The sequence below is a fragment of the Haloplanus salinarum genome, from assembly GCF_024498175.1.
Taxonomy (GTDB): domain Archaea; phylum Halobacteriota; class Halobacteria; order Halobacteriales; family Haloferacaceae; genus Haloplanus; species Haloplanus salinarum.
On sequence record NZ_CP101823.1, the window covers coordinates 787,888 to 843,811 of the forward strand.

The window sequence follows — 55,924 nt, forward strand, 5'->3', positions numbered from 1 at the left end:
GTCCATGGTACCTCCATCCCGCACTGAGTCTAGTCGTCCTCCTCGTCTGGGTGGTGGTGCCGGTGGCTCTCGCTCGCCGTGTCTTCACCAGAGGTGACGTATTATGAGTTCGTCAGGGCCCGCAATCGAAGCTAACGCGGTGACTAAGGAGTACGGCGACGTTCGCGCCGTCGATAGCCTCGATCTGACAGTCGAGGGCGGCGAAACGTACGGATTTCTCGGCCCGAACGGTGCTGGCAAATCGACGACGATCGGGCTGCTGCTCGATTATCTGCGACCGACTGCAGGAACGGTTCGCGTTCTCGGTCGCAATCCACGACGTGACATCGTCGAGGTTCACGACCGAGTCGGGGTGCTTCCGGATCGATTTGGTCTCTACGAGGACCGATCCGCCCGTCAGCACGTCGCGTTCGTCGCAGAGACGAAACGCGTCGACTACGATCCAGCAGCACTCCTCGAACGCGTGGGACTCGGAGATGCCGTCGACGACGATGCGGGTGAGTTCTCCAGTGGAATGGAGCAACGGTTGGCGCTCGCGATGGCGCTCGTCGGCGACCCCGAACTACTCATCCTGGACGAACCGTTCAGCGGCCTCGACCCACACGGCGTCCGGCGAGTGCGGGAAATCGTCCACGAGGAGACCCAGCGTGGTGCAACGGTGTTCTTCTCCAGTCACGTTCTCGGGCAGGTCGAACTGGTCTGTGACCGGATCGGTGTCCTTCACGAGGGGCAGTTAGTTGCCGAGGGAACGCTCGACGAACTCCGAAATCGGACTGCATCTCCCGAGGACGCGACGATGGAAGACGTGTTCGTCGAACTCACCGACGCCCGTGTCGACGACGGAGGTGAGCCGCGATGAAGCGCCGAACGTTCTTGACGGCGAGTACGGTGTCCATCGCTGGTCTCTCCGGGTGTCTCGGTGATACCGAATATCGAATCACCAACACGGCTACGGAGACGCCTCTGGACTCGCTCTCGCTGTCAGTACGCATCGCGGTCGCTGGCGCGACGATCGAACATCCGGCTGCACTCACGCTCACGCTGGAGAACACGGCCGACGACCCGATTCGAATCCGGAGCTACGGCGTCTGGCCATTCGGCGTCCTCGCACTCGCTCCGTCGCCGACACCCGGCGAAGACACGTGGAAGACGACGCTGTACTCCCCATCGTACGAGGCATCCACCCACGTAGAAGTCGACCGTGGCGGGTCGTCGATGTCGTTGAATGGGACGCCGATAACCCGACCGCTCGATCCCGGTGAGAGTATCAGCAGACGATATGAACTTCGCGGCGACGACCTTCCAAGCGCGGGGACGCACTACATCGTGGAGAAGTTCGATGGACGAGACTCACGGTATTCGAGGGGTGACGACTGGGAAACGCTCGAGTACCAGATCCGTCTCGGTATCGAAGAAAAACGACGATTGCCGATATAGGAGTGGCACCTTGAGACGGGCCCTACTCGGAAACCCGAACGCTTTCGTGTCGTCTACTCGACTTTCGCAGTCGAATGCCCCCGCTATCGCGTCGCGCCCTCCTCGCGACTATGGCAGCCGGAGCTGCTGGCACGTCTGCTGGCTGTTCTGGATGGATAGACGGCTCATCGACGAATGGGAACACTCCATCCGAGCTCGGAAACCACACGGTATTCGCCGCTGAAGGAGTCACCCTGTCACGAGCCGAGAGCCTCGACAGAACCTCCGACCCATCGAATGCCGACGTTGCGGTCTATCCGGCCGATGCGAGCGTCGATTCCATCACCGACTCTCTTCAGGCTGAGACTGCCACGGCAGTCGTTGGAGCCGACGCACAGGCAGCCCTGATGGAGGCATGCGCGGCCGATGGCCGTTCGTACGGCTTCGCCCGCAACAGTTGGGGTCCGGAAACGTCCGTCGTCGCTGCCACCCCGAGCGGCGACCGTATCGACACCCACCTGTTCGTCGGTGTCGACGTCCCGGACGACCTGCTCTGGGCACTCGACGACGCTCTCCTGACTACTGGACCGGAATGCACGCTTCGGCAGAACGGTTCGGAGCACTCAGAACGATTCACGGAGGACACACAGCCGGTCAGCATCTCGCGCATCCGCGGCGTGAACGACGTCGGCGGGTTCGATCGCTGGGATCGCGTTCGCGCAACGAAACACGCCGGCGGTGCCGGCTACGTCGTCGATATCACCGGGACGATTTTCGCAGGCCCGACAGCCAGACACGCCAGCAACTATCGAAGCGACCAGATCAGACTCGTCACCCATGCTGACGGACAGGTCGAATCTGCTACCCTTGGAGTCGGCGGCGTGCCGGTGGACGCTCTCCACATCGACGACCGCTCGAAGCGCTCCGATGGAGTCGTCGAACAGGCAGTCACACCCGAGAGTGATGCTGCCCGTCAGTCCTTCACGGCGTGCCAGCGTGCCGTCATCACCACCGACACCGTCGAAGAACAGTTCAGTTACACGGTAAATGGACGCTTCAGGTGGCGAAGGTCGGGGCTGCTCGACGATGACCTGTGGCACTACCACACGCCGGGACAGGCGGCCTGGTATCCACGCTGGTGAGCAGAAGCGTTCGTTACGTCTTCCGCAATTCTCCGACGTGTATCGGTTTCCTGTTCAGGGCTAGGCCTGCATCGACGCCTCGCCAGCTCCCGACTGATCCTCGAAGTGTCCCCTGATTCGTCGAAGTACGGTACCAATCAAGAAACCCGTCACCCCCAGTGGGAGACCGACCACTACAGCAGTCATCAGACCGATGGCTGTCGCATCGGGGATTCCGACTGTGCCATAGTACTCGGTCGAGAGTCCATAGCGCGCGAATCCGATACCGAACGTCGGTGCCATCGCGAGGAGGGTGGCTGGGATCAATCCTGAATTGAAGACCGTGAACAGAGTAGCAACAGCAACGATTGTGGCAACACCTACGAAGACGAGCGGTTCCGGATTCGCTCCCGTCCACGTACCGACTGCCATCGACTCGATGTGGCGGTAACTGGAGTTGGTCACGACCCACCACTCGTTCCAAAGGCGAGGAACGGTGCACTCAGGAAGGCCACGACCGAGATCTCCCTGCGAATCCCGATGAGACCATTCGTCACGCGTTCCAGCACACGTCTCGTTCTCTCGGCCCCGAGAGCAGCGCTGAAAGAGTCAGACAGAGTACTCGTTACTGAGCCATCCCAGCGTCGCACCTCCCGAGTCATGTTTCTGGTCTGCCCCGCTACCCACGAGCAACCGCTGTATACCCACCAAAACAGGGCGAACAAATAGCGAGAGATTGCTCGTAGCCGATTGTGAGCGGTGGTTCCATCGAATTCTATCTGCATAGTCGATATTGTGGGTGATCCTCCTATCAAAGGTTGGATGATTATAACATTCGTCGTAGTCTATCGATTTACCTTCCATCGGTTCTATTGGAATCCTCAACCACTGATAATTTGTCAAGGCGAAGCCGAATACAGCACGCGAGTCGGCCACGAGACTCGCCTGGACTCGACGTCACGGACCGAGGGGAGACTTAACACTCACCGATGGGTTTGAGTTCGAATCCCGTCGTCTCTTGATCACGAAACGCGTACTGAATACCGACACAGGGGTCGGTTACGTCTGCATATTCCGAGGGGCGAAGGTGAACCACTTGGTCGCCGATGTCGAAATAAACCGTGTAGTGTCCCGCTCCTTTCACGGGGTCGTCTATCCTGCGCGTTGATTGCTCAACGCTGGTACCGAGTTGGGAGGTCTCTCTGAACACCTCCTCGTCGTTTCGCTCGATAACGACAGTGACGTGACGGGCTTCGTCGCGGTTATTCTCGAGGTGTATCCAGGCAATTTTCGTCGTCGGCTGGTCTGTCTGGCCGAGACACCCACTCGTGAGGATCCCAGCGCACAGATAGAGACACGTACGACGCCTCATACTATTCCGAAGTTCGTTCAACCCAAAAAATCGCGGGACGCTACAATCCTAGTTTGTGACACACGCGCACTTGTTGGACTGCCGTTTCGACACTGCGTGATTTAAAATAAACGAGGGGCGCTGCTAACTCTACCGTGTACGTGGCCGCGACCGATGGAAACCTGTACGCCCTCAATCGGGACACGGAAGAAGAGCAGTGGCGATTCGATGGGGGACAAAGACTCAGCCAACCACCCACCGTCGTCGGCTCCGACGACCAGAGTGTCGTCATCGGAAGCGATGCGGGGAACGTGTTCAGTACCGACGCCGCCTCCGGCGAGATGTATTGGAGTCACCAGCTCGAAGATCGGGTCAACACACCGCCCGTAGTCGTCGACAGCGTCATCTACATCGGTGATAATTCGGGGCGACTGTACGCGCTGGCGAACGAAAATTCGAACGTCGGCGCTGAAAGTGGCTCCTGTCGGATACCTGCCTCAGAAGAAACTGATCGCAGTTAAGGAGACACCGATAATGACGACGTGGCCAAGATTATGCTCCACGAGATAGTTCCGTTCAGAGCAAAGGTGACCTCCAAAAGAGATACGGCCGGAGTTCGTCCGAAGACGAGGACGAGGAGTTCCTGGTCGGAGCCGGAGCCGGAGTCGGTGCCGGCGTCTCGCTGAGCGACATCGGTCTCGGCTATGTGCTCTGGGGACGCGAGACCAGTAACGCAGATAATCCGAAGTTAACCGCTGGAAGGTGGTCAGTCCCTAGCGAAGGCGAGGATCCCTCTCCGCTGGCCGCCGACGTAGATACGATCGACAGTAACGGCAACATCCCTGGGAGCAATCGAAAGATCGGTTCGCCAGCGCTCGCGCCCGTCACTCGTCGAGAGTGCAATCAGTTCTCCTTGGCCGGTCTCTTGATCCGGAGCGATCCCGTACCCGACGACCAGGGTGTCGCCGACGACGACGGGTTGGCAGAGTCTGAATTCTGCCGGGGACGCTGTTGCAACGTTTCGGTCAGAGAGCGAGTCTCGGACGATCCATTCGATCCCGCCGGTCGAGGCACGTAATGCATAGACGGCGAAGAGTTCCTGTTGCTCGTGTCCTTCACAGATGAACATCCGCTCACCATCCGTCGCGAGTGAGGAGAACGCCGCAGCGCCGGAACTCGCCAGACCCGGGAATTGCCACGTAACTCCTGTGCCTCCGGCTACCCCGAACGCGAGCGTCTCGCGTGCATCCGTCGACCAGACGACTTTGCGGGCGATACTGACGTCTCCGTCACTGGTCACGACCGGTCTACCCGGAAGATCTAGTGGTGCAGTCGCGCGGTCGATACTCGGAGATCCATCGAACATCTCGATCGTGAATACTGCTGGAGTGGGGCCACCGTAGCTCGCCCACACCCGATTGGCACGTACTGCGAGCCCACCGAGATCCTCCAACACGTGGGAATCGCCGTTTCGATTCCCGAGGTAGATTCGCCACTGCTCGCTCCCATCTTCGGGGTTGAGCCCATGAATCCCGTAACTGGACTGTATGTAGACCGTGTCGGGAGTTGCCATCGGGAGCAGCGAGAACCGATCTGCCGAGCGTCCGGATCCAGTGAGAAAGCGGTCGGGAACGGTCTCACCGAGTCGCTCGTGGAGGTTTACTCGCCATCGGACGGTTCCATCCGATACGTCGACGGCGACGACGTCTGTTCGAGTGTCCGTTAGATACACCGTTCCGTTGACGAGCCCACCGAATTGTGGATAGCGACGTTCTCGCGAAAACTCGATCTGCTGTCGCCAGCGTTTGGCACCATCGGTCGCATCGTACGCGTACAGGACGACACTCGCATCACGTGCGGTCGCAGTCACGACTATCTCGTTAGTGGCGGCGACGACGTCGCCCGAGACGACGTCTTCTGTGGCGGCAGCGTCCTGACGGTACTGCCACGTATCCGTAGGCTGAGAAGGAAGTGTGCGTCGACTCCGTGCGGTATGTCGGAGGTCGCCCCGGGGGAATCGCCACTCCCCGGCTGGAGGAGACCACGACGTACCGAGAGCGTTTGGAGGACGTTCGTTCGGATTGCTGGAAGGGTTAAGCCCGTCACATCCTGCGAGGCTACTCGTACCGACGAGGCCAATCATCCGGAGGACAGTACGCCGGTTTGCGGAGACCATCGAATCGACGAGTTTGTATCGGGTCGTGAAAGTGGTTCGGTGGAAGAACGACGTTGACGTCTCCAGCGAAAGCACGCGTACCCGCAGTTAGGTCGAGTCAATATCCGGTAGCTGAATCACTACTGTCGTACCGTTATCGATCATAATCTCCCCCACGGGGAACGAGCGTACGCCAAGCCGGAGGCGATTACGACAGGTCGATAGCGAAGAGCCGTTCGTTGTTCGCCGCGTAGAGGAGATTCTCCCCCGCGACGACCGTCCCGACGACGCTGTTCGTCTCAAGTTGCCACAGGGTTTCACCCGTCCGCGAGAACGCATAGACGTGGTTGTCGTTCGATCCAGCGTACACCACGTCGGCAGTCACGGCGGGTTCGTACACGGTGCTGTTCTCGTCCGTGAACGACCACCGTTCGGAGCCGTCCGAGCGGTCGAGCACGACGAGCGTCCCGTGCTCCCGTCCGCTACAGCCGAGATACACCGAATCGCCGTCGACGACTGGACGTGTTCCACGTTTCGGTGACGGCGTGTCGACTGCCCATCGAACGGAGCCGTCCACACGGTTCAGCGCAAACAGTCTCCCTGTCCGTCCCGGCTCGGTCGACGTAGCCACGTAGACGGTGTCGTCCGCAACCGTCGGGCTCCGCGTCTCGGTATCGGTCCGATACTGCCACCGTCGCTCGCCATCGACGTCAAACGCTGTAACGACCCCGTCGACACGATTAGTGAAGACAACGCCGTTTGCCGTCGCGGCCGGTGTCGTGAGACGGTCACCGCTCGTATCCGCCCGCCAGACGACATCACCACTGTCGGTATCGATGGCGAGTAGATCCTCGGCATTGGCGTACACCTGCCCGTCGCCGACGCCGACACCCTGTCTGAGTGATGATCCGACGAACCAAGCCTGTTTGCCGTCCGAGCGCCGGAGGGCACGGAGTCCGTCGCAACCGGGAACGTAGATTCGGTCCGTATCGACGGTGATGTCACTGCCGAGACAGAGCTGCCGATCGAAGTCGCTCTCGCTGTACTCGGCTGTCCACTGTGAGCTCCCATCGGTAGCTGACAGCGCGTGGAGCGTCAGTCGGTCCATGACGTAGAGTGTCTCCCCGTCGAGGAGCGGTCGGCCACGAATACTCTTGCGCCAGCGGATCCGATCGGAGGATGGGCCAGACTCACCGATACACCCGGAACCAATACCAGCGAAGAGGATACCGAAGGACTGGAGGGCAGTTCTGCGGGAAACCGGAGACTGAGACTTGAGCCGTCCGGATTCAGTATCCGGTCGGTCGGCAGGCTTTCATGGAGACATCATTCTTTGTCTTCGTCGGTCTCGAGTCGATAGTGTGTCGTCGTTCCAGCGCTCGTCTCGATATCTTTCGTCGCAACCGCACCTTCGGCAGCCCGTTCATCGAGCGCCCCGTGGATATCGTCGATCAGCATTCCACTTGCGACGATGTCGCGCGCGACGTCAGCCAGTTGGTCCTGAATCTCAGTTAGTACGTCGCGGATTTTCTCAGGACGGGCGTCGTTACCGAAGTCGACACCACGAATGACTTCGGTTTTCGCGTACGCATTGTCGGCGTTTTCCGAGAGGAACGCGACGGGCAACCTCTTTTCATCGTCGTATTCGCCGACAGGGGTAGTTCCCACCACCGATCCGCTGTCCGCTCGGGCACCGCTGTCCCACTCGATATCGGAGAGTGGCATAGTTGTCGGTGTGTGCCGACACAATTCAGCGTATCTCACTGTTTCTCATATCGTAACTTGGTGATAATTCTCACGGACGAAACAGCCACGAAGAGTACCACAAGGCGGTCAGCTCTCGAAAGAGACAGTGTAGAGTTGGAGGTGAGTCAGGGCCTTCCGAGTGGTATGTGCTACGGCACTGCCGATCGCTCCGATCGCAACTACGCCCGTGAGTAGCGTCACGGCGTTCCATCGTGTGATGGAGAGCATCAGGTCCGGCTTCAGCTACGGTACGTATACGAAACCGGGAGTACGATGAGTTCCGATTAGTGCGCTAAAATCAGCGTTTGAGCCTACGCTATTCTTTCGTTGTTTGGATGTAACGTTCAGATATGCCCTCCCCACGAGGTAGAGATGACCACCCGTCTCGTAACCGACAGGAGTCAGAACGGGTCGTCGACTCCACAGCAGACAGCAATGAAGATATCCTGATTCGGAACTACGATCATCGCAATGGATACGATCTCCATTTGACTGTCATCACGCATCCGGATAACACGACGTTTCAGAAACGATACTACCTCCCACCAGGAGCGGTCGTCAGTGAGTGTGATCTACTTCCAAGTATCGACTGTGAGATCACTGCTGTCCTCGATAACGTGCAAGAAGCATCCAGACACTGTCGGATTGATTCGTCCCCAGATCACACGGCCGTTATCGAGATCGGAAATGGAACTCTCAGCCTGACTGAGGGCCTCTATGCCTGACCGATGTACAGCAACTATCGCCCGTCAATCATCGAGCTCGTGGATCGGCGGACGAGATCCGTCGGCCGCGACGAGACAGCACGGTGACTCAACGAGCCAGATATGAGCAAGGCACCTTCCGAGGATGGGAACGATCCGGATCGCGAAGAAAGCGAAATCAACGAAAGACTGGATCGGGTCATCAACTTGCTCGCAACGTATCTGCCGTGAGTTGTCAGAGCAGAGGATTGGTTAGTACAAGAGCCACGTGGCGCGTTGCACGCCAGTGGCTTCGTGGCTTTTACAAATCGTCTTCAGTTCGTGCCTGTCGAACGGGATGTTGCGATGACCGATAGCTCCGATTTTGGTATTGATGGACCAGACACGCTTCGGAGTGATTTGGTACTCCTTCTGTTGGGCCTCGGGATAACCGGTTATGGTGCGTACGACTATGTTCAGCAGTCGGATGCAATACGGAACGCGGTCGAAGTCGATGCCACTATGACCGAGGTCGATGTTGTAACGGAAAGCCACCTTGGCGGGTGATCGGGACGAGGGGTTCATTACGAACCCCGTGTCGAGTTCACGTACGAATATCAGGGCACGACATACACCGGAACGAACGTCTACCCCGCCGATATCGGTCCTGAATACGACCAACGGTCGAACGCCGAGTCAGTCGTCGGCGAGTACCAAGAAGGAACGTCCGTCACTGCGTACGTCGACGCGACAGATCCGAGCCACGCCTTCTTGAGGAACAAAACGTCGAACGAGCCCCTGATAGCGGCCGGAATCAGTGTTGTGATATCACTTCTGGGTTCGGCATCGACCGTCAAAAAGTACCGGAGTCACTGAACCCACTCCGATCTTGTTATTCAGTGTTCTCCCTCGTCATCTCGTGATTGAGCGCGGCGATAGCTCCGAATAAACGCGTACAACAGTCCAACGAATGCACCGATACCGAATACGGCGGGACCGACGCTCATCGAAATCTCGGTTGGTGATGACGAGAAGACAAACAGGAAGGTGAACGTGTCGGGCGTGCCGAGCGTCAGAGAGTCGATACCGAGTGGGTCCAGAACGAGTGGTCCGACCACTGCCAACACGAGAAACACGCTGACGACGGCGACTGCCGCGCTGGCAAGCCCGTCCCAGACGACGGCCGTCACCGACACTGTACCCCGACGGTCGCTCACCCGTCCAAGGATCCGGACGCCAGTATAGTGGTCCTCTAGGCGGACGTCTCTGGGGAAGGCGAGCAACGTGAGCGTCATCCAGAGATCGGCAATCGCCCCCGCAGCGTTCGCAGCTAAGGAACGATGAGCCATCCCCATTCGAAGACGAGCATCAATGAGACGCCGACAGCAGTCAGCACGACCACCGAAACATATCACTAGTTGAGGTTTTCAACAAGGCCGAATAGTTCTATGGCACCCCCGTCGATATTCTATTGAGATTCGAACACAGCGATCAAGACAAGAATTGTACCGACCATTCCGAGTACGAACGCGACGATATCATATGGCGGCACTTCTCCGAACAATGTCCCGAGAAGCAAGCCGATAAGAGTAACCTGAAGACCAAGTAGGCCTTTCTGTATGGTATCCACGTGCGATGCTTACTCTGTAGACCAATCAAACAAGGGTACGAGACTTGTTCTATGACAGCCTCAAGGATCTACTGGGATATCTCGATAGAGGATGTCAGCTGTTGCTGTGTTTCCAGCCCTGATTGGAAGCGGTTGAAGACTTCTGTTTGGTGCTGTGGGCAGGCCATGAGGGCGACTGCTCCGGTTTGGATCGGGATTACTGGTTGATGGAGATTGTAGTGTGTGAGCTGGCAACTGGGGCAGCGGATACCTCCAGCCGGCCGATGCTTGATGATGTCTGCTCTACCAGTAGTCGTGAGTTCGCAGATAGAAACGAACTGGTCAACATGGTCTCCGCAACCGATGATAGGGATGGTAAGCTGATCCAGAAGTAGGAAGGAAACACTGTCGTCGCGGCTGTGGAGAGCGGACTCACAGTCCTCGCACTGGATGGGTGGATGGCCTTGGATGTCGTCGGGATCCGGATCGAGTAGCATCTGCTGGAGGCATACTGAGAGGTATACAAAGCGGTTGAGTCGCCATACAGGTAAGTTATAGGAACTTGTCACAGGCTCCCTCCTATCCCTGATAACCGGCAAGACTCCGAAACACGGTCGATGTCTGGGGTGTGATGAGAGTATTTCTGCTGCACAGATCTTAGTTGAATATGAGAAAGACGATGGGACGACTGGAATCTTGGCAGAGTGTCCAGTTTGCGATGATGTCGTAAGGTCCGAGTGAGCATTCAGGACTGCGTTGCGACAGTAGAATCAAGTGTTCTGCTCTATTATCCTGCTGAGAGGCCAACTAATGGAGATTTCTGAAGAACTCGAATGTTTGTTTTCAGCCTCGATCGTAGAACAGGACGGGTCGTCCGTGATTGAGGTCCCCGAGCGCGAACTGCAACTGGGTGACTTACAGCAAGGAGAAACATATCGCGTCGCACTCGTATCTTCTCCGACACAGAGCGAGCCGGAACAGACCGAACAGGCTGAACCGGAATCACAGCAACAGCGTCAGCCACCGGAGCCACCAGTTGAGGAAGGTGAGACTCGGGAAGTCGAGATCGAAGACCTCGGCGAACAGGGTGATGGCATCACTCGAGTTGAACGTGGCTTCGTCGTAATCGTGCCTGATACCAAAAAGAGTGAGCGAGTCAACATTGAGATCACCGATGTACGGCAAAACGTCGCTTTCGCTGAGGTCGTCGACCGGTTGAGTTACTACGAGTGATTTCTCGCTGTGCGGTCACCGCACCTGAGAAGTGTTAGTATTCCGCTCCGATGACGCAGCGGATACGCACCGGCTACCTGCCAGAAATAGCGTGACCGATACAGAGGGTGCATGCAGCAATTAAACCGATATCGATTCACTGGGCGTGTGGCACAATCGGGGAAAATTGAGAGAGTAAGTCGGAGCTCTGAGGGCACATCGATCTTGATCAGTTTCCTTGAATTGCATCGATGACGACTGTTCCCGCCACGATTGGGTCAATGGGAACCGAACTGCTATCGCTAATCGTGATTTCGTACTGGTCAAACACGGCGAAACCGCTCTCAATGGTCCCCACAGCAGTGCCTTCCGAATCAGTTATCTCGAACTTGTGCCCGATCCACTGGCCCACTGGCAGAATCTTTCGACCCACAGTGATGAGTGAGCCACGTGAGTTGATTTCGGCGACAAGCGACTCGTCCTCAGAGTCGCGGATTCGCCAGGTATCTTGGAAGAGCGAAAAGTCGTTGTCCAGAACGACGAGTTCTTTCCCGGTCTGGCTATCTGTGAGTAGATAGTCACCGGCGATGTCCCAATTACCGCTGGCCTCGACAGTAAATAATTCAGTTCCGTCGGTGCCGAGGAAGGGGAAGGTATCGTTTCCCTCGTACATCTGGTGGGTGCAGCGGAAGATCGTGTCACCAGTGACGTCTCTGGCTTCATATTCAGGCTGGAAGTTCTCGTCCGTTCCCGTCTGTTCAACGGTATACTGACTGCCAGAGAGATCGAGGGCAGTAGTCTCGTATTGTTGTGGTTCTCTCATCATTCGAGATTTTTTGCAGGAGACATAATTAAATCCGGGACAACAGTTTCAACGTGAACAATGGACCGATCTAGAGAACTGAATGGACCAACTCCTGAAACAGCTTGAGTAAAGGTGTGCTTCGTAGTGATTACTCTCGCCGACCACCAGGGGTCTACTGATACTGTTTGACCGTTTCGCGCGTGTAGCAACAGTGTCTCGGACAACTACTCAATTTCTGTCAGTAGCGGCGATATCGATACAGAGGATGTAGTCAGCAGCGGATTCCTTGAATCTCCGAGCACAGTAGCTCTACGATTTCACAAGATTTTCACGTTCGTCGTGACCAGCGGGAGCGTATGTCTTTTCGCCGATCAGTAACCCTCGAGGAGATGGTATGGCCAGCTGTCGAATCCACTCTCGAAAACGGCAATCGAACGGCGATTGTCGCCGTCGGTTCGATCGAACAACACGGCCCTCACCTGCCGTTGAACATGGATACGCTGGACGGTGACGAACTCTCACGTCGCATCGCGTCGGAACTGGGCGATGCCATCGCTGCTCCAACAATCCGCCCTGGGTGTTCAGGTCATCATATGGAGTTTCCCGGGACGATTACGGTCCCCCCGGAGACACTCATGGACGTAATCCGGTCGTACTGTCGGTCTCTCGACGAGCACGGGTTCGAGCATATCGCTCTCGTCCCGACGCACGGTGGAAACTTCGGTCCGGTGAAGACTGTGGCCCCAGAAATCGCCCGCGAAATCGATGCCGCTGTGATTCCGCTTGCCGATCTCGATGAACACATGCAATTGCTGAACGAGGGACTCAGTAGGGCTGGCATCGAGTACGACCAAGACGTGATTCACGCCGGAGCTGCCGAGACGGCGATAATGTTAGCAATCAATGAAGACCTCGTCAGGATGGATGCCCTCGACCCCGGGCCAGAAGGAGAATTCTCCCCAGCACGCCTGCTCAGCGAGGGCTTCAAGTCAATCACCGAGAACGGTGTTCTCGGCGACCCGACCGAAGCGACTGCCGAGGCAGGAGAAATAGTCATCGAGACGGTCGTAGAGAAGTACGCCGAGCACATCAAAACCGAGCGCAGGGCAGTCTAATTCGAAGCTTCTGTCTGAGAGATACGCGCTCTGCATTCAGCAATCCTCCAAATTGTATCAGACATCGAGGAGTTCGATTCGGAGAATCAGCTCTGATTGCTGGTGTATCGCAGATGTGTGTCTACTAGTCTGTTCTGGATGTGGAACGCCCGTAATTAACTGCCACCAGTAGATCCCAAGATCGAACCACGACCTAGGAACTTCGTTTATGGGTAGTATTGGAGGGTTCTCGGATAGGCTTCGTCGGAACCCTCACTCGGCGACAGTACGGAGCCTCGTAACCACTCCCAACTGTCGAAGTTGCTGGGGCCCAGTTGATCGCAGCCGAGAGACATCAACGACCCAATGATTAGCAGCCATGCGCCACGCCGTAGAGACAGCGAACCAGAGGACGAAACCGCCGTCGGTCGGAATCGTTCGGTAGCTGAACGAAAGCAACGACATCGTGGTCAGAGACGATGATCTCAACGATCACCCCGCCGTTGTCGTGCGATTACGATCGAGAAATCGGCGATGGGCGCTGCAGGCGCTCGTTCGCTCGGTGAACGAAGTCCCTTGCTGGGCCTGAACCGATCGAAATCGAAGGGAACTGAACACACTGAAGATCACTGCTGGGAAGATGTCACGGTCGCCTCGTCAGTGCTGTCGCCGGGTAGCTGATCAGCCGTGAGGACAGCGAACTTGGTGGAAGCGTAGCGAGCACACACAGAACCGACTCAGAGCAACCCCGAAGAGTTGATTGCTGCCGTGCACCCCGGCCCGATCATGGACCACAGACTCATGTTCGTCATCCACGAAGGGAGAATCGATGACCGACCGAGATGACGATGCGGACGCGGACACCTCGGACGCGGACCGCCCTGAGGACGATCAAAAAACCAACGTCGACGTCTCGGATGCGGGGACGGTCGAGCCGAAAGACCCGACCTGGGAGAAGCCGTCGGTGGACGACATTCCCGAATTCGAGACTGGCGGTCGGGGCCGCTCATACGAGATGCAGTCGGACGTGACGGCAGGCAAACCGAACGACGCCCGGACGCCGGACTCAACGCGACTCGGCGGAACTGACACCGAAGCGTACATCTCGGCACTGGAACTGTGTGCGCGCTTGCCCGACGAGTTGCGCCTGCCCGAGCAGGCGGCCGACATCGTGCCGACCGCGTTCGAGGCCGAACTGGAACAGGAGATTCAGGCCTTCGCCGCCACGGAGTTCGACAACCCGACGCCACACGTCGAAACGCTCTGCTTCGTCGAGGCCGACGGCGACATCTGGTTGAAACTCCGGCTCGGTGCTCCGCTCGAGACGTTCGACCAGCTGGCCGATCGGACCGTGGAGCTGCGGGAGTACGCGCTCGAAGAGCTGGATTCGTTTCTCGAGTGAGGCTGGGCGTCGCTGCCGATCACCGGTCGAGACCTACCACGTCAGGCGATCGTGTCGTGACCGTCCGGCCACGTGGCACAGGCTACTGCCCCCGACGCTCGTTATCCGCGTCCGATGCTCGCACGCCGGATGCCGAGATGCGCTGGTGGGTCCTCGCCGCGTAGCTCGGGGGGCACGGCGTCGCCCTGTGTCTCCGCACGGTCCGGCACGACGGTCCGCCCGTCCGGCCGACTGAGAAAGAACGGCGCCGTCGACATCGACGCCCGCCGGACTTTTTGACGCCACGTCGACGCATCGTGCAGGTAACACCCGAACGAGAACCGGCCGTAGCTCATCGCTTCGGCTTTATCACTCATCACGTCCGCTTCGTCGGTTTCGAACTCGGCGTCACACATCCACGCGACGAACGGCGGCCCGCCGGCGAGCCGGCCAACGAACGCGTCCCAGCCGGCGCCGTCGTCGAAGACGACCCACGCGTGTCGGTCGCCGACGGCGTCGACTTCGATACTGAATCGGTCTCCCTCCCAGACGAACGTCGCCTCGTGGCCGGGGACGCGTGCGCCACGGTGGTGGTAGACGACTCCCGCGACGTCGTGCGCGACGGCCTTGGAGACGCGTAGCGCCCCGTTGCTCCGGAGTCGGTCACGAAACTGCGGGAGGGCGTAGAGTTCCTCCGAGTCGCTCATCCCAGCGGCCACCCCGACTGAACGGCGACCGTCGGGACGCCGACGGGCTCACTCCGTCGTCGCCGTTTGGCACACATCGTCCTCGTCCGCTTCGGGGTCGTGACACCAGCAATCCGGACCACACTCGACGTGTGAGTGCCCCTCCTCGACGTGACCGAACGTATCGGCGAAACGTCGCTTGGCCTCGTACTCGCCGCGGTCAGTTAACCCGTACCCACTCGTCGTCCGTTCGAGCAGTTCGTCGTCGTCCAGTCGGTCGAACGCGGTGCGAATCTCGTCGTCCGTCGCCTCGAGAAACGCGCTGAGGTCCGCCGGTTCGATGGCGTTCGAGATCTCCTCCTCCCGGAGCATCCAGTACGTCGCTTCGAGGATCTCGTCGCGGAGCACCACGGCGTCCAACGACTCGCCGTTCGATTCGGAATCCATATGATCCTGTACCGATGTCAACTGAAAAAAACTACCGCCGGTTTCGCCCCTGTGGGTGCGGGTATCTCCGATTACGGACGCCGTTCCGCCGATACCGGGGCAAGAGCCAAAGTGGGCTGTGCCGATGGATACGATATGGAGATACTGGTCGCGTGTATGGGCAATCTCCTACGCGGCGACGATGGATTCGGCGTGGCAGTGGCGGATGCGCTCCGTGACCGGGACTTTCCGCCGTCGGTCGACGTCGTCGAGGTCGGAATTTCTGGCGTCAGTATGGCACAGGAGTTACTCGACGACTACGACGCGTTCGTCCTCGTCGATGCGATGGAAACGGGCGACGACCCCGGAACGGTCAGTGTCAGCCGAGCGTCAGTTCCGGATATCGACCAGTACTCCGACCGCGAGATTGCGGGCTTTGCGGCGGACATGCACCAGACCGATCCATCGAAAATCCTCGTGTTGGGCGAGGCGCTCGGCGTCCTGCCGGATGTCGTCGTCGTGGTCGGCTGTGAGCCGACCGAGACCGACGAACTCACCGACCGATTGAGCCGCCCCGTCCGCGAGGCGGTGCCGGAAGGCGCCGATCAGGTCGAACGGATCGTCGACGAACTCGTTCACCAGTGAGCGTGTACCCCGGCTAGTCGGTGGGCATGCATATTTAACACAGTAGGAACATGTACAGGTGAGTATGAGTGCAGGTGGCAAACCGCCGGAGGCCGACGCCGCCTCCGAACCGACGGAACTCGACGCTATCGACGTGTTCTGGCTCCCCGGGGAAGCCTGCGACGGCTGTTCGATATCGACGCTCGGGGCGACGGACCCACCGATCGAGGACCTCCTCCGTGGACACGTCCCGCATCTGCCACAAATAAACCTTCACCACCACGAACTGGCCGTCGAATCCGGGACCGCATACGTCGACGGGATGCGGGATGCCGTCGCCGGCGAACGTGACCCGTACATCGTCGTCGTCGAGGGGAGCGTTCCGAACGAACGGCTCATCGACGGCGACGGCTACTGGGTGTCGATGGGGAAAGACGAGCAGGGCGACCCGATCCGAACCGTCGACTGGCTCGACAGGCTGGCACCCGGCGCCGCAGCCGTCGTCGCCATCGGAACGTGTGCGACGTGGGGAGGTGTCCCGGCCGCCCAAGGGAACGTCACGGACGCGATGGGGACGATGGACTATCTGGGTCGAGACTACCGGAGCGAACTGGGCCTCCCGGTGATCAACGTGCCCGGCTGTGCGCCCGTCGGGGACAACTTCATCGAAACGGTCGCCCATCTTCTCTTACACGTCGGCGGATTCGGGCCACCGCCCGAACTCGACGAACTCGGGCGGCCGACGTGGCTCTTCGGCGAAACGGTCCACCGGAACTGTGAGCGTGGATCGTACTACGAAGAAGGCGACTTCGCCGAGGAGTACGGAAGCGAAAAGTGCCTCGTCAGCAAGGGGTGCTGGGGACCGACAGTCAAATGTAACATGCCCTCCCGCCGAAACATCGAGGGTGTCGGCGGGTGTATGAACATGGGAGGCAAGTGCATCGGCTGCACGATGCCCGGATTCCCGGACAAGTTCACGCCGTTTTTCAAAAAGCCGCCGGGATCGAAAGTATCGACCGTCAGCTCCTCGATACTGGGAGGAATCATGTCTAAACTCCGACAAAAATCGATGAAGAACCTCGATACGTCGACCCGGTGGGAGAACCCCGGGCTAACCGAGCGGATGTACCAGTGGCAGCTCAAACGCGGCTCGAACTACGACCCCGACCGCGGACTCGAACGCCGACCCGGAGGGAAGACGGGAGACGACTGACCATGTGCTTGGACAAGTTTCCGGTCGAATTCGACGACGAGGGGAACGCCCGCCTATCGGACTCCATCGAGGCGGACGGGACGGCGTTCCTCGGAGACGTGACCGTCCCCGAAGACGAACTGACTCCGGAAGAGCGGTTCGGGGCAATCGTCGAGGAGTTGCCGGACCGGGCCGTTCAGCGCTTGACCACCTCGGAAGCGACGGGAACCAGTGAAACGGACGAGAGTACACCGCAGACACCCTGATATGTTCGAGAATTTGCCGATAACGCGGGCCGACGACGGATCATACCGAACGGTCGACGGCGGCACGTTCCGCGTCGACGAAACACACCGCTCGACGGCCGACCGGGTCGCCGACATGACCGGCGACGACGCCGCGGTTCACCCCGACGGTGCCGGGTTGAGCGAAGCCGATCCGGAGCGCGACCAACAACTCCACGACATCGACATCGACCCCGTGACGCGGGTCGCCGGCTCACTCGCGTTCCACGCCAACGTCGACTTGGAGGAGCGGACCGTTCGCGAGGCACACGCACAGGCGACGCTGTTCCGGGGCTACGAGATCATTCTCGAGGGCCGCGACCCCCGTGATGCCATCGACCTCTCGAGTCGAGCGTGCGGGGTGTGTGGGGCCGTCCACTCCATCTGTTCGTCCATGGCACTCGAGATGGCGCTGCCAGTCGAACCGCCGCCGATGGGGGTCTGGGCACGGAACATGGGGCAAGCCGCCGCTTTCCTCTACGACAACTCCCTCCACCTGCACCTGTTGGCGGGACCGGACTACTCGGCGGCGATGATGGCGGATACGAACCCCGATCTGCTCGCGACGGCCCGCGAGACGGCGGCGCCCCACGCCGATATTCACGGCTACGAGACGGTCGGCGAGATTATGGAGGGATTGAATCCACTGGAAGGCGACCTGTATCTCTCGGCACTCGAGAAGACACGCGACGCCCGCCAGATGGCGTCGCTCATGCTCGGCAAGTATCCACATCCGTCGACTATCGCTCCAGGTGGCGTGACGACGACCCTCTCGCGGTCCTCGTTCACGCAGTTCTACACCCGCTTAGACGATATGTTCGACTGGGCGAAGCAGGTGGCCTACCTGTGGGACGACCTCATGGACTTCATGCTCGAAGAGCAGTCCGGATTCGAGCACGTCGGCGAACATCCGAAAAACATGATCGGAACCGGCGTCTACGACGATCCAGACGTCTACAACGCCCGGTACGAAGATGCCGACGAGTGGGGGAACGCTCGACTCGCGACGCCGGGAGTCATCGTCGACGGCGAGCTGGTGACGACCAACCTGACGGAACTCGACATGGGGATGGAAGAGTTCGTCGACCACGCCTACTACGAGGACTGGACAGACGAGGCAGTCCCGTTCGAAACGTCACCAGCCGGCGATCCGCTCAGTCCGTACCACCCGTGGAACAAAGAAACGCGGCCGAAACCGGACGGGAAGTCTTGGCGGGAACGGTACACGTGGGGCACGGCGCCGCGCTGGGACCGCCACACGATGGAGTGCTGTCCCCACGCCCGTCTGTGGATCACCGCTCTCGCCGAGGAGGTCGACAATCCCTTCATCCGACCAACCGGCGATGGCATCGAGTTCGACCTGCCGGAGGCGGAACTCGAAGAGATGACGCTTCGGTGGGACGTTCCGGACCGCCTCAACGCCGCCGAGCGACTCCGCGGAAAAGCCTACGCGCTGGCCCACCACGCGCTCGTGTGTTATACGGGCTTCATCGAGTCCCTCGAATTGTTGAAACAGGGCGAGGACGCCGTTCACAACGAGTTCTCGATCCCGAAGCGCGGCACCCAGCGAGGGGTGGGATTCTGGGAGGCCGGCCGTGGGTTCCTCACTCACCACCTCACCCTCGAAGACGGTCTCATCGATAACTACCAGATCGTTACGCCGAGTACGTGGAACTCGTCGCCGACCGGTCCGTTCGGACAGTCCGGCCCCTTCGAAGTCGGGGCGATGAACACCCCGATCCTCGAGGACTTCGACGGAGAGGAGGACTTCTCGGCGATCGATATCCTTCGCGGCGTCCGGAGTTTCGATCCGTGTATGCCCTGTACAGTCCATATGTACACGGCCGGCGGGGACGACGTCATCAGCGAGAACGTGACGATGACGACCTGTGGCTGTTCGACCGGCTCGGACGACAAACCGGCCGAGGTCACGCTGAGAGAGATGCTCGCCGACGACTGAAGACATGCGTGACAGCGATGGATCCGGGTCGCTCGATCCACAGTCGGCCGCGGAACGCGGCCAGACAGTCAGCGACCAGCCTCGTCCGGGTAGCGGCCACGGTCACAGCAAGGGTCGGTCGTACGGAACGACGGCCGGCCTGATCGCTGGCGATCGGAGCGCGTCCCAGCTGGTCGTCGGCGTCGGCTACCCGTACCTGAGCGATCTGGCGGTCGGCAACGTCGTCGCGGACCGACTCGGGAAGTGCCAACTCCCCGACGTCGCCGTCGCGGACTGTAGCCACACGCCGATCGCGGCGTACCAGACGATCACGGTGGGCGAGTACGACACCGTCGTGGTCGTCGGTGCCCGCAAGCGGGGTGATGGACTGAACACCGGCACTCCATCCGCCGATCCTGGTCGGATACACACGTATCCGACGGCCGACGTGCCGGTCCCGGAGAGCGACATCGTCGACCGGCTTGCGGAGTGTGCGATGGGTAGTAACACCGTCGAAAACGTCGTGATCACGACGAAGGCACTCGGCGAATTCCCCGCCGATTCGACCGTCATCGACATCGAACCGGAGTACGATTCGTGGGGGCTCACCGTCGACGAATTCAGTCCGTCGGTCGCCGACCGCTTCGACGACCTCCTCGACCGGGTGCTCGAGTGTCTCGAACGGGACTACTCCTTGGAGTGACGCGCCCACCCGGCCTTTTCAGCCGCCTCGCTGAGCGGAAGGAACTCCAAGCCGAGCGACCGTGCGGTGCGTCGGTCCTCGTCCGATCGGCCGACGAAGACGTGACGCTCCGTCGGAAATCGCTGGCGAACGCTCGCGAGGTCGGCGATCGGATCCTCGCCGACGAAGTCGACCGCCACGTCTCGACGGTCCAGCTCAGCGAGGAGCGCCGTCGGTGATTCGTCGGCGACGATACCGACGTACCTGGTCCAGCGGTTCGCGTCCTCCACCGCCGCGGGCGGGTCCGATAGCTCCGCCAGTGCGGCAGCCCGGAACACGAGCGTCATGTCGGTCGATCCCTCGGGGGACATGCGTTACGGACGGTGTGTCGATACGCTCCTGTCGTTCGCACCCTGTGCACTCTCGTTCCGACTCGACGGACGAGCAGTCGTCTCGGCTCGCCCATCATACGGATTACTGTAACTGTTTGCCGGTGGTTCGCCGACCGTCTCGGCGAACGACCGGTACTGACTGCCAATCCCCCCTCTCAGTCGTGTGCCGACAGGAGGTCGTCGGCCAGGTTTTCGACCGCGGTGACGGCCGGCGCGCTCGGATCGTAATCGTATGGAGCGGTCCCCTCCTGATCGGCCCGTCTCACTGCATCGTCGTACGGCACGACCGACGTGATCGTGAGGTCGTTGTTGTCGCAGAACTCCTCGATCGCCGCCCGATCGTCGTCGTCACGGACTTTGTTCGCGACGACGTTCACCTCGGGGATACCGAGTTCCGCCGCCAGATCGCGGGTACGTCGCCCCGTCTCCAGCGACTTGTAATACGGCTCGACGACGACGAGCAGGGTGTCTACGTCCTTGGTCGTCCCGCGTCCGAGATGCTCGACCCCGGCGACCATATCCATGACGGTCACTTCGTCGCGGGTCTCGACGACCCCCGAGAGCACTTCCCGCGCAGTGGAGTGGGCCCGGCACATGCATCCGCTTCCGGCGTGATCGACCTCGCCCATCTTGAGGAGTTGAATTCCCTCCGGCGCCTCCGTCCCGTGCTGCTCGATGATCTCCTCGGGGGATTTGCTCAGCTCCAGTTCCGTCTCCCCACTCGGTAACTCGACGCGTTCGAGTAGATCGTTGGGGACCGGGGGAACCGACTGTTCGCGTGGCACGCCGACGGTCAGCGAGAGGTTCGGATTCTCGTCGTCGTCGATAGCGAGTACCTCGTACCCCTTCGATGCACAGGCACGCGCGAGCGTCCCGGAGATCGTCGTTTTTCCGGAACCACCTTTGCCGGAGACAGCTACCTTCATTAGCTGTGTCATCGCATTACCATGATAAAAAATATTCCCCGGAGGTGAACGGATCGTCCGGGGTGGTGTACGTCACCGGCGGTTCGCTGGCCCGTCCTGTCGAACGGCCGGTGAACAGTTACGTCGACCCGTCTCAGCAGATTCGTGGTGCTGGTTCGGTCGCCGGTTCGCGCAAGTACCGCGTCCCCAGACCCGTATCGAGGAGGACGCGCCCGTGTTCGTCGTCGATGGCTTTCCCGATGGCTGCGGCGTCTTGGCCGTCGGGATGCGAGCGAAGCGCCGCGAGCACGTCCGCCGCCGCCGTCGGTCTGACGCCGAGGAGTGCGATCCCCTCGTTTGCGATCTGAAGCGGGTTCAGGCCGAGCATTTCGCTGGCCCCCTTCACGTCCGAGGGGACGGGAATCCGGTCCTGTCTGAGTTCGATCCCGACGCCGCCTTTGGTCGCCATCTCGCTCGCGGCGCCGGCCAATCCCATCCGCGTCGGATCTTTCATCGCCGTGATGTCCGCCCCAGCGACCGACAACGCACGGTCGACCACGCCGTTTATCGGCCGTACGTCCGACTCCACCGTCGTCCCGAAGTCGATCCCTTCACGCTCCGCGAGTAGTGCGACGCCGTGGCGCCCGACCTCACCGGTACTCACGAGCACGTCGTCCGGGGAGAGGCCGTCGTCGCCGACGACGTGGTCGGCCACGCCGACACCGGTCGTGTTGACGACGATGCCGTCGAGGTCACCGTGGCCCATCACTTTGGTGTCCCCGGTGACGATTGCGGCGTCGGCCTCGCGGCACGTCCGCGCCATCGAGTCCGCGATCCGTTCGAGGTCCGATTCGGCGTAGCCGGCCTCGACGACGACGGCACTCGAGAGCGCTCGGACGTCCGTCGCACCCATGACTGCGAGGTCGTTGACGGTCCCCGAGACGGCGAGTCGGCCGATGTCCCCACCGGGAAAAAACGGCGGGTGGACGACGTGACTATCCGTCGTGAAGACCACGTTTCGATCGCCGATCGGCACGACTGCGCCGTCGTCCATCGCCTCGCGTCCGATGTCAAGAGAGTCGTCGGGGAGACCGGCGGTGAGCACCTCCGAAACCAGGTCGCGCATCGCCTTGCCGCCGGCCCCCTGTTCGAGCGTTACGACCGCGTCGGAGTCGAACTCCTCGTCGGTCATAGATCGGGGCGCCCACCGTACTCGTGCCAGATCTTACAGGTCCCTTCGCTCGAAACCATACACGCACCGACGGGGTCTTCGGGGGTACACTCCTCGCCGAACATATCACAGTCCGTCGGGTCGGCGCGCCCGGCCATGATATCGCCGCAGATACAGTCGTCAACGAGCGACGAGTCGCTCGCAGCGAGCGACGCGGTGTCTATCTCGAACTGCTCGCGTGCGTTCACGTGCGCGTACTCGTCTTGGAGGACGAGATTGGCGTCGGGGATGTGTGCGATCCCGCGCCACTCGCCGCTCTCGGTCGTGAAGACGTCCCACAGCTGATTCTGTGCGGGTTCGTTGCCCCGTTCGGTGACACACCGCGGGTAGGCGTTTCGGACCGTCACCTCCCCGTCACGGATGTCTCGCAACAGCACGACGAGGCCCGCGAGAATGTCGAGTGGCTCGAATCCTCCCACGGTGATCGGCGTGTCGGTCTCGTCGACGAGTTCCTCGAACAGCCCCCAGCCGGTGATCGTGGCCGCGTTCCCGGCCGCGAGGAACCCGTCGACGTCGGTTTCGGGCATCGCAGCCACGACCTCCATAGCGGGCGGAACGTACTTGTGGGCGCTCAGCACCCAGAAGTTCTCAGGCGGGTCGTCCCTGACGATCGCCGCGGTCGGCGCCGCGGTCGTCTCGAATCCCGTCGCGAAGAAGACGACGTCGTCGTCCGTCCCTTCGGCGATGTCGACCGCTTCGGCGGCGCTGTAGACGACCCGGACGTCCGCCCCCGCTGCCCGAGCGTCGCTCAACGAGGCGGCCGTCCCGGGAACGTGGAGCATGTCGCCGTAGGTCGTGATGGTGAGGCCGGCGTTCGCCAGTGCGACCGCTTCGTCGACTTCCGGCATGTCGGTTACACACACCGGACAGCCCGGCCCCATGCGGAGATCCAGTCCGTCGGGGAGCATACTCCGGAGGCCGAACTTGGCGATGGACTGCTCGTGGCTGCCACAGACGTGCATGATGCTGACCTCGTCCGCGTCGATGTCCGCGACGAGTTCCTCGGCTCGCTGGGCCAGCGCGTCCGCCTTCTCGGGGTCACGGAACTCGAGGACGTTCTCGCCGTCGCTCGGCCCCGCCACGCCACCGGTCGGCCCCCCGGGAACTGGCTCACGATCAGACATCGATATCGAGTTCCTCGAGCAGGTCTTCGGCGTCCTCTGCGTCGGCGGGTTCCGCCCCCTCGTCCCCCGGGGGCGCACCCGACGCCGACGGCGTCGAACCGGCCGCTTCGACTTCGTCGATGAGGTCCTCCCGGAGCATGTCGTCCGGCCCACCCCCCATCATCGATTCGTAGAGCGTCAGCGTCTCGTCGATCTCCGACTCGGGAATTCGACGGATCGCGAACCCGACGTGGTTGAGGATGTAGTCGCCAGGTTCGACCGGTTCGTCTACCGTGTCCAGCCGGACTTCCTTCTCGACGCCCCAGAAGTCGACGTCGGCGGTGAGGCCGTCGACCTGTGTGACCTGCCCGGGCACTCCGAGACACATAGTTGCTGACAACTAGTCACACATTCATTTATACCTTCGCGTCCCCTGATTCCGGCGATGAAACGCGCTCACGTACAGGTAGACGGCGTCGTCCAGAGCGTCGGATTCCGACCGTTCGTCTACCGCACTGCAGTCGATCTCGGACTGCGGGGCTGCGTGCGCAATCTCGGGGACGCCGGTGTCAGCGTGACGCTCGAAGGCCCCGGTGACCGGATCGACGCCTTCCTCCAAGAGCTCGAGACGAACCCCCCACCGCTCGCGACGGTCGAAAGGGTCACCGTCGATACAGAACCCGTGACCGAGTACAGCTACGAGTCGTTCTCGATCGTGGACTCCGAAGACCGAGGCGCCGGTGGCGGCACCGTTCCTCCGGACACGGCCGTCTGTGAGGCCTGTTTAGCCGACATCCGGAATCCGTCGTCGCGGTTTCACGACTACTGGGCGACGGCCTGCGTGGACTGTGGTCCCCGGTTCACCGTGATCGAGGAGTTGCCGTACGACCGCGAGACGACGTCGATGGCGGCGTTCCCGCTCTGCTCGGACTGCGCCGACGCGTACGCCTCCCCCTCGGATCGACGGTACCACGCCCAAGCCATCGCCTGCCCGTCCTGTGGGCCGCAGTTGGCTTTTCAGCCACACGACCGCAGTGTCGACCCTCCAGCCGTCGGCGAGCGGACCGGCGTCGACCCGCTCCCGAAGCGGTCGTCACTCGTCGAGGGCGACGGCCGGTCGCTCGACGCCGCGGCCCGGACACTCGACGAGGGAGGAATCGTCGCGGTCAAAGGCATCGGCGGCGCGCACCTCGCCTGCGACGCAACCCGTCCGGACGCCGTCTCGACGCTCCGAGACCGAACTGGGCGGCCGGCGAAACCGTTCGCGGTCATGGTCCCGTCGATGGACGACGTCGCGACGGTAGCGTCCGCCTCGTCGACCGAACGCGAGTGGCTTCGATCCGCGCGCCGACCCATCGTCGTTCTCGACCGGTGTGGGGACGCCCTCGCGTCGAACCTCGCACCCGGGCTCCACACCGTCGGCGTCATGCTGCCGTACAGCGGCGTCCACCACCTCCTGTTCGATCGCGTCGACGACCCGATCGTCGTGACGTCGGCCAACCGCCCCGGATTGCCGATGCAGTCCTCGAATCGAGCGATTCTCGAACAGCTCTGGGACGTGGCGGACGGGTCGCTACTCCACACTCGCCGGATCGTGCAGCGGTGTGACGACTCGGTCGTCAGAGCCGTCGGTGGGAGTCGGACGTTGCTCAGGCGGTCGCGCGGATACGCCCCGCTGCCCGTTGCAGCCCCGACAGCCGACGATGCGGACGTGCTCGCCGTCGGACCGGAGCGAGACGTCACCGCGGCCGTACTCTCCGGCGACGAGTGTTACCTCACACAGCACGTCGGGGCCGTGACCGACCGCGAAACGTTCCGATTTCTGCAGGCGGCGATCGACCACTTGCTCGCGCTCACCGGCACCGAGCGTCCGTCGGTCGTCGCCCACGACGCACACCCGTCGTTTCGAACCACGGAGTACGCGGCCGACCGCACCGCGGACCGGACCGTCGCCGTGCAGCATCATCACGCTCACGCCGCCAGCGTGCTCATGGAACACGACTGTCCACGCGCGGTGTGTATCACTGCCGACGGCGTCGGGTACGGCCCGGACGGAACCGTCTGGGGGGGCGAAGTGCTCGACGTGACCCTCACCGACGCGGACCGGGTTGCTGGGCTCGCTCCCGTCCCGATGCCCGGTGGGGACCGGGCGACCGAGTTCCCGGTCCGGTCGCTCGTCGGCCTCCTGTACGACCGGGAAGGCGTCGATATTCAGGCGCTCGTCGACGCTCTTGACTGGTCGCCCCCGAACGCAGACGAACCGCGCGTCATCGAACAGCAACTCGAGGCCGACGTCAATACGCCCGTGACGACGAGCGCCGGTCGGTTTCTGGACGCGGTCGCCGCACTCGCCGACATCTGTCACGAGCGAACGTACGAGGGCGAACCCGCGATGCGTCTGGAGGCGGCTGCGACCGACGGCACACCTCGCGACGTCACGGTGCCGTACACGACGGCCGACGGCCGACCGGTCGTCGACACGCCGCAGGTGGCCGAACTACTCGTGGAACTGCGGCGGGACGGCACGCACGCGACGGACGTGGCCGCGACCGCTCAGCGGTTCCTGGCCGACGGCTTGGCGGACCTGGCCGTCGACGCTGCGGCCGAACGCGGCATCGACGCCGTCGGATTTACCGGCGGGGTGGCGTACAACGACGCGATCAGTCGCCGAATCCGTCAGCGGGTCCGGGACGCCGGCCTCGCGTATCTGGACAACGACGCCGTCCCACCGGGTGATGGCGGGGTCGCGTACGGACAGGCCGGCGTCGCGGCCGCGACGGTGCGAGATGGCGGCGTGGACTCGTAACCGTCGTCTTGCCGCTCCGAACGGCGGCGTGGCCGATCCGGAGTGCTCCGTTCGCGGTCGCCTTGTCATCCCGAAGCCCGCCACGTTGCCCGGTCGACTTCCTCCCGCGCCCAAAGGCGCGGGTACGCGCTCGTAGCTCCCCCGCGCCCCTGGCATCCGGTGTGCCTTTGTTCGTCGTGAGCGAACACCGACTCGATGGACAACGTTGACCTGACACTACGCCCGGTCGGCGTGGCACACACGCCGTACGACACGCCGGATGCTGCGCCCCACCAAGGGTTCGCCGACGACGCCGACGCCGAGATAGAGATTTTCGACGAGTACGCCGACGCGCTGGCTGGCATCGCCGACGCGATTCGCATAACGGTCGTCTACTGGGCCCACTTGGCTGACCGGACGAGTGGCACGCAGTCGGACGGGCCCGGAGCCTTCGCCCGCCGCTCACCGAATCGGCCGAACCCGCTGAGTATCTGCGTGTGTACGGTGTACGATATCGACGGACAACGGCTCGAAGTCGGTGGTCTCGACGCAGTGGACGGCTCGCCGGTCCTCGATCTGAAACCCAGCCTCCAGACGGAACGGTAGGTCGAGTTGCCGATCCACTTTTTAGCTGGGTCCCGTACGTTCGGGTATGGCAGAAAACGGGTGTGGGTGCTGTACGCCGAACGTCTCGACAGGGATGACCTGCTACTGCCCCATTGACGAGTTGCTGGACGTCGCGAGCCGGAAACACACGCTTGCGATCATCAGTCTGCTCGCAAACGACGGTCCCAAGCGCCACTCGGAAATCGCCGACGTGCTCGATGTGAACAGTTCCTCTGTCCTCGCGAACCGGCTGCGCGAACTGACCGAGGTTGGCCTCCTCCAACGGCGGAGTTACGACCGCGTCCCGCCCCACGTCGAGTACTCGCTCACCGCCGATGGCCGGGCGTTCGAGCAACGGCTTCGACCCCTGCTGGCGTGGGCGACCAGCGACGGCGTGCCCACTAACCCGGAGTAAGCGGTCCCCGAGTGGACCGGACAGCTACCCGTAGGAGACCCACAATGACACGACGACACCCGATCCGGCTGGACGGCATCGAGAAATCGTACCCGACGGAGGGTGGATCCCTGCGCGTCCTCGACGGGATCTCCCTCGACATCCGGGACGGGGAGTTTCTCAGTATCGTCGGCCCGTCGGGGTGTGGCAAGAGCACGCTACTCAACATCATCGCCGACTGGATCGCTCCCGACGCCGGTACGGTCGAGATCACTCCATCGCGATCCGATGTCCAGATCGGCGTCGTGTTTCAGGAGCCGACCCTGCTCGACTGGCGAACGGTGCGCCAGAATCTGGCGTTCGCCCTCCGTGGTCTGGGTGTGCCCGAAGCGGCGCACGACCGGGAGACCCGTGCCGCGCTCGAGCTCGTCGGGCTTTCCGAGAGTGCTAATCAGTATCCGCCCACACTGTCCGGCGGAATGCGGCAACGTGTGAACTTCGCTCGCGCGTTCTGTGTCGGTCCCGACGTGTTGTTGATGGACGAACCCTTCAGTAGTCTCGACGAACTCACGGCGCGTGCGCTCCGGGAGCGCGTCGTTGATATCTGGGACGACGAACGGTTCACCGCCGTCCTCGTCACGCACGACATAGCCGAAGCCGCGTACTTCTCAGACCGGGTCGTCGTTCTTTCCGACACCCCGACGGTCATCGAGAAGACGGTCGACATCGAGGGCGACCAACCACGGGAGCCACAATCCGAGGAGACGCTCGAACACGAGCGCCGCATTTTGGAGGCACTCGGTGTTCCGACTTAACTCTGTAACAGCGACGTCTGATTCATTTCGTCGGGTTGCCAGCGGGTGAGGTGGGCCTCGATCCGTTTGATGAGCAGAAACTCCAGCCCGGCCATCACGAGAACGAACGACAGCGTCCACGCCATGACGCCCGTCAGCGAAAACAGGTCGAACGAGTCGCGGAGTTTCTGTCCGATCCCGTTTCCGAGGCCGATCCACTCGACGATGACGGCGATTTTCCAGCCGATACCCAAGCCGAACCGGGTTGCCGCGAGGAGGTACGGGGCGAGTTGCGGGAGCACGACGTCACGGAGCATCATCCGCCGCGTAGCACCGAACACCTGACCCATTTTGATCAACTCGGCATCGAGATTCTTCGTTCCTTCCCAGACGTTCTCGGTCATCGGCGGAGTGATGACGATGACGATGGCAACGATGCCGGCGACCTCGGTGAACCCCATCACGAGCAACACGATGATGGAGACGGCGAGCGCAGGGACTGTCAGTCCCACGAGGACGAACGTTTCGAAGAACCGTTCGGCAGTTTCGTCCACGCCCATGAGAATCCCGATGCACGAGGACAACAGAAGCGCGACGACGAACGCCCCGACGACCCGAAACAGCGTTCGTGACAGATGAAAGACGAACCGCTCGTTACGGATGATGTGTCCCGTCTCCAGCAACACCGGCCACGGACCTGGAAACACGATCGGCTCGAAAAAGAGGGCCACGAACCACCAGAGCCCGAGGAGGACGAGGACCGAAATCCCCCGCGTTGCGACTGTGGACCATCGAGCCGTCAGTGCGCGGAGCCACCCCGGGGGTCGCCCCACGGAGTCACGATTCGGTTCGGGACCGGACATCGACTCGCGTTCCGGTCAGCCGGATCGCGGATCGACGAACAACTCGTCGACATCCGGCTCCGACTCTAGCAGGCCCTCTTCAGCCGCCAGGCGCACCACCTCTTTCCCGGATTCGCGCAGTTCGGTCGCGAATTCCGTCGGATAGATCGGGGAGATACGCTCGATGGCTAAGTCTACTTGGCTGTCGGTCTGCAGTCCCAGCATATCGGTATAGCTCTCGAATACCGTCCGCTTGTTGTCCTGAATGTACTGTCCCGCTTCGAGCAGGCCAGTCAGGAACGTGTCGAACGCGGCCCGCTTTTGATCGATCGTGGACTGGTAGGTCGCCACCTCGACGAGCGGCATATCGGTCCCCCGTCGCTCGTTCCAGCGGTCGTTGAACACGAAGAACTCCCGATACTCGTCCGTGGCGAGGAGCCTCGTTGAAAAGGGCTCGACGCCGATCATCGCGTCGAGTTCCCCCTTTTTCATCTGGCCGAACAGTACCGGTGGCGGACCAAACTGGAACTCGAAGTTCTCGTGGTCCATCCCCTCGAGCGCCAGCAATAGCGCGAAATGCGTGAACGGGGCCGTATTTCTGGGCATCGAACCCAGCGTCGTTTCCCTGAGATCCTCGACGCTGGACAGACCGACCCCTTTCCGGGCGATGATCGAATTGAACGATCGGGCGACGGGCTGGAGGAGACGCACGTCCCCACCCTGATTCGCGAGCCGGGCTCCCGAAATGACGGGGAAGGTCGACGACTCGATAGCCCGTCCTTGGATCTTCGTGAACAGTTCCGGCGGTGGACCGAATTCGAGGCTGAGATCTATCTCGTCGTCCGATACCAGCCCCTGATCACGAACGACTCGGGGACTGACACCCGCCGCTGCTGCATTCGGCGTCCCGAACGTGATCGGTGTCGGCATTGTCGTTGCAGTCGGGGTATCAGTGGCCGCCGGTGACTCGCCCTCGCCTTCGCCCCCGCCTTCGCTTCCGCCTCCGCCGCCCCCACCGGCACACCCAGCGATGCCTCCGGTAACCGCGAGCCCAGATATCGTTTTCAGCACGCGTCGTCGGTCAGTCTGCCAGTCTGCTGCGTCCGAAATCCTGTCGTGCATATCTCGTTGGTGTGGGTTTCCGCACTAACTTCGGATCGGCGAACCTTGCCACTTCGTATGACCGATACTAATTTTGATATATAAACTTGAATATTGTTCGACGCGGGCCACGCTTGCGGGCGTTCGCGTCGACCGATACCGATCGTAGAAACGTTCCGCCGGCTTCGCGCTTCCGCGGCGCAAGCGGCCGGCGATATCCACCGTTCGTTCGCATCGGAGTCGGCAAACGGCTCGGGTACCAGTTCGGGACGGCAGGCCGCTCGTGGCTATCCAGACGACTGGTTGAAGAAAGGCTACGTTGTTGCGCGAGTTGGGGCGACCCGCTCTTTCCACTCCGGCGGCACGGGCTCCATGTCGGGGTAGTAGGCCCAGACGAGGCCGAAGAACGCGAGTCCGAGGCCGGTCCACGTGAATAGCGTGTCCACCATCTCGCCGATCGGCGTGGCGGGGACCGCCATGCCGGCCATTCCGAGTAGTCCCCCGTTCGCCGGGAACCCGTACAGGCTTCCCGTGATGAAGAAGGCGATCACCAGCCCCAGCAGGGCGACGCCCGTCTGTTTCCACGCGCGGCTGTAGAGCGTGTACGCCAGAATACCGAGCACGGCGACCAGCATCACGCCGTCGGCGCCGAGGAATTTGGTCTGGTTGGTTGCCGACGATCCGGTCAGCAGAACCATGCCGGCACCGGCGAGGCCGGTCACACCACAGCCACCACAGACCGAGGCGCCGGCGAGGCCGGCTGCGACGCCACCCTTCGTTGACCCGAGATCGAACTCCCGGAGATACGAATCGTAGACTGCACCGAAAAACAGCACCGTCCCAGTGATGTACAGAAGGGCCACCGGCACCAGTCCCAAGGGATTTATCAGGATGTCCCCGGCCGGGAACATCCCGAACTTGGGCGATCCGAGAAACTCGCGAGAGCCCCCGATTGCCGTTGACGTGACGAACAGCCCCGAAGCGACGTAGCCGGCCCACATCGTCGCCAGCGCACCGAGTCCAAGTAGCGCCGGCCTCCGACCGGCCCACCGGAATCCTTTCCAGACGAATGCCCCCCCGATGACGAGAACCCCGGTCATCAACCAGACGGGACTGACCGTGCTCAGGCCAACGAGTGCCGCCCCGCTCGCCAGGAAGCCGAGTACCATCGCCTTGCAGGTAATCGCCGCCGCCCCTGCACCGATGGCACATGCACCGGCCGTTCGTGTACACGTTCCAGTTTCGGTCGACGTGTCGACGTTCGTTTTCGTAGACATCCGTTGCTCACGCTCCTGTTTGACGCACTAACTTCGGTTCCCCGAAGTGTGCGCGATTTGTTATCGTACAATCACTTAGTTTTTACTGGCCCGACACGAGGAACCGGCCCCTACTTCCCGTTTGCGCAGTGTGTTTCACGCACTCGGCCGCGGTGGTGTCGGGCTTCCACCGTTCGCATTCCGGGGCGTTCACTGATTCTGCTCGGGGTTCCCTCCCAGTCGCACGTACTCGTTATCCGCGTCTTGTAGCATCGACTTCTTGTGCTCGAACTCCTCGATCAGGTGGCCGACGGAGAGTTCGCCCGGATCCTTTACTGTCGACTGGTTCCGCGCGAGTGCCGATAAAACGCTCTTTCGCATCCGCCGGCCGGAAAACCCGCTGGACAGTTCGACCAGTCGGTCCATCTCCGATCCCGTCGCCGAGAGTTGGGTGTCGAACGTCTCCCGCAGACGGGCGAAGATGTCCTCAAGTATCCTGCGACGGTGTTCGGGCGCCGGATTGCCGATGAAGATCTGTTCGTCCGTTCGGTCGAGAAAAGCGCTGTCGACGGCGTTGGGCTGGTTCGACGTCGCGATGACGTACACGTTGTTCAACTCTGCCACCGTATCGAGTGCGTCCAGCGCCGTGTTGACCGCCCGGATCGCGTCCATGGGGTCCGTCTCGGTGAGATCCTGCCGGTTCGAAAAGAGCGACTCGACCTCGTCGAGTAGGACGATCTGGTATGTGTTCCCGCCTTCGGCGTCCGCCACGACCGCGTCGAAAGCTTCCTCGACCAGTTTGGGGCTATCACCGTGGTCGCTGGAGAAGAGGTGACGCACCGCGATCTGCTTGAATATGACCTCTTCGATACCGAGACGGTCGCGATCGAGGTTTCTCGCAAGTTCGTCCGCCGCTCCCTTCGCGAGCGTCGTCTTTCCCGTTCCCGGCGGACCGGAAAGGAGAACGGCACCGTGACGGCTGAGTGTCATCTGCTCGAAATCGGCGGCCTGCAACTGCTGTTCCAGCAGCCCGTAGTTGATGATCTTGTCTTTATCCTGTTCATCGATGTAGATCCGCTCCCAGAACTCCCGCCAGTCGACTTCGGTCAGATTGTACTCGCGGACGAACTCCGGACTCCCACCCTTCTCGGCGTCCTCTTCGCTGGCATCTGCCGAATCGAGTAGTCGACGAACTCGCTCCATCACGAGGGATCACCGCCACGACTCGTTCGCGTCACCGTTCCCGACCCGGTCGCACTTCGACGACCGCTCGGCCGAGATCCGGTGCTACTTCGCGTTCGGGGATATTCACTCATGAATCGATCTTCCAGTGTGAGATGCATGTCATCAGCCGTTGGATCACCGTTCGTGGATCGTTGACGACACCGTCCCCGGCACGATCACCGCCAATTCTGCAGGCGTCGACGGGGCCGACCCACGGGCGACGAGCGCGACATCCGTCCACACTCGGTTTGGACCCGGCATCCATCGGGAGTTCATCTGAGATTTTTCCAGTCGGACTGTATCTCGACAGCTATTTAATAAGTTGGTAGCACGTGACGGGTCGCTTCCTTTCTGAACGACGCTGCAAACGATCGGTCGGGGATAACTGCAGCCTTTGGGCCACGTCCCGTTACCGCCTCGGAGAGCGACTGACACTGTCGGCTGTGAATCAATCAAGATATTCGCATACTGAGATGGCGAATATCTTGAAACAGTTACAGCCGACAGTCTGAACCGGTTCTACGGCGCTCAGTCACCGCGCCAACGGACAGGGCCAGCAGGACGGACAGGTGGGGGAGGGAACGGCCCGCACTACTTGTTGCTGGTGACACCCGCTCCCGGAGCGGAATCTCTACCGGACGTGTCGGACGCCGTCGACGGATCGCGGCACATGCGGAGTGACCGACGTGTCTGGCGTCTCGGCCTTGGAATCCCGCGATAACTTCGCGCGCGATCGTTCAGACCCACCGGCCAATTCGCGGATTCTTGCGGCGAGAATGCGCGCCGTCAGCTCCTGCGAGCGGTCCGGCGGGCTCTCCGACCTCACGTCGTCCCCGAACTCCAGGGGGAGCGTCGATAGCGATCCCCCGTTTCCGTCCCACGGGAGCTATCGAACGACGGACCGCACTCGTCCGAGCCCCGGATACGATGCCGAGCCACGAGCGCGTTCAACCGTCCTGGGCCGTGAGACGGGCAACGACTATCGACCGCGTGACTGCTATCCGCGGTGTGACGATCATCGTTGAGTGCCGCCACTGTGGACTGACCGTCTCTCCGGATATTGACTCGTATCCAGCATGCGGTGCAACAGACTTCTGCTGCTACGAGATTCCTGAATAGGGAGTCCTGCCGAAATTATCGGCAACTGAGACGATGCATTCGGAGAATCAGCTCTGATCGCTAGTCTACCACAGACTCGTGTCTGCTAGTAGGTTCTCGACGTTGAGCGTCCGTAATTAACGACTGCCAGTAGATCCAACGGTCGAACCACGACCTGGGAATCTCGTTTTCGGGTGTGATCGGCGGTTTCTCGGACAGGCTTTGTCGGAACCCTCACTCGGCGACAGTACGGAGTCTCGTAACCACTCCCAACTGCGAAGTTGCTTGGACCCAGTTGATTGCAGCCAAGAGACATCAACGACCCAATGATTAGAGACCATGCGCCACGCCGTAGAGGCAGCGAACCAGAGGACGAAACCGCCCTCGTTCGGAATCGTTCAGTGGCTGAACGAAATCAACGCCAGTGCACCCCGAGACGATGACATCGACGCTAACCCCGACATTGTCGTACGATTACGAACGAAAAAATCGGCGATGGGCGCTGCAGGATTTGAACCCGCGACAATCTGGTCCGAAGCCAGACACTCTGTCCAGGCTGAGCTAAGCGCCCCGCATTCACATGGAACTCGACGACCGATGATAAATGACGCGATTCGTGGCGGGCCGTATCGGGACCGTAATACCTGTCGGGCACGAACGTGCCGGTGGCTGTGGTTTCTCCGTATCGCCTTCTCATCCTCCGATTCTGCGCAATCAAAAAGAATATTACCGGCTCACTATATGTTCATACTACCTCATGATTTCCGGTGAGCCGTGTCGTCCGCAGGGAGAGGGGTATCCCCACATAGCGATCCCTGCGAGGGTTCGAGATGTATGACCTTGGCCCGCCGCTCGGCGTCGAGGTCGAGCCAGGGACCAACCTCCTTCTCTCCGGTCCCGCACTCACCGGTAAGAAAGGGTTCGCGTTCGACGTGCTCGCGAGCGGGATCCGGAACGGCGACGGTGCCGTCGTCGTCAGCAACACCGACGGCGCCAAGCGAGTGTTCGAGGACTTGGGCGAGCGCGTCGACTACGCCGACCATCCCGTCGCGGTCGTGGACTGTGTGACTAAACAGCAAGGCGTCAACGAGGTCCGCGACGACACGCAGGTCCGGTATACGTCCTCGCCCGTGGACATGACCGGCGTCGGGATCAAGTTCTCCGAGATCCTCGAGGAGTTCTACGAGAAGCAGGGAGTGGAGCGAAACCGAGTGTTTCTGGACTCGCTGTCGACGCTCCTGATGTACTCCGACCTCCAGACCGTGTTCCGGTTCCTCCACGTCTTCACCGGGCGGGTCCAGAGCGTCGGCGGTCTCGGTCTCTACGCCATCGACTCCTCGGCGCACGACGACAAGACGATGAACACGCTGAAACAGCTGTTCGACGGTCTGATCGAGACCCACGAGGACGGCGAGCCGACGGCGAACCTGCCCGACCGGTAGCGGACGATTCTTGCCGGCGCGGCCCCTACCCGACGGCCATGACCGACGCCACCGACGACGACATCGAATCGCTGCTCGACGTCGACACCATCGCAGTCGTCGGGTGTTCGGGGACGCCCGGCAAGGCGGCCCACGACGTTCCGGCCTACCTCCAGAGGCAGGGGTACGACGTCGTCCCGGTCAACCCGAACCGCGAGGCAGTGCTGGGTCGGCCGGCGGCCGACAGCCTCGCCGACGTGGACGAGGCGGTCGAACTGGTCGACGTGTTCCGGCCGAGCGAAGCGGTGAGCGGCGTGGTCGACGAGGTCCTAGAACGGGTCGCGACGCGCGGGGACGTTCGCGGCGTCTGGCTCCAGCTCGGGATCCGCGACGACGACGCAGCCGCCCGTGCCCGCGAGGCCGAGTTGCGCGTCGTTCAGGATCGCTGTCTGAAGGTCGAACACCGTCAGCGCCGCGAGTGAGCGACGGGATCAGGCGTCCGTCGTAGCGTCGGCCGCGTCCTCGTCGTCGGTGTCGCTGTCCCCCTCGGCGGCGCCTTCCTCGGCGTCGACGACGTGGACTTCGGCGGTGATCGCCGTCGCGTCGATGCCCCGTTCCTCGGCGAGTGCCTCGAGGAGCGCCCGCTGTTCGGCCAGTTCTCGGTCGAGGTCGTCGACCCGGCTCTGTGTCTCGATGACCGTCTCCCGCATCTCGCTCACCTGCTCTCTGAGCTGGTTCAGGCGGGCGTAGACGTCCTCGGCCATGTCGGCGACCTGCTGGAGCTTCTTCGCCGTGCTTCCGAAACCCATACCCGTTCTCTCTCGTGGTGCCTTGAGTGTGTTTCGGGGGCGGCGCCTACTCGCCGACGCCGATCCGTGGCACCGCGCGCCGGAGACCGAGGTAGGCCGCGACCCCGAGGGCGACGTAGCCGGCGACCAGCAGCGGATACGTCGGACCGACGCTATCGACCGCGAGGCGGGCGACGGAGTTGACGGGGTTCACGGGCAGGAGCGTCGCCCCGCCGAAGGCGACGAGGACGCCGACGGAGTAGAGGAACTGCGCCGCTCGCCGGTCCGGAGCGAGCAGGGCGATGGTTGCCCCGAGCGTGACGACGAGCAAGGCGAGCGCGGCGACGACGACGAGCACGGCCACCGGATGGTGGACGCTGGTGCCGTTGAAATCGAGGAGGGCGATCCAGAGCGCCGCCTGTGCGGGCGCGAGCCCCGCTGCGGCCCACACCTTTCCGTCGACGATGTCGACGACGGAGACGGGGGCGACCCGCAGGAGTTCGAGCGTCCCACGTTCGACCTCCTCGGTCAGCGAGTCGACGGTCATCGACCCGCTGATGAAGACGGGGAGAAAGCAGAGCAGCGGGAGCAACACGGTGTAGCTGAACCCGTAGTACGGCGAGGCGCCGCTCCGTGGCGGGAGGGGAAGCGGCGTCGACGACAGGTGCGCGGACCGGTCGGCCCGCTCAACGCGCTCGAAGGTCGACAGCGCGTCCCGCAGCTGGACGACGATGACCGTCGTCCGCACGTTGCCGTCGGGCACCGTCGCCGAGACGAAGACCCGTCCCGCCCGCCGATCCGCCAGGAGAACGGCATCCACCTCCCCGCGGTCGAACGCCGCCCGCGCCGTCGTCTCCGAGGCGTAGCGCGTCCCCGATATCGACGGCCGGTCGTCGAGGGTCGCGAGCAGGTCGTCGCCCGCGTCGCCGGTGACGGCCACTTCCGTCTCGAACCCCTCGACGCTCCCGGGGTCGTACAGCGAGACTAAGCCGACGACGAGAAACGACGAGAAGGCGGCGATGAACAGCTGGATGAGCAAGGCGAGGACGATGGTCTTCTCGGAGCGCAGGGTCGCCAGCTCCCGCCGGGCGATGGTGAGGCGTGGATCACCCAAGGGCACTCACCACCGCGAAGTTGTACGCCGCGTGAACCAGGGTTGCGGGCACCAGCGCCGCCAGATACCAGTTGCGGGAGCGACTCGCGCCGAGCGCCGCGATGCTCGTCGTCGTCGCGTGGAGGACGAGCGGGGCGAGCAGGAGCCCGAGTGCGGCCGCCGAGCCGACGCCGACCGGCGTGAACGCCGCCCGGCCGAGCGCGAGGTCGGGGAGTCCGACGAACTGGACGACGGCGGTGAGCTTCTCGCCGAGGAAGAAGCCGAGGCCCGAGAGCGAGCCGAGGACGAGCGCGGTCCGCAGACCGCGGCGGTCGGCGAAGTCGTTCTCGAAGCCCGCGTAGACGTGGACGCTCTTTGCCACCTCCTCGACGCCGGCGACGACGAGCAGGAGGAGGGGAATCGAGACGTCCACGGGGAGGACGAAGAGGACGGCGATGGCGAGCAGTTCGGCGATGAACACGAAGGGAATCGAGAGCGCGCTCAGGACGGCCATCGAGCGTGGCCCGGCGATCCGGCTGTCGAGCGCGTCGAGGAACTTCAGCGGGACGGGCCGCTGGGTGAACATGTCCTCCTCACGGTAGACGCCGACGCCGAGGGTGAAGAGGACGGCCGCCCCCACGTAGAAGGGGCCGGTCGAGAAGGCGTACTGGACGGCGGTGACGCCGGTACCCTGCAGGTCGTGGACGACGAGCGTCAGCGGCGAGATGAGGGCGATTGGCGTCACGTTCGTGAAGATGGCAGGGACGAAGGCATAGGAGGTGAGAAAGACGGAGATGGCGACGGTGACGAAGGTGAGTTCCTTGAACGACCGGGCGAACATGCCGCCGACGAAGGTGGCGGCGAGATAGAGGGCGGCAATGGGCGCGACGGCGGCCACGCTCGTCACGCCGCCGCCGATGGCGACGGCGATGACAGCGGTTAACCCCACGAGCGTCGCCAGATACGGCAGGGTCTTGCCGGCGACGATGGCCGCCGGGGAGACGGGCGCGACGAGGAGGAGTTCGCCCCGCCGGTTGATCCGCTCGTTGAGGATGCTGCTCCCGTAGGGCTGGATGACGAAGTTCATGGGGACGAAAAAGACGAACGCGAGGACGAGCGCACCGAAGGGAAAGGGCGGGGAGATGTCGGCCGGCGAACCGGAGTTGCCGCCACCCAGGAGGTCGCCGCCGAGAAACGGCACGCCGAGCGAGCCGGAGTCGCCGCCCGCGGCGATGCCGTCGCCTGAGTCGCTCGAATCGGCGGTCCCGTCGTCCCTATCCTGACCGGTCCCGCCCCCGTCGGCAGTCGGATCGTCGGCGGTACCTCCGTCCCCGTCGCCCCCGTTATCTGTCGTCCCGTCCCCGTCAGTGCTGGCGGTGGCGGAGCCCCCCGTACCGCCCCCGCGATCCGTGTACTGGAGCGTGACGACGACCGGGAACGCCGCGGAGACGTTCCCCTCCTCGCCCATCCGCCCCAGGTTGTGTCGACGGACGGCGCTCCGGAACGTCGACAGCGCGGCCTCGGCCTTCCGGGAGTCGGCGACGTAGAACCGGTCGCCGCGGACGACCACCTCGACGCTGCGGCCGAGCGAGTCGAGGTCGGCGTCACGGGCCGCGAGCGCCGGACTCTCCCGGACCACCTCGTGGTAGGGGCTGTCGGTCGCGACGCCGATCCGGTAGACGTCGCGGTCGAGGGCGGCGCCGCCGGTCGCGAGGGTCGCCCCGCCGACCGCCCCCGCGAGGAGGAGGGCGACGAGTCCCAGCGCCGCCGTCCGCCGGTCGACGACGCCGGCGCTCCGCCCGACCTCCCAGCGGGCGATACGGGCGACCGCGCGAAGGCCGTCGCGGAGTCGGTCGGACGGCGACGACGCCGTCACTGCGCCCCCCGGGGGCCGTCGGCCGTGTCGGCGGCCAGATCCAGGAAGATCTCCTCCAGACTCGGTTCGTCGGTGCGGATGTCGACCACCTCGCCCCCCGCCTCGCCGGCCGCCTCGCGGACCCGCTCGACGGCGTCCATGTCCGCGACGGTCGAGACGTGGCGGTCGCCGGCCGGCTCCGTGTCGAACGCGGGGACGGGGACCGACGTGAACACGCGGTACTCGGTGGTGCCGTACTGCTCGCGGATCTCGGGGACGGTCCCGCGGGCGACGATCTCGCCGCGGTTCATGATCGCCACCCGGTCACAGACGCTCTCGACGTGATAGAGGTTGTGCGCGCTGAACAGCACCGTCTTGCCGGCGTCGCGGAGTTCGCGGACGAACTCCAAGACGTAGTTGGTCGTCAGCGGGTCGAGCCCGCTCGCCGGTTCGTCGTAGACCAACACGTCGGGGTCGTTCACCAGCGATCGCGCGATGGCGACCTTGCGTTTCATGCCCTTGGAGACGTCGCCGAGGCGGCGGTCGCGATGGTCGAGTTCGAGGCGGTCGAGTGTCCCCTCGATCCGCTCGGTCGCCGTCTCGCTCGGGACGTCGTAGAGGTCGGTGAAGAAGTCGAGATACGAGCGGGCGGTCATGTCCTCGTAGAGCGGCGACTCCTCGGGGAGGAAGCCGAGCGAGCGGCGCATCTCGGGATCCTCGGCGTCGAAGCCCGCGACGGTCGCCGAGCCGTCCGAGGGCTCGATCAAGCCGGCGATCATCTTCAGCGTCGTCGTCTTCCCGGCGCCGTTCGGGCCGACGATGCCGAAGATCTCGCCCCGATCCACGTCGAACGTACTGCCGACGACGGCGGGGAAGTCGCCGTATGTCTTCCGGAGGGAGTCGGCCTCGATCATCCCTCGGGGGGAGGGACGGCGAGGGGTTAAACGCACGGCTCGCAGAATCAGTCGTGATTCTCCTCGACGACGTCGATCCGCTCGCGGAGCCACGCGGCCGCGGCGTCGACCGTCGCCTCGTCTTCGGCCGTGATCTTCAGTCGGTTCCGATCGCCGCTGCTCGGGTAACTCCCGACGGTGACGTCGAACCGCTCCCGGACGCCCGCGAGCGCCTCGACCATCGATCCCTCGGGCTGTGGAGTGTAGAGCGTCGTCGAGAGGGCGTCGCCGCCGAACTCGCCGGCCACTAGTTCGAAGAGCGCGCGCATCTCCGCGGGCACGCCCGGGAACGCGTAGACGTCCCCGAGGACACAACCGGGGCAGAGCCCCTCGGAGTTGACCAGCGGGCGACTCCCCTCCGGTAGCGCCGCCCAGGCGTCGACGTCGATGTCGAGGTCGTGGGCCTCGACCAGGTCGGGGTTTCGCTCCCGGTAGGTGGCGACCGTCTCGATCACGTCCTCCCGGACGGCGGGGGCGACGACCAGGTCGCGGTCGAACGCGTCGGCGATGGCGTCGGCGGTCACGTCGTCGTGGGTCCCGCCCAGCCCGCCGGTGACGACGACGGCGTCGAACCGGTCCGACCACTCGCGGACCGTCTCGGCGATCAGGTCGCGGTCGTCCGGGACGGTGAGGATGCGTGCGACCGACGCGCCCGCCGCCGTCAGCCGTCCCGCGAGCCACGTCGCGTTCGTGTTCTCGGTGTCGCCCGCGAGCACCTCGTCGCCCACGGTGAGGATGGCGACTTCCATCGCTCGTCTCCATGGTGGCCGCCACCAAAAGGCGTCTGGATCGGCGGTCACGCGGACGGCTGCCGGCTGCGGGGCGACCGGATTCCCGGCCCCTCCCCGGCGTCACAGTAACGGTAAAGGCGATGTAGTGTCACGTGTCCAATCTATCGGGTGGCCACGACGGTCGCCGGACGACGGGACTGCCTACCATGAGCGATTCCACGGCCGATCCGCGCTGTCCGAACTGCGGCGGACCGATCGGCCGGACGGCGACCTACTGCATGCACTGTTCGGCCGACCTCACCGAGGAGCGGGCGGCCGCCGACGCCGACGACGACGGCGTGTGGGACGAGGCCGAGGCGGAAGCGGGGACGGAGGCCGCGACGGATTTGAGTGCCACCCCACCCCGGGAGTCGTCGGCCGGCGGTGCGACCCTCACAACGTACGGCCGCCGGATCGGGGATGCGCTCGGCGGGGCCGTGACCGGCGCCACCGGCGGGGAGAGCGCCGACGGACTCCCTCGCGCCCGACAGCCTCGTCGACGACACGCTCACCGTCCTCGTCGGCGTCGTGGGCGGACTCGTCGTCGGCGTGGTGGGGACCGTCGTGCTGGGACTGATCACGGGCAGCGGCTGGGCGGTCCCGTTCGGCCTCGTCGCGTGGCTGGGCGCCACCGCGTATCTCGTCCGTCGGCGGACCGTTCAGGGTGCGGTCGCGAAAAGCGGCTACGCCGTCGTCGTCCTCCTGTGCGTGCCGGTGATCGCGCTCAGTCCGGCCCTCCCGGTCGACGGCGGCCTCGGGGAGCGCGGCGGCCTCTTCGTCGTCCTGCTTCTCTTCGTCGGCGTCCCGGCCGGCGTCGCGGCCGCCGTCGGGCTGGTCGCCTCGCGGTTCGTCCCCGACGGGGTGGACGGGAGTGCCGGCGGGACCGGCGGCGGGGATGGGGGCGACGCAGGCGGGTGATCGTACGCCCGACGAGTTCGACGCTCAGTCGTACTCGTAGAAGCCCTGGCCGGTCTTCCGGCCGAGGTCGCCGGCGTCGACCTTTCGCTTGAGCAGGTACGGCGGCTTGTAGCGGTCGCCGAGTTCCTCGGCGAGCGTCTGACTGGCGTCGAGACAGACGTCGAGGCCGATGTGATCGGCGAGTTCGAGCGGTCCCATCGGAACGTTCGTTCCGAGTTTCAGGCCCGCGTCCATGTCCGCCTTGCTCGCGACGCCTTCGTCGTAGGCACGGATGCCCTCGTTGATCCACGGCATCAGCACCCGGTTGACGACGAATCCGGGTTTGTCGTCGGACTCCCAGGTCGTCTTCCCGAAGTCCTCGGCGAGGGCGTGCGAACAGTCGACCACCTCGTCGGCCGTCTTCTCGCCGACGACGAGTTCGAGGCCCTCCATGATCGGCGCGGGGTTCATGAAGTGGAGGCCGACGACGAGTTCGGGGCGCTCCGTCGCCGACGCGATGGTGGTGATCGAGAGCGTGGAGGTGTTCGTCGCGAGAATCACGTCGTCGTCGACGGCGTCGTCGAGGTCCGCGAAGACCTCCTGTTTGATCTCCATGTTCTCGACGGCGGCTTCGATGACGTAATCGCAGGCCGCGAGGTCCTCGAGGTCGGTCGTTCCGGAGATCCGATCGACGGCGGCGTCGGCCTCCTCGCGTGTCAACTGCTCTTTCTCGACGAACCGGGAGAGGCTGTCGTCGATGCGGTCGAAGCCGTCCGCGACGAGATCGTCCTCGATGTCCCGCATCACCACGTCGTAGCCGGCGGTGGCGGCGACCTGGGCGATGCCGCTGCCCATCGTGCCGGCGCCGACGACCCCGACCGTGTCGATGTCGCTGAGTGTTCGCATGTCCGCTCCTGTGCGGGGAACGACTGTAAGGGTAGCGACCGCGAAGCGAGCGGACGCATCGGTCGACGTCGTCGCCGTTCGACGGCACGTAGCCCCCACCGCTCCGGTGGGATCCGTCCCTCCTCCCTTCGCGACCCCTCGTTTTATTTGGGTTTCCCTCGGCATACCGTCTGTCTCGAATGGTGGGCCCCGATCAGCACGAACGGATTCCGGCGGCCGTGTCGCCCCTCTCGATAGCCGACTTCGATTACGAGGCACTGACCATCGGTGAACGGATCGGCACCGGAGGCGACGCGGACGTGTATCTGGCGACCGTCGTCCGCGACGGGACGGAGTTCCCGGTCGCGGTGAAACAGCCCCGGTTCGAGGGGACGCTCCACCGCCGCGTCGTCGAGGCGTTCGAGGCGGAGGCCGAAACCTGGGCCCGTCTCGACGACCACGACAACGTCGTGTCGGTGTACGCGTGGGGAACGGATCCGCTCCCGTGGATGGCACTGGAGTACATGGACGGCGGAACGCTCGACGCGAGGCTCGGGGCCGAGGACCCCGCCGAGGCGCTCTGGCTGGCCGGGCGCATCGCCGAGGGTGTTCGTCACGGGCACCGTCACGGTGTGGCACATCTCGACCTCAAGCCGACGAACGTCCTGCTCCGGGAGACGCCACCGGAGACGTGGCCCTATCCGAAGGTGAGCGACTGGGGGCTGGCGAAGCTCCTGCTCGATCACTCGAACAGCGTCGAGGGGTTCTCACCGGCGTACGCGGCACCGGAACAGTTCGACGCGGACGAGTACGGCGGGACGGACGACATCACCGACATCTACCAGCTCGGCGCGGTGGTGTACGCCCTGCTGACCGGCGAGCCACCCTTTACCGGATCGTCGGCGGCCGTGATGCGAGGCGTCCTCCAGGAGCGTCCGGTGCCGCCCTCCGAACGTCGGCCGTCGCTGCCACCGGCGGTCGACGAGGTGGTGATGACGGCACTGGCAAAGCGGAAGGCCGACCGATACGACGGCGTGTTGCCGATGCGAAACGAGTTGGATCGGCTGTTCGAGGCGACCGTCGCCGACACGAGCGGTTCCGTCGCGGGCGCGACCGCCGGAGCGGCGGCCGATCCCTTCGAGAACGCGGCGAGAGCCAACCAGCACGGCGGTGGCGCCGAGCGAACGGAAACGGGCGTGTCGTCGGAGTCGAAGTCGTCCGAGAACGAGAGCGAAGGTGGCGGGTTCGTCACCCGTCGACGTGTCCTGGGGGTTCTGGGTGTTGGCGTCGTCGGTGCGGGAGGGTGGCTGACACGGGCGGAACTCGGTGACGATCGAAGCGGCGCGGCGGGAGTGCCCGCCGAGGATACGGCGACACCGCCGCCGCCGACACGGACGGCGACCGATACCCCGGAGCCGACGTCGACGGCGACGGCCACGGCGACGTCCACGCCGGCCGGCGAGGCGGACGCGACGATCACCGTGGGCCCCGGCGGCAGCCTCCAGTTCGAACCGGAGACGACTGCCGTCTCGCAGGGCGACACCGTCGAGTTCGTCTTCGACTCCGGCGGCCACAACGTCTCGGGCCACCCGGACGCCGCGAGCCAGGTGGAGCTTCCGGAGGGTGCGGAGCCGTTCGCGAGCTACGACACCTCCGCCGCCGACGTCAACCACGTCTCGCTCAACGAGGCCGGGACGACTTACCGGCACACGTTCGAGGTTACCGGCCAGTACACCTACGTCTGTGTCCCCCACGCGTCCTCGGGGATGGTCGGCAACCTCACGGTCCGGTGAGATTCCGGCGGCTGTCGGCCACTCCTCGCCGCCGACCACACGCTTTATGTGTGAATTCGACGGAACGTTCTATACATGATCCCCGGTGCTGACTCCGCGATCACCCGCGACGGCAAGGCACTGATCCTCGCGTACGACCACGGCCTCGAACACGGTCCGGTCGACTTCGAACCGGTTCCGGAGACGACCGACCCCGCGACGGTGTTCGACGTGGCCACCCACGACGCGGTGACGGCCATCGCGGTCCAGAAGGGCGTCGCCGAGGCGTACTACCCCTCCTACGAGGACGACGTGCCGCTCCTGGCGAAGCTCAACGGGACGAGCAACCTCTGGATGGGCGAACCCGACTCGTCGGTCAACTGGTCGGTCGACTACGCGGCCGAACTCGGCGCCGACGCCATCGGCTTCACCGTCTACGGCGGCTCGAACCACGAGGTCGAGATGTTCGAGGAGTTCCGCGACGCCCAGGAACGGGCCCGCGAGCACGACATGGGCGTCGTGATGTGGTCGTACCCGCGCGGACAGGGACTGAAAGACGACACGAGCCCCGACACCATCGCCTACGCCTCCCGCCTCGGCCTCGAACTCGGCGCCGACATCGCGAAAGTGAAGTATCCCGGGTCGGCCGACGCCATGAACTGGGCCGTCGACAGCGCGGGCGACATGAAAGTCGTGATGAGCGGCGGGTCGAAGACGAGCGACGAGGCGTTCCTCTCGACGGTTCGCGAGGCGATGGACGCCGGCGCCGACGGGCTGGCCGTCGGGCGCAACGTCTTCCAGCGGCAGAACCCGGAGGCCATCCTCGACGGTCTCGAGGCGGTCATCTTCGAGGACGCGTCGGTCGACGAGGCCCTCGCGGCGACCGGCGGCATCGAAGCGAGCGACTGATGAGTCGGGACGATACGGTCGCCGAGATACGCGAGGCGGTCGCCGAGACGGCCCCGACGATTCGCGCGGGACTCCCCGGTCGCCGGGAGAAGGGGGACGCCGAGAACCCGACGGGCGACCGACGGTTGGCCGCCGACGAGTACGCCGACGACCTGCTCGAGGACTGCCTCGGCGGCATCGACGGCGTCGGCGAGTACGCCAGCGAGGAGCGGGCGGCGGTCGTGGACACGGGAACCGGGCTCTCCGTCGCGGTCGACCCCCTCGACGGCTCCTCGAACCTCAAACCGAACAACGTCATGGGGACTATCGTCGGCGTCTACGACGCCCCGCTTCCCGCCCGGGGACGCGACCTGATCGCCGCGGGCTACGTGCTCTACGGTCCCCTCACCACGATGGTCTTCGCCGAGGGAGCATCGGCCACCGAGTACCTGATCGAGGAGGGAGTCGCGTCCGAACTCCGGACCGGCGTGACCCTCCCCGAGGACCCGACCGTCTACGGGTTCGGCGGGCGGGTCCCCGACTGGCCCGACGACTTCGCGGCCTACGCCGAATCGGTCGAATCCGAACTCAAACTTCGCTACGGCGGGGCGATGATCGGTGACGTAAACCAGGTGCTCACCTACGGCGGGGTGTTCGCCTACCCCGGTCTCCGATCCGCGCCCGAAGGGAAACTCCGCCTCCAGTTCGAGGCCAACCCCGTCGGATACGTGATCCGAGCGGCGGGCGGCCGGACCTCCGACGGCGACGGATCGATACTCGATATCGACCCCGACGGCCTCCACGACCGGACGCCGACCCACCTCGGCAACGCGTCGCTGATCGAGCGGCTGGAGTCGACGCTCGACTGACCCGGGCCGTCGATCGACGCCTTTCTCGCCGTAATGAGTCATTTCCATCCCGTACGCGCCGTATACTCACGGGGGTCGTCACCGTGTGACGGTGTATGGCAATCGACCGGACGAACTCGACGAACGCCCGGCGCCGGGGGACGGTCGGCCCCGCCGTCGGCGGTGCGTACGTCACCGCCGTCGCCGCTCGGACGACGGCGTACGCGACGTGGCTCTGGGCGCTCGCGCTCGGCGCCCTCACGCTCGACGCCGCGCTCACCGTCGTCGGCCTCCGCCTCGGCCTGACCGAACTCAACCCCGTAGCCGCCGGCCTCATCGCCGACGTCGGCGCCCTCCCCGCGCTCGTAGCGTTGAAAGGCGGCGCCGTCGGCGTCGGTCTCGCTGGCCGAGCCGTCCTCCCCGCCGAGTACCGTGGCCTCGTCCCCGCGGGATTGGCACTCCCGTGGACGGTGGCCGTCGTCGTCAACCTCCTCACCGTCGGCGTCGTCCTCCTCTGACCGCGGATTCATGTCCCGGGCCGCCCAGAGCCCGGTATGGCCCGCCGAACCGTCCTGTTCACGCCGGGCGACCGTCCGGAGCGGTGCCGTACGGCGCCGACCACCGGCGCCGACACGGTCGTGTTCGACCTCGAAGACGCCGTCCCGCCGGCCGACGTGGCCGGGGCGCGAGCGGCCGTCGGCGACCTCCTCGCCGACCCCGCGTTCGACCCCGGGGGAACGGAGGTGGTCGTCCGCGTCGGACGGGCGCCGGCCGACGACCTCGACGCGCTGACGGGCGCGGCGTCGTCGCGGCTCGACGGCGTGATGGTACCGAAAGCGACCGTCGAACGAGTGGCGACCGTGACCGACGCGCTCGCGACCAGGGACCTGTCGATCCCGATCCTCGCGCTGATCGAGACGGCGACCGGCGTCCTCGACGCGCGTGAGGTGGCGGCGGCCGACGCGGTCGACGCGCTCTGTTTCGGCGCCGAGGATCTCGCGGCCGACCTCGGCGCGACCCGGACGCGGGAGGGAACGGAGGTACTGTACGCCCGTGAGCGCGTCGTCGTGGCGGCGCGGGCGGCCGGCGTCGACGCCGTCGACACCGTCCACACCGCCCTCGACGACGACGAGGGCCTCCGCGCGGCGACCGAGTTCGCCGCCACCCTCGGCTACGACGGGAAGATGGTGATCCACCCCGATCAGGTGCCGGTCGTCGTCGATGGATTCACCCCCGACCCCGAGCGGGTCGCGTGGGCTCGGCGAGTGCTCGACGCCCGCGAGTCGGCCGACTGTGGGGTCTTCGAGGTCGACGGCGAGATGATCGACGCGCCGCTTTTGGCGCAGGCGGAGCGGATCCTCGACCGGACGGACACCACCGACTGATCGCCCTCGCTCTGTCGAAAGGTCTGTATTGTAGGAGGGCAAATCGCCGGGCCAGATGGCGGACATCAACCCGTTCGAGAGTCTTCAGGAACAGATCGACGATGCAGCGGCCTACCTCGACGCGGACGCCGACGTGATCGAGCGACTCAAACACCCCGAACGCGTCCTGGAGACGACCCTCTCGGTCGAGATGGACGACGGGTTGGTCGAGCAGTTCCCGGCTTACCGCGTCCAGTTCAACGGCGACCGCGGGCCGTACAAGGGCGGCATCCGGTATCACCCCGACGTCACTCAGGACGAGGTGACGGCGCTGTCGGGGTGGATGGTGTACAAGTGCGCCGTGGTGGACATCCCCTACGGGGGCGCGAAAGGCGGCATCGCGTTCGACCCGCGGACGTACTCCGCGAGCGAACTCGAACGGATTACCCGCGCGTTCGCGACCGAACTCCGGCCGCTCATCGGTGCGGATCGGGACATCCCCGCGCCCGACGTCAACACCGGCCAACGGGAGATGAACTGGATCAAAGACACCTACGAGACGCTGGAGCGGACGACCGAACCCGGCGTCGTCACCGGGAAGGCGCCCTCCTCCGGGGGGAGCGCCGGCCGGGTCGAGGCCACGGGCCGCTCGACGATGCTCGCCGCCCGGGAGACCTTCGAGTACCTGGGACGGGGTATCGACGACGCGACGGTCGCGGTGCAGGGCTACGGCAACGCCGGGTCGGTCGCCGCGTCCCTCCTCGACGACGCGGGCGCGACGGTCGTCGCGGTCAGCGACTCCAGCGGCGGCGTCTACGCGGCCGACGGCCTCGACACCGCGGCGGTCAAGGACCACAAACGCGAGACTGGTTCGGTCGTCGGCTACCCCGGTGCCGACGAGGAGTTGACGAACGAGGCGTTGCTCACCGCCGACGTGGATCTGCTGGTGCCCGCGGCCCTGGAGAACGCCGTCGACGCGGACATCGCTCGCGACGTGCGGGCGGACGTGATCGTCGAGGCGGCGAACGGCCCCCTCACCCCCGACGCCGACGACGTCCTCACCGACCGCGACGTCTACGTTGTCCCCGACATTCTGGCGAACGCGGGTGGCGTGACCGTCTCCTACTTCGAGTGGGTGCAGAACCGACAGCGGTTCGCCTGGACCGAAGCGCGCGTCAACGACGAACTCGAACGCGTCGTCACCGAGGCATTCGAACGACTGGTCGACACCTACGAGTCCGTCGACGTGCCGAACCTTCGGACGGCCGCGTACGTCGTCGCCATCGAGCGGGTCGCCGACGCCGCCGACGACCGCGGTAACTGGCCCTGAGATCGGCCGAACCCTCCGCCGGGTCACCCCTCCGAAGCGAACGAGGCCGGCGTGACGTCCCGGACGAAAGCGACCCCGTCGTAGACGGCGTCGGGGGCCGCCGGCAACGGCACGGCACCCCGATCCGCGGCCCGCGGGACCGAGACGCCGACCTGCGACGTGTCGTCGAGCCACCCGTCGATCGGCGCCCGTCGGCGTGCCGTCTCGAAATCGAGGAACAGCGACGACTCCGCCGCCTCGACGAGTGTGGCGGCGAGCGTGCCGGGGACCGGTCCCTCGAGGTCGTGGGTCCCGAAGGCGGTCCGCTCGGGGCCGGTCGGTGCCCTGAAGCGGCCGGTGCCGAACAGACAGCCGAGGGAGTAGTAGTCGTCACCGTACTCGTCGGCCAGGTGCTGTCCCATGCGGGCGGCCTCACCCGAACCGTCGTTGCGCATCGTGTGGTTCGTGCTGCCCAGGACGACTGCCCGGTCGGCACCCGTCCAGTCGCGGAGCCACGAGACGTTCTCGGCCATCGCGGCGTCCCTGACGCGCTTGCCCTGCGTGTACCGCTCGGCCCGGAGGGCCGCCTGGAACCGCAACCCGCGTTCGAGCGTCCGGACGTGCCGGCGGGCGAGCCGCCACTCGGCCGTCGACGTCTCGGCGACGTAGGCGTCGCGACGGGCCCGGAGCCGGTCCCCGAGGGAGTCGAACAGGTCGAGTCGCGCTTCGGTCAGGAGGTCGGCATCGTGACGCTCGTAGAGCGGCCGGGTAAGCGGCATCAGTCGCTCGTCGATTCCGTCGAGATACGCCGGATCGACCCGTTCCAGGTAGGATCGTACCGCCGTCGCGTTCACGTCGAAAAACTGGGCGTCGTACCCCCGGACCACCGCTCGGTCCGTGGCCGGCCGTCCGGCGTTGAACTCCCGCAACCATTCGAACAGACGCCGGATCGCGTCCGTTCGCCAGAAGTAGAACTCGATCGACCCCATCGCGGCGTCGAGGTCGACGTCCGCACCCGCGACGTAGCGGTCGACGGGACCGAAATCGCCGATCGTCCCCTCGATGGCGACCAGTTGATAGCCGTGATCGGCGACGAGACGCCGAACGAGCCGGTGTGCGAAGCCCTTGAACTCGCTCACGCCGTGTGAGTTCTCGCCGATACCCACGATCGGTGACTGAGCCAGGCGAGTCGCGACCGGCCCCAGCCCGTCCGCGGACGCGTCCGGATCGATGGCGACCGCTTCGCTGTCGATGGCGTCGATCAGCGCCGCGCGCTCGTCCGGATTCTCTGTTGCCTCCGTCGACCGCGGGGCCGTCGCCGTCGGATCGGCAGTCCGCGTCCGCGACGGCGTGGTCGCGTCCTCGCTGTCACCGCCCGTACAGCCGGCGACCGCCCCGGCGAGCGCACTGATCGACGCGAGGGCTCGTCGTCTGGAGAGCTGCGTTCGGGGACCCATAACGTCCGGACCTGTCGCCGTCCGGGTGATATATCTCCCGACGATCCTCCGAGCGTGAGACCGTCGGCCCGCGGGCCGTTCCGTGACGGCCCCCTACCGACGCCCGATCAATAGGTATATACGTGATTCCGGGCTACGTTGGATCGACGTGTCCCGGTAGGGTAGTGGACTATCCTCTTGGCTTCCGGAGCCAGGGACCGGCGTTCAAATCGCCGCCGGGACGCTCACTTCGTTCGGTCACGACGAGCCCCCAGGTAGCCGTGGGGACGCCGCCGGGACGCCCTCTCCGTCCGGCGAGCCTGAAGATATTTCCGTCCACCGGATCAACCTCGACAGCATGCGGACGCTACGGGAGGTGAACCGGCGGTTGATCGACGCCATCGAGGAGCCACCCGAGACCGGCGAGGAACGGCGACTCGACAGGCTCGCCGCGACGCTCTGGGAGCGCGCCAGTCGCGGGGAGGGCCTGGACGCCGGGTATCGCTGTCGGGTTCGGTACAAACTGCGAACCATCGCCGAGACTACCCACGACGCTCGGGCGCGACACTTGGAACACGCTCGCGAGTTGCTCGCGGAACACGCCGAGTCCGGGTGACCGCCAACGGCGACGGTCGGGGCGACGCCACGGCGTCGCGGCGGTCGGCGTGACGGCACGACGGTACCGTTTAGCCTCCGACGCCGGCGATGTAGTGAGATTTATCCGGCAGTAGGGGCGAGGATTTCCGAAGAATGCTTGGAGCCATCAAGCGCGAGCTGTTCGAGGGGATACGCGCCGCGGTCGCCGATGCGGGCTACGGCCGCGACGTCGAGCCCTCGACCGTCGAGTTGGAGGACTTCGACGACGAGGAGAAGGGGGAGTTCTCGTCCGCGGTTTCCTTTGCCATCGCGGCCGACGCGGGGGCGAACCCGATGGCGGTCGCGGCGGACATCGCCGACCGGCACCGCGAGAGCGGACTGCCCGACGGCATCGACTCGGTTACCGTCGAGAACGGCCACATCAACTACCACCTCGACGTGGACCGGATGGCTCTGCGGACGCTGTCGACGATCGATTCGGAGGGGGCGGCGTACGGGACGCGGGAGCGGGCCGACCCCGACCGGATCGTCGCCGACGTGTCCTCGCCGAACATCGCCAAGCCCCTCCACGTGGGGCACCTGCGGAACACGATCCTCAGTGACGCGCTGATGAACGTCCTGGAGGCACGGGGGCACGACGTGACCCGCGACAACCACCTCGGCGACTGGGGCACCCAGTTCGGCAACCTCCTCCACGAGTACGTCGAATTCGGCGACGAGGCGGCCTTCGAGGACGACCCGATCGCCCACCTGCTGGAGCTCTACCAGCAGTTCGAGCAGCGGGACTCGATGCTGGAGGACGTCGAGGCGTTCGACGCCGTGACCGACGAGTTCGACGAGGCGGTCACGACGGAGCGACAGTACCACGTCGATGACGGCAAGGAGTGGTTCGCGCGTCTCGAACGCGGCGACGAGCAGGCGGTCGAGCGCTGGGAGCGGTTCCGCGAGGCGAGCGTCGAGCGGTTCGAGCGGGTCTACGCCGAACTCGGCGTCGACTTCGACCTCTGGTTGGGCGAGAGCTTCTACGCCCGCGAGGGGTGGAACGATCTGGTCGTCGAGAAGGCCCTCGACGAGGACGTGGCGATGCGCGGGCCGGACGGCTCGGTGTTCATTCCCATCTACCCCGACGAGTACGGCGACGCGGGCGACCCGGAGACCGCGTCCGTCGACCCGTCGCTCGACCGGGCCCGCGAACTGCTCGACGAGGCCGGAAGCGTCGAGGACGCGGACTTCGACGCCTTCTACATCGTCAAGTCGGACGGCTCGACGGTCTACGGGACGCGCGATCTGGCGACCATCGAGTACCGGGTCGGCGAACTGGACGTCGACCAGTCGGTCTACGTCGTCGCCAGCGAGCAGAACCGCTACTTCCAGCGCCTGTTCGTCGCCGCTCGGAAGATGGGATACGACGAGGTCCACCTCGAACACATCGACTACGGGATGATCAGCCTCCCCGAGGGGAGCATGTCGACCCGCGGCGGCCAGATCGTCACCGTCCGCGAGGTGCTCGACGCGGCCCGGGAGCGCGCCCGCGATATCGTCGAGGAGAAGGGCCGCGACGTCGACGGGGACGAGGTCGACGCCATCGCCCGCAAGATCGCGCTCGCGACGGTCAAATACGGGATGGTCGCCTCGAATCGCGGGAAGGACATCACCTTCGACATCGACGAGGCGGTGTCGCTGGAGGGCGACACCGGTCCCTACGTCCAGTACGCCACCACCCGCGCGTACAGCATCCTCGACGCGGCGGAGACGGTCCCCGCCGTCGACGCTATCGACCCCGAGACGTTCAACGACACGGACCACAACCTGCTCCATCAGCTCGGGCGCTACCCGCTCGTGCTCGAACGGTGCGAGGAGCGATACGACGCGGCGCCGCTCGCCCGCTACCTCCTCGATCTGGCACACGTGTTCAACTCCTTCTACCACAAGAACCGCGTCCTCGACGCCGAGGACGCGGCGGAGGAACGTCTCGCCCTGACCGACGCGACCGCACGGGTGTTCGAGAACGGCCTCGGTCTGCTCGGCATCGACACGCTCGCCGAGATGTGACCACCGGGGCGCTTTTGTCCGCGGACGCCGACGACGAGTCGTGAGCCGGCGTCGTGCGGTCGTCGTCATCCTCCTTCTCGTGAGCGCCGGCTGTCTCGGGGTCGGCCCCGTGCCGTCGGACGAGAGCGGGGGGTCGACCCGGACGCCCGAGAACGGGACCACCGTCCGCGTGACCGACGTCGTCGACGGCGACACCCTCGACGTGCGGTTCCCGGACGGGCGGACCGACACGGTGCGACTGCTCGGCGTCGACACGCCGGAGGTTCACGTCGAGAACGACCCCACGGAGTTCGAGGGCGTGCCCGACACCGAGGCCGGACACCGCTGTCTCCGGCGCCAGGGCGAGGCGGCGACGACCTTCGCCGTCGACCGACTCGCCGACCGGGAGGTGACGCTCCGGTTCGACGCGACGGAGGGGCGACGCGGCGGCTACGACCGACTCCTCGCGTACGTCCTCGTCGACGGCGAGTCGTTCAACGCGGCGTTGCTCGAACGCGGCCACGCGCGACTCTACGACTCCTCGTTTCGGGAGCGGGACCGGTACGCGGCGCTCGAACGGACCGCCCGCGAGGAGCGACGCGGCCTCTGGTCGTGTGCGGCCTGAGGACGTCGGAGCGTGTGATCGCCGAGCGAACTACGGCCCCGTAACACCCGGTATCCGCACTCTGTGATTACTATTGCGCATTCACAAAGACTTTAGTATAACTAGAAAATATGTAACGACGAGTATGACACCCACACGGTCCCGGAGGCAGGCGACGGACGAACGGACGACGTGGGTCCGTGGGGGGGTGGGTCGATGATGGCGACGAAAGCCGAACTGGCCGGACAGTTGGCCGTGGTCGCCGGCTTCGAGAACCCCCAGGCCGCCCTCGAACAGTACCCGACGCCGCCGGAACTGGCCGCGCACGTGGTGCACGTGGCCGACCTCAACGACGACATCCAGGGACGGACGGTCGTCGACCTCGGCGCGGGGACGGGGATGTTCACCCTGGGGGCGGCGCTGCGCGGTCCCGAACGGGCGGTCGGCGTCGAGATCGATCGCGACGCCCTCGAGGTCGCCCGCGAGAACCGACGCCGTGTCGGCACACGCACGGAGATCCACTGGGTCCAGGCCGACGCCACCCGCGCGCCGATCCGTCCGGACGGCCCGACGACGGTCGTGATGAACCCGCCGTTCGGCGCCCAGTCGGGCAACGAACACGCCGACCGGGCGTTCCTGGCGACGGCCGCCGAGGTCGCCGAGGTCTCCTACTCGGTCCACAACGCCGGCAGCCGGGAGTTCGTCGAGGCGTTCGCGGCCGACAACGGCGGCGAGGTGACCCACGCCTTCGCCGCGCAGTTCGACCTCGACCGGCAGTTCGACCACCACGCCGCCGACCGCCGGGAGATCGACACGGAAGTGTTCCGGATCGAGTGGTCCTGACGCCGGTGGCCGGGTTCCCGGCGCGCAGTCGGCGCGCGGACTACTCGTAGGTCTCCCGTTTGGCGACCCGGACCCGCGTCCCGCCGTCGACGGCGTAGACCCGTCCCTGGACGTTGGCGAACTCCAAGCCGCCGACCGACCGCGTCTCGTTGACCGCGGGCATCGGCGCCACGGCCGATCGGTTCCCCAGCGAGACGTTGAGGCGGAACCCTCCGGGCGCCGCTTCGAGGGTGACGTTCCGGCCGGCGATCACGGGGTCGGCCCGCGCCGGCGGCGAGGTGTAGGCGGTCACGTTCCGGTCCCCGTGCGCGAGGTCGACCCGGTAGACCGTTCCGCCGCCGACGGCGTCCCATCCGGTCCGCCGGACGCGGACCGAATCCCGCCACCCGACGCCACCGACGCGGACCCGCGTCGTCCCGGTGAAGTCGAGTCGTCCCTTCGAGACGGCGGTCATCCAGATGCCCCGGTCGCGGTTCCTGACGATCACCCCCGAGGTGTTGACCTGCGTCGTCTCGCCGAACGCCTCCACGTCGACCACCGACACCATCCCGTTCGGGACGTCCTCCGCGTAGGTCACCTCGTAGCCTCGGACCGTGAGCGGGTCGCTCTCCCCGGGCAGGTCGCCGGCCTGGGTCGTCATCAGGTTGACCGGGACCGCCGGCCCGGCGATGGCGGCGGTACAGAACAGCAGAGCGGTGGCTCCCACCTGCCACCGCGGGACCGACCGGAGCGCGTCCGGACGCCTCGGCGCCGACAGGAGCGGCCGTGCCGAGGCCGCGACCGTTCCGGCGACGAGCGCCGCCAGCAGGACCACCAGCGCGAGCCCCGCCGCCCGATAGAGGACGTACGTCTCGCCGCCGCGATACCAGTAGACCGCCCACAGCGACTGTCCGACGCCGAACAGCGCGACGCCGACGGCGACCCGGGCCGCCGACGGCCGCTTGGACCCGCTCGACCGGAGGAACCACACCCCGAGGAGGACGCCCGCGAGGAGTCCGATGGCGTGTCCCTGGATGGCGATGTCGGACCACCAGGGCGCGGAGTAGGAGGGGCCGGCGCTCGCCGACAGCGTGGGGGTCCGGAGCGCCCGGTAGAGCGTCCGGAGACCGTTGCCGACGCTGAGGGCGACGACCGTCGCGATGGGGTAGCGAACCAGCGCGAACCCCGCGAAGGCGAAGACCACCCCCGAGAAGCCGATGACGGGGCCGAGGGAGAACACGGCGGTGAACAGCCCCACTGCGACGACGGCGGCCGGAAACGCCACGAACGCCCGCACGTAGGGGTTGGTCAGCGACGAGGTGAACGTCTGCGTGCCCCGTTCGCGGGGGAAGTGACCCCACGCGTACTCCGCGAGCGGAGCCAACACGAGCGTCCCGACGAGGTTGCCGACGAGATGGCCCGCCCCGGAGTGGGCGAAGCCGGCGGTCAGCATC

56 protein-coding genes, 2 tRNA genes and 3 pseudogenes (2 of these 61 running past the window's edge) are annotated in these 55,924 nt (G+C 64.5%); 34 read left to right on the plus strand and 27 right to left on the minus strand.

All coding sequences use genetic code 11. From position 1 onward, the window contains the following. The 4 genes from NO364_RS04165 to NO364_RS04180 form a co-directional block, all read left to right on the plus strand. Positions 1–107, plus strand: partial view of an ABC transporter permease gene (locus NO364_RS04165; RefSeq protein ID WP_257628612.1) — the final stretch only. The gene continues 775 nt to the left of window position 1, outside the view; 107 of the gene's 882 nt are visible here — the last part of the coding sequence; the start codon falls outside the window, past its left edge; its stop codon occupies positions 105–107. Further along, on the plus strand, positions 104–859 hold the full coding sequence (locus tag NO364_RS04170) for an ABC transporter ATP-binding protein (RefSeq protein WP_257628613.1): 756 nt from the start codon (positions 104–106) through the stop codon (positions 857–859). Before NO364_RS04165 ends, NO364_RS04170 begins: the two co-directional genes overlap by 4 nt. Further along, on the plus strand, positions 856–1,437 hold the full coding sequence (locus NO364_RS04175; RefSeq protein WP_257628614.1) for a DUF8130 domain-containing protein: 582 nt from the start codon (positions 856–858) through the stop codon (positions 1,435–1,437). Before NO364_RS04170 ends, NO364_RS04175 begins: the two co-directional genes overlap by 4 nt. Positions 1,438–1,547: 110 nt before the next feature. After that, positions 1,548–2,558, plus strand: coding sequence for a hypothetical protein (locus NO364_RS04180; protein ID WP_257628615.1), 1,011 nt, complete (start codon positions 1,548–1,550; stop codon positions 2,556–2,558). A gap of 60 nt (positions 2,559–2,618) precedes the next feature. Here NO364_RS04180 and NO364_RS04185 read toward each other — a convergent pair. Together NO364_RS04185 and NO364_RS04190 are read right to left on the minus strand one after the other, a co-directional pair. Beyond that, a pseudogene (locus NO364_RS04185) lies at positions 2,619–3,005 on the minus strand (DUF8071 domain-containing protein); the annotation flags it as partial. Positions 3,006–3,513: 508 nt separating this feature from the next. Continuing rightward, positions 3,514–3,909: a hypothetical protein gene (locus NO364_RS04190; protein ID WP_257628617.1), complete on the minus strand. Its 396-nt coding sequence runs from the start codon at positions 3,907–3,909 to the stop codon at positions 3,514–3,516. Positions 3,910–4,043: 134 nt separating this feature from the next. Here NO364_RS04190 and NO364_RS04195 point away from each other — a divergent pair, with 134 nt between their 5' ends. Continuing rightward, the gene (locus NO364_RS04195; RefSeq protein ID WP_460538364.1) at positions 4,044–4,409 is read left to right on the plus strand and encodes an outer membrane protein assembly factor BamB family protein; all 366 of its coding nucleotides are present in this window, start codon (positions 4,044–4,046) and stop codon (positions 4,407–4,409) included. 245 nt (positions 4,410–4,654) lie between these two features. On the opposite strand, the gene NO364_RS04200 is transcribed toward NO364_RS04195, so the two are convergent. The 3 genes and pseudogenes from NO364_RS04200 to NO364_RS04210 all read right to left on the minus strand — a co-directional run bounded on the left by NO364_RS04200 (position 4,655) and on the right by NO364_RS04210 (position 7,768). Continuing rightward, positions 4,655–6,139 carry an outer membrane protein assembly factor BamB family protein gene (locus tag NO364_RS04200; RefSeq protein WP_257628618.1) on the minus strand — a complete coding sequence of 495 codons (1,485 nt, stop codon included), beginning with the start codon at positions 6,137–6,139 and terminating at the stop codon, positions 4,655–4,657. Positions 6,140–6,251: 112 nt separating this feature from the next. Continuing rightward, positions 6,252–7,295, minus strand: a pseudogene (locus NO364_RS04205) (outer membrane protein assembly factor BamB family protein); the annotation flags it as partial. A 74-nt stretch (positions 7,296–7,369) separates the two neighbouring features. Beyond that, complete coding sequence (locus tag NO364_RS04210; RefSeq protein ID WP_257628619.1) at positions 7,370–7,768, minus strand: hypothetical protein; 399 nt, start codon at positions 7,766–7,768, stop codon at positions 7,370–7,372. A 371-nt stretch (positions 7,769–8,139) separates the two neighbouring features. Here NO364_RS04210 and NO364_RS18425 point away from each other — a divergent pair, with 371 nt between their 5' ends. Further along, positions 8,140–8,514, plus strand: coding sequence for an Ig-like domain-containing protein (locus NO364_RS18425; protein WP_474509141.1), 375 nt, complete (start codon positions 8,140–8,142; stop codon positions 8,512–8,514). A 543-nt stretch (positions 8,515–9,057) separates the two neighbouring features. Further along, positions 9,058–9,348: pseudogene (locus tag NO364_RS18170) on the plus strand (DUF3592 domain-containing protein); the annotation flags it as partial. 20 nt (positions 9,349–9,368) lie between these two features. Here the strand turns inward: NO364_RS18170 and NO364_RS04220 are convergent. Further along, the gene (locus NO364_RS04220; RefSeq protein WP_257628620.1) at positions 9,369–9,767 is read right to left on the minus strand and encodes a hypothetical protein; all 399 of its coding nucleotides are present in this window, start codon (positions 9,765–9,767) and stop codon (positions 9,369–9,371) included. Positions 9,768–10,669: 902 nt separating this feature from the next. Here NO364_RS04220 and NO364_RS18430 point away from each other — a divergent pair. Next, a complete protein-coding gene (locus tag NO364_RS18430; protein WP_460538383.1) occupies positions 10,670–10,822 on the plus strand; it encodes a DUF7837 family putative zinc-binding protein in 153 nt (50 codons plus the stop codon). Positions 10,823–10,891: 69 nt separating this feature from the next. Then, on the plus strand, positions 10,892–11,314 hold the full coding sequence (locus NO364_RS04225; RefSeq protein WP_257628621.1) for a TRAM domain-containing protein: 423 nt from the start codon (positions 10,892–10,894) through the stop codon (positions 11,312–11,314). Positions 11,315–11,522: 208 nt separating this feature from the next. On the opposite strand, the gene NO364_RS04230 is transcribed toward NO364_RS04225, so the two are convergent. Beyond that, positions 11,523–12,116: an LURP-one-related family protein gene (locus NO364_RS04230; RefSeq protein ID WP_420191866.1), complete on the minus strand. Its 594-nt coding sequence runs from the start codon at positions 12,114–12,116 to the stop codon at positions 11,523–11,525. Between the two features lie 338 nt (positions 12,117–12,454). Here NO364_RS04230 and NO364_RS04235 point away from each other — a divergent pair, with 338 nt between their 5' ends. Beyond that, positions 12,455–13,213: a creatininase family protein gene (locus NO364_RS04235; RefSeq protein WP_257628623.1), complete on the plus strand. Its 759-nt coding sequence runs from the start codon at positions 12,455–12,457 to the stop codon at positions 13,211–13,213. An 808-nt stretch (positions 13,214–14,021) separates the two neighbouring features. Continuing rightward, positions 14,022–14,594, plus strand: a complete 573-nt coding sequence (locus tag NO364_RS04240) for a hypothetical protein (protein WP_157688188.1) — start codon at positions 14,022–14,024, stop codon at positions 14,592–14,594. Between the two features lie 101 nt (positions 14,595–14,695). Here NO364_RS04240 and NO364_RS04245 read toward each other — a convergent pair whose 3' ends face one another. Both NO364_RS04245 and NO364_RS04250 read right to left on the minus strand, forming a co-directional pair. After that, on the minus strand, positions 14,696–15,280 hold the full coding sequence (locus NO364_RS04245; RefSeq protein ID WP_157688189.1) for a hypothetical protein: 585 nt from the start codon (positions 15,278–15,280) through the stop codon (positions 14,696–14,698). A 48-nt stretch (positions 15,281–15,328) separates the two neighbouring features. Then, a complete protein-coding gene (locus NO364_RS04250; RefSeq protein ID WP_157688190.1) occupies positions 15,329–15,706 on the minus strand; it encodes a hypothetical protein in 378 nt (125 codons plus the stop codon). A gap of 135 nt (positions 15,707–15,841) precedes the next feature. Here NO364_RS04250 and NO364_RS04255 point away from each other — a divergent pair, with 135 nt between their 5' ends. From NO364_RS04255 to NO364_RS04275, 5 genes are all read left to right on the plus strand, one after another. After that, complete coding sequence (locus tag NO364_RS04255; protein WP_157688191.1) at positions 15,842–16,330, plus strand: hydrogenase maturation protease; 489 nt, start codon at positions 15,842–15,844, stop codon at positions 16,328–16,330. Positions 16,331–16,394: 64 nt separating this feature from the next. Next, entirely contained in the window at positions 16,395–17,522 is a 1,128-nt protein-coding gene (locus NO364_RS04260) for a hydrogenase small subunit (protein ID WP_157688192.1), read from the plus strand. 8 nt (positions 17,523–17,530) lie between these two features. Continuing rightward, positions 17,531–17,767 (plus strand): hypothetical protein, encoded by a 237-nt coding sequence (locus NO364_RS04265; protein WP_199243719.1) that lies wholly within the window; start codon positions 17,531–17,533, stop codon positions 17,765–17,767. A gap of 1 nt (position 17,768) precedes the next feature. Then, on the plus strand, positions 17,769–19,745 hold the full coding sequence (locus tag NO364_RS04270; protein WP_199243720.1) for a nickel-dependent hydrogenase large subunit: 1,977 nt from the start codon (positions 17,769–17,771) through the stop codon (positions 19,743–19,745). A gap of 4 nt (positions 19,746–19,749) precedes the next feature. Then, positions 19,750–20,427 (plus strand): hypothetical protein, encoded by a 678-nt coding sequence (locus NO364_RS04275; RefSeq protein WP_157688194.1) that lies wholly within the window; start codon positions 19,750–19,752, stop codon positions 20,425–20,427. Here the strand turns inward: NO364_RS04275 and NO364_RS04280 are convergent. The 5 genes from NO364_RS04280 to NO364_RS04300 all read right to left on the minus strand — a co-directional run bounded on the left by NO364_RS04280 (position 20,412) and on the right by NO364_RS04300 (position 24,425). Beyond that, the gene (locus NO364_RS04280; protein WP_157688195.1) at positions 20,412–20,753 is read right to left on the minus strand and encodes a DUF7124 domain-containing protein; all 342 of its coding nucleotides are present in this window, start codon (positions 20,751–20,753) and stop codon (positions 20,412–20,414) included. The two genes, NO364_RS04275 and NO364_RS04280, sit on opposite strands and share 16 nt — an antisense overlap. A 200-nt stretch (positions 20,754–20,953) precedes the next feature. Then, positions 20,954–21,724 (minus strand): ATP-binding protein, encoded by a 771-nt coding sequence (locus NO364_RS04285; protein ID WP_157688196.1) that lies wholly within the window; start codon positions 21,722–21,724, stop codon positions 20,954–20,956. Positions 21,725–21,857: 133 nt separating this feature from the next. Then, complete coding sequence (hypE, locus tag NO364_RS04290; RefSeq protein WP_157688197.1) at positions 21,858–22,895, minus strand: hydrogenase expression/formation protein HypE; 1,038 nt, start codon at positions 22,893–22,895, stop codon at positions 21,858–21,860. Beyond that, a complete protein-coding gene (gene hypD / locus NO364_RS04295; RefSeq protein WP_257628624.1) occupies positions 22,892–24,058 on the minus strand; it encodes a hydrogenase formation protein HypD in 1,167 nt (388 codons plus the stop codon). Before hypD ends, hypE begins: the two co-directional genes overlap by 4 nt. Next, the gene (locus NO364_RS04300; protein WP_257628625.1) at positions 24,051–24,425 is read right to left on the minus strand and encodes a HypC/HybG/HupF family hydrogenase formation chaperone; all 375 of its coding nucleotides are present in this window, start codon (positions 24,423–24,425) and stop codon (positions 24,051–24,053) included. Before NO364_RS04300 ends, hypD begins: the two co-directional genes overlap by 8 nt. Positions 24,426–24,482: 57 nt before the next feature. Between NO364_RS04300 and hypF the strand changes: the two genes are divergently transcribed. From hypF to NO364_RS04320, 4 genes are all read left to right on the plus strand, one after another. Further along, positions 24,483–26,843: a carbamoyltransferase HypF gene (gene hypF / locus NO364_RS04305; protein ID WP_257628626.1), complete on the plus strand. Its 2,361-nt coding sequence runs from the start codon at positions 24,483–24,485 to the stop codon at positions 26,841–26,843. Between the two features lie 195 nt (positions 26,844–27,038). After that, positions 27,039–27,428, plus strand: a complete 390-nt coding sequence (gene tsaA / locus NO364_RS04310) for a tRNA (N6-threonylcarbamoyladenosine(37)-N6)-methyltransferase TrmO (protein WP_257628627.1) — start codon at positions 27,039–27,041, stop codon at positions 27,426–27,428. 46 nt (positions 27,429–27,474) lie between these two features. Beyond that, positions 27,475–27,843, plus strand: a complete 369-nt coding sequence (locus NO364_RS04315) for a winged helix-turn-helix transcriptional regulator (RefSeq protein ID WP_257628628.1) — start codon at positions 27,475–27,477, stop codon at positions 27,841–27,843. 44 nt (positions 27,844–27,887) lie between these two features. Then, entirely contained in the window at positions 27,888–28,637 is a 750-nt protein-coding gene (locus tag NO364_RS04320) for an ABC transporter ATP-binding protein (protein WP_157688202.1), read from the plus strand. Here NO364_RS04320 and NO364_RS04325 read toward each other — a convergent pair. The 5 genes from NO364_RS04325 to NO364_RS04345 form a co-directional block, all read right to left on the minus strand. Continuing rightward, positions 28,634–29,479: an ABC transporter permease gene (locus NO364_RS04325; protein WP_257628629.1), complete on the minus strand. Its 846-nt coding sequence runs from the start codon at positions 29,477–29,479 to the stop codon at positions 28,634–28,636. The genes NO364_RS04320 and NO364_RS04325 overlap by 4 nt on opposite strands. A gap of 15 nt (positions 29,480–29,494) precedes the next feature. Continuing rightward, entirely contained in the window at positions 29,495–30,580 is a 1,086-nt protein-coding gene (locus NO364_RS04330; protein ID WP_257628630.1) for an ABC transporter substrate-binding protein, read from the minus strand. A 293-nt stretch (positions 30,581–30,873) separates the two neighbouring features. Then, a complete protein-coding gene (locus NO364_RS04335) occupies positions 30,874–31,836 on the minus strand; it encodes a hypothetical protein (RefSeq protein WP_257628631.1) in 963 nt (320 codons plus the stop codon). A 189-nt stretch (positions 31,837–32,025) separates the two neighbouring features. After that, complete coding sequence (locus tag NO364_RS04340) at positions 32,026–33,018, minus strand: ATP-binding protein (protein ID WP_257628632.1); 993 nt, start codon at positions 33,016–33,018, stop codon at positions 32,026–32,028. A gap of 1,615 nt (positions 33,019–34,633) precedes the next feature. Next, a tRNA-Arg gene (locus tag NO364_RS04345) sits at positions 34,634–34,708 on the minus strand. Positions 34,709–34,967: 259 nt separating this feature from the next. Here NO364_RS04345 and NO364_RS04350 point away from each other — a divergent pair. Then, a complete protein-coding gene (locus tag NO364_RS04350) occupies positions 34,968–35,579 on the plus strand; it encodes an RAD55 family ATPase (protein WP_157688210.1) in 612 nt (203 codons plus the stop codon). 38 nt (positions 35,580–35,617) lie between these two features. Continuing rightward, entirely contained in the window at positions 35,618–36,040 is a 423-nt protein-coding gene (locus NO364_RS04355; RefSeq protein WP_157688211.1) for a CoA-binding protein, read from the plus strand. A gap of 9 nt (positions 36,041–36,049) precedes the next feature. Here the strand turns inward: NO364_RS04355 and NO364_RS04360 are convergent, their stop codons facing one another. The 5 genes from NO364_RS04360 to NO364_RS04380 are packed head-to-tail and all read right to left on the minus strand — an operon-like array spanning position 36,050 to position 40,996. Then, positions 36,050–36,367 carry a DUF5798 family protein gene (locus tag NO364_RS04360; RefSeq protein ID WP_157688212.1) on the minus strand — a complete coding sequence of 106 codons (318 nt, stop codon included), beginning with the start codon at positions 36,365–36,367 and terminating at the stop codon, positions 36,050–36,052. A 46-nt stretch (positions 36,368–36,413) separates the two neighbouring features. Beyond that, the gene (locus NO364_RS04365) at positions 36,414–37,460 is read right to left on the minus strand and encodes an ABC transporter permease (protein ID WP_157688213.1); all 1,047 of its coding nucleotides are present in this window, start codon (positions 37,458–37,460) and stop codon (positions 36,414–36,416) included. Next, entirely contained in the window at positions 37,453–39,315 is a 1,863-nt protein-coding gene (locus NO364_RS04370) for a PrsW family glutamic-type intramembrane protease (RefSeq protein WP_257628633.1), read from the minus strand. Before NO364_RS04370 ends, NO364_RS04365 begins: the two co-directional genes overlap by 8 nt. Then, on the minus strand, positions 39,312–40,208 hold the full coding sequence (locus NO364_RS04375) for an ABC transporter ATP-binding protein (RefSeq protein ID WP_257628634.1): 897 nt from the start codon (positions 40,206–40,208) through the stop codon (positions 39,312–39,314). Before NO364_RS04375 ends, NO364_RS04370 begins: the two co-directional genes overlap by 4 nt. Positions 40,209–40,255: 47 nt before the next feature. Next, positions 40,256–40,996, minus strand: coding sequence for a competence/damage-inducible protein A (locus NO364_RS04380; protein ID WP_257628635.1), 741 nt, complete (start codon positions 40,994–40,996; stop codon positions 40,256–40,258). Positions 40,997–41,545: 549 nt separating this feature from the next. Here NO364_RS04380 and NO364_RS04385 point away from each other — a divergent pair. Further along, complete coding sequence (locus tag NO364_RS04385) at positions 41,546–41,935, plus strand: hypothetical protein (RefSeq protein WP_257628636.1); 390 nt, start codon at positions 41,546–41,548, stop codon at positions 41,933–41,935. Positions 41,936–41,959: 24 nt separating this feature from the next. Here the strand turns inward: NO364_RS04385 and NO364_RS04390 are convergent, their stop codons facing one another. Next, positions 41,960–42,820, minus strand: a complete 861-nt coding sequence (locus tag NO364_RS04390) for a 3-hydroxyacyl-CoA dehydrogenase family protein (RefSeq protein WP_157688219.1) — start codon at positions 42,818–42,820, stop codon at positions 41,960–41,962. A gap of 179 nt (positions 42,821–42,999) precedes the next feature. Between NO364_RS04390 and NO364_RS04395 the strand changes: the two genes are divergently transcribed. The 6 genes from NO364_RS04395 (at position 43,000) to NO364_RS04420 (ending at position 49,001) form a co-directional block, all read left to right on the plus strand. Further along, positions 43,000–44,592: a protein kinase domain-containing protein gene (locus NO364_RS04395; RefSeq protein WP_257628637.1), complete on the plus strand. Its 1,593-nt coding sequence runs from the start codon at positions 43,000–43,002 to the stop codon at positions 44,590–44,592. Positions 44,593–44,667: 75 nt separating this feature from the next. Further along, complete coding sequence (locus NO364_RS04400; RefSeq protein ID WP_157688221.1) at positions 44,668–45,480, plus strand: class I fructose-bisphosphate aldolase; 813 nt, start codon at positions 44,668–44,670, stop codon at positions 45,478–45,480. Beyond that, the gene (locus NO364_RS04405) at positions 45,480–46,328 is read left to right on the plus strand and encodes a class 1 fructose-bisphosphatase (protein ID WP_257628638.1); all 849 of its coding nucleotides are present in this window, start codon (positions 45,480–45,482) and stop codon (positions 46,326–46,328) included. The genes NO364_RS04400 and NO364_RS04405 overlap by 1 nt, the downstream gene beginning before the upstream one ends. Positions 46,329–46,423: 95 nt before the next feature. Beyond that, positions 46,424–46,825 (plus strand): DUF5658 family protein, encoded by a 402-nt coding sequence (locus NO364_RS04410; RefSeq protein WP_157688223.1) that lies wholly within the window; start codon positions 46,424–46,426, stop codon positions 46,823–46,825. A gap of 36 nt (positions 46,826–46,861) precedes the next feature. Beyond that, positions 46,862–47,692: an HpcH/HpaI aldolase/citrate lyase family protein gene (locus NO364_RS04415; protein WP_257628639.1), complete on the plus strand. Its 831-nt coding sequence runs from the start codon at positions 46,862–46,864 to the stop codon at positions 47,690–47,692. 55 nt (positions 47,693–47,747) lie between these two features. Then, on the plus strand, positions 47,748–49,001 hold the full coding sequence (locus NO364_RS04420) for a Glu/Leu/Phe/Val family dehydrogenase (protein WP_257628640.1): 1,254 nt from the start codon (positions 47,748–47,750) through the stop codon (positions 48,999–49,001). A gap of 23 nt (positions 49,002–49,024) precedes the next feature. Here NO364_RS04420 and NO364_RS04425 read toward each other — a convergent pair whose 3' ends face one another. Then, a complete protein-coding gene (locus NO364_RS04425; protein ID WP_257628641.1) occupies positions 49,025–50,437 on the minus strand; it encodes an erythromycin esterase family protein in 1,413 nt (470 codons plus the stop codon). A gap of 150 nt (positions 50,438–50,587) precedes the next feature. Here NO364_RS04425 and NO364_RS04430 point away from each other — a divergent pair. The 5 genes from NO364_RS04430 (at position 50,588) to NO364_RS04450 (ending at position 54,491) form a co-directional block, all read left to right on the plus strand. Then, positions 50,588–50,660, plus strand: a tRNA-Arg gene (locus NO364_RS04430). Between the two features lie 114 nt (positions 50,661–50,774). Next, positions 50,775–51,032, plus strand: a complete 258-nt coding sequence (locus tag NO364_RS04435; protein ID WP_157688227.1) for a DUF7553 family protein — start codon at positions 50,775–50,777, stop codon at positions 51,030–51,032. A gap of 134 nt (positions 51,033–51,166) precedes the next feature. Further along, a complete protein-coding gene (locus NO364_RS04440) occupies positions 51,167–53,065 on the plus strand; it encodes an arginine--tRNA ligase (RefSeq protein WP_257628642.1) in 1,899 nt (632 codons plus the stop codon). A gap of 40 nt (positions 53,066–53,105) precedes the next feature. Beyond that, a complete protein-coding gene (locus NO364_RS04445) occupies positions 53,106–53,669 on the plus strand; it encodes a thermonuclease family protein (RefSeq protein WP_257628643.1) in 564 nt (187 codons plus the stop codon). Between the two features lie 198 nt (positions 53,670–53,867). Beyond that, positions 53,868–54,491 carry an METTL5 family protein gene (locus NO364_RS04450; RefSeq protein ID WP_257628644.1) on the plus strand — a complete coding sequence of 208 codons (624 nt, stop codon included), beginning with the start codon at positions 53,868–53,870 and terminating at the stop codon, positions 54,489–54,491. Between the two features lie 40 nt (positions 54,492–54,531). On the opposite strand, the gene NO364_RS04455 is transcribed toward NO364_RS04450, so the two are convergent. Beyond that, on the minus strand, positions 54,532–55,924 hold the 3' portion of the coding sequence (locus NO364_RS04455) for a rhomboid family intramembrane serine protease (RefSeq protein ID WP_257628645.1). 272 nt of this gene lie beyond the right edge of the window; 1,393 of the gene's 1,665 nt are visible here — the last part of the coding sequence; the start codon falls outside the window, past its right edge — the gene reads right to left on this strand; the stop codon is at positions 54,532–54,534.

Excerpts from the sequence above, each read along its gene's own strand:
- NO364_RS04235 (WP_257628623.1), top strand. The coding sequence starts at position 12,455 with ATGTCTTTTCGCCGATCAGTAACCCTCGAGGAGATGGTATGGCCAGCT.
- NO364_RS04350 (WP_157688210.1), top strand. The coding sequence starts at position 34,968 with ATGTATGACCTTGGCCCGCCGCTCGGCGTCGAGGTCGAGCCAGGGACC.
- NO364_RS04390 (WP_157688219.1), bottom strand. The coding sequence starts at position 42,820 with ATGCGAACACTCAGCGACATCGACACGGTCGGGGTCGTCGGCGCCGGC.
- NO364_RS04435 (WP_157688227.1), top strand. The coding sequence starts at position 50,775 with ATGCGGACGCTACGGGAGGTGAACCGGCGGTTGATCGACGCCATCGAG.
- tsaA (WP_257628627.1), top strand. The coding sequence starts at position 27,039 with ATGGACAACGTTGACCTGACACTACGCCCGGTCGGCGTGGCACACACG.
- NO364_RS04335 (WP_257628631.1), bottom strand. The coding sequence starts at position 31,836 with ATGTCTACGAAAACGAACGTCGACACGTCGACCGAAACTGGAACGTGT.
- NO364_RS04270 (WP_199243720.1), top strand. The coding sequence starts at position 17,769 with ATGTTCGAGAATTTGCCGATAACGCGGGCCGACGACGGATCATACCGA.
- NO364_RS04320 (WP_157688202.1), top strand. The coding sequence starts at position 27,888 with ATGACACGACGACACCCGATCCGGCTGGACGGCATCGAGAAATCGTAC.
- NO364_RS04175 (WP_257628614.1), top strand. The coding sequence starts at position 856 with ATGAAGCGCCGAACGTTCTTGACGGCGAGTACGGTGTCCATCGCTGGT.
- NO364_RS04375 (WP_257628634.1), bottom strand. The coding sequence starts at position 40,208 with ATGATCGAGGCCGACTCCCTCCGGAAGACATACGGCGACTTCCCCGCC.
- NO364_RS04395 (WP_257628637.1), top strand. The coding sequence starts at position 43,000 with ATGGTGGGCCCCGATCAGCACGAACGGATTCCGGCGGCCGTGTCGCCC.
- NO364_RS04250 (WP_157688190.1), bottom strand. The coding sequence starts at position 15,706 with ATGGATTCCGAATCGAACGGCGAGTCGTTGGACGCCGTGGTGCTCCGC.
- NO364_RS04275 (WP_157688194.1), top strand. The coding sequence starts at position 19,750 with ATGCGTGACAGCGATGGATCCGGGTCGCTCGATCCACAGTCGGCCGCG.
- NO364_RS04285 (WP_157688196.1), bottom strand. The coding sequence starts at position 21,724 with ATGAAGGTAGCTGTCTCCGGCAAAGGTGGTTCCGGAAAAACGACGATC.
- NO364_RS04330 (WP_257628630.1), bottom strand. The coding sequence starts at position 30,580 with ATGCACGACAGGATTTCGGACGCAGCAGACTGGCAGACTGACCGACGA.
- NO364_RS04210 (WP_257628619.1), bottom strand. The coding sequence starts at position 7,768 with ATGCCACTCTCCGATATCGAGTGGGACAGCGGTGCCCGAGCGGACAGC.
- NO364_RS04415 (WP_257628639.1), top strand. The coding sequence starts at position 46,862 with ATGGCCCGCCGAACCGTCCTGTTCACGCCGGGCGACCGTCCGGAGCGG.
- NO364_RS04450 (WP_257628644.1), top strand. The coding sequence starts at position 53,868 with ATGGCGACGAAAGCCGAACTGGCCGGACAGTTGGCCGTGGTCGCCGGC.
- NO364_RS04340 (WP_257628632.1), bottom strand. The coding sequence starts at position 33,018 with ATGGAGCGAGTTCGTCGACTACTCGATTCGGCAGATGCCAGCGAAGAG.
- NO364_RS04240 (WP_157688188.1), top strand. The coding sequence starts at position 14,022 with ATGACCGACCGAGATGACGATGCGGACGCGGACACCTCGGACGCGGAC.
- NO364_RS04220 (WP_257628620.1), bottom strand. The coding sequence starts at position 9,767 with ATGACGCTCACGTTGCTCGCCTTCCCCAGAGACGTCCGCCTAGAGGAC.
- NO364_RS04170 (WP_257628613.1), top strand. The coding sequence starts at position 104 with ATGAGTTCGTCAGGGCCCGCAATCGAAGCTAACGCGGTGACTAAGGAG.
- NO364_RS04380 (WP_257628635.1), bottom strand. The coding sequence starts at position 40,996 with ATGGAAGTCGCCATCCTCACCGTGGGCGACGAGGTGCTCGCGGGCGAC.
- NO364_RS04180 (WP_257628615.1), top strand. The coding sequence starts at position 1,548 with ATGGCAGCCGGAGCTGCTGGCACGTCTGCTGGCTGTTCTGGATGGATA.
- NO364_RS04280 (WP_157688195.1), bottom strand. The coding sequence starts at position 20,753 with ATGACGCTCGTGTTCCGGGCTGCCGCACTGGCGGAGCTATCGGACCCG.
- hypD (WP_257628624.1), bottom strand. The coding sequence starts at position 24,058 with ATGTCTGATCGTGAGCCAGTTCCCGGGGGGCCGACCGGTGGCGTGGCG.
- NO364_RS04440 (WP_257628642.1), top strand. The coding sequence starts at position 51,167 with ATGCTTGGAGCCATCAAGCGCGAGCTGTTCGAGGGGATACGCGCCGCG.
- NO364_RS04245 (WP_157688189.1), bottom strand. The coding sequence starts at position 15,280 with ATGAGCGACTCGGAGGAACTCTACGCCCTCCCGCAGTTTCGTGACCGA.
- NO364_RS04355 (WP_157688211.1), top strand. The coding sequence starts at position 35,618 with ATGACCGACGCCACCGACGACGACATCGAATCGCTGCTCGACGTCGAC.
- NO364_RS04410 (WP_157688223.1), top strand. The coding sequence starts at position 46,424 with ATGGCAATCGACCGGACGAACTCGACGAACGCCCGGCGCCGGGGGACG.
- NO364_RS04325 (WP_257628629.1), bottom strand. The coding sequence starts at position 29,479 with ATGTCCGGTCCCGAACCGAATCGTGACTCCGTGGGGCGACCCCCGGGG.
- NO364_RS04190 (WP_257628617.1), bottom strand. The coding sequence starts at position 3,909 with ATGAGGCGTCGTACGTGTCTCTATCTGTGCGCTGGGATCCTCACGAGT.
- NO364_RS18425 (WP_474509141.1), top strand. The coding sequence starts at position 8,140 with ATGCCCTCCCCACGAGGTAGAGATGACCACCCGTCTCGTAACCGACAG.
- NO364_RS04260 (WP_157688192.1), top strand. The coding sequence starts at position 16,395 with ATGAGTGCAGGTGGCAAACCGCCGGAGGCCGACGCCGCCTCCGAACCG.
- NO364_RS04225 (WP_257628621.1), top strand. The coding sequence starts at position 10,892 with ATGGAGATTTCTGAAGAACTCGAATGTTTGTTTTCAGCCTCGATCGTA.
- hypE (WP_157688197.1), bottom strand. The coding sequence starts at position 22,895 with ATGACCGACGAGGAGTTCGACTCCGACGCGGTCGTAACGCTCGAACAG.
- NO364_RS04315 (WP_257628628.1), top strand. The coding sequence starts at position 27,475 with ATGGCAGAAAACGGGTGTGGGTGCTGTACGCCGAACGTCTCGACAGGG.
- NO364_RS04420 (WP_257628640.1), top strand. The coding sequence starts at position 47,748 with ATGGCGGACATCAACCCGTTCGAGAGTCTTCAGGAACAGATCGACGAT.
- NO364_RS04425 (WP_257628641.1), bottom strand. The coding sequence starts at position 50,437 with ATGGGTCCCCGAACGCAGCTCTCCAGACGACGAGCCCTCGCGTCGATC.
- NO364_RS04405 (WP_257628638.1), top strand. The coding sequence starts at position 45,480 with ATGAGTCGGGACGATACGGTCGCCGAGATACGCGAGGCGGTCGCCGAG.
- NO364_RS04400 (WP_157688221.1), top strand. The coding sequence starts at position 44,668 with ATGATCCCCGGTGCTGACTCCGCGATCACCCGCGACGGCAAGGCACTG.
- NO364_RS04255 (WP_157688191.1), top strand. The coding sequence starts at position 15,842 with ATGGAGATACTGGTCGCGTGTATGGGCAATCTCCTACGCGGCGACGAT.
- NO364_RS04360 (WP_157688212.1), bottom strand. The coding sequence starts at position 36,367 with ATGGGTTTCGGAAGCACGGCGAAGAAGCTCCAGCAGGTCGCCGACATG.
- NO364_RS04230 (WP_420191866.1), bottom strand. The coding sequence starts at position 12,116 with ATGAGAGAACCACAACAATACGAGACTACTGCCCTCGATCTCTCTGGC.
- hypF (WP_257628626.1), top strand. The coding sequence starts at position 24,483 with ATGAAACGCGCTCACGTACAGGTAGACGGCGTCGTCCAGAGCGTCGGA.
- NO364_RS04300 (WP_257628625.1), bottom strand. The coding sequence starts at position 24,425 with ATGTGTCTCGGAGTGCCCGGGCAGGTCACACAGGTCGACGGCCTCACC.